49 protein-coding genes, 1 other RNA gene, 1 pseudogene and 2 riboswitches are annotated in these 50550 nt (G+C 68.0%); of the genes and pseudogenes, 21 read left to right on the top strand and 30 right to left on the bottom strand.

Going from position 1 to position 50550, the window contains the following annotated elements:
* Positions 1 to 228: 228 nt before the first annotated feature.
* Entirely contained in the window at positions 229 to 1731 is a 1503-nt protein-coding gene (locus EII42_RS09235) for an acetyl-CoA hydrolase/transferase family protein (protein WP_125171838.1), read from the bottom strand.
* Between the two features lie 228 nt (positions 1732 to 1959).
* Here EII42_RS09235 and EII42_RS09230 point away from each other — a divergent pair, with 228 nt between their 5' ends.
* Positions 1960 to 2925 carry an MDR family oxidoreductase gene (locus EII42_RS09230; RefSeq protein ID WP_125171837.1) on the top strand — a complete coding sequence of 322 codons (966 nt, stop codon included), beginning with the start codon at positions 1960 to 1962 and terminating at the stop codon, positions 2923 to 2925.
* A 51-nt stretch (positions 2926 to 2976) separates the two neighbouring features.
* Here EII42_RS09230 and EII42_RS09225 read toward each other — a convergent pair whose 3' ends face one another.
* Positions 2977 to 3906 carry an ABC transporter substrate-binding protein gene (locus EII42_RS09225; RefSeq protein ID WP_125171836.1) on the bottom strand — a complete coding sequence of 310 codons (930 nt, stop codon included), beginning with the start codon at positions 3904 to 3906 and terminating at the stop codon, positions 2977 to 2979.
* Positions 3903 to 4706: an ABC transporter permease gene (locus EII42_RS09220; RefSeq protein ID WP_125171835.1), complete on the bottom strand. Its 804-nt coding sequence runs from the start codon at positions 4704 to 4706 to the stop codon at positions 3903 to 3905. The genes EII42_RS09225 and EII42_RS09220 overlap by 4 nt, the downstream gene beginning before the upstream one ends.
* Positions 4707 to 4760: 54 nt before the next feature.
* Positions 4761 to 4888, bottom strand: a riboswitch (FMN riboswitch).
* 43 nt (positions 4889 to 4931) lie between these two features.
* Between EII42_RS09220 and EII42_RS09215 the strand changes: the two genes are divergently transcribed.
* Positions 4932 to 5687: a peptidoglycan-binding protein gene (locus tag EII42_RS09215; protein ID WP_125171834.1), complete on the top strand. Its 756-nt coding sequence runs from the start codon at positions 4932 to 4934 to the stop codon at positions 5685 to 5687.
* Positions 5688 to 5690: 3 nt separating this feature from the next.
* Here the strand turns inward: EII42_RS09215 and EII42_RS09210 are convergent, their stop codons facing one another.
* Positions 5691 to 8573 (bottom strand): bifunctional [glutamine synthetase] adenylyltransferase/[glutamine synthetase]-adenylyl-L-tyrosine phosphorylase, encoded by a 2883-nt coding sequence (locus tag EII42_RS09210; RefSeq protein WP_125171833.1) that lies wholly within the window; start codon positions 8571 to 8573, stop codon positions 5691 to 5693.
* Positions 8574 to 8610: 37 nt separating this feature from the next.
* On the opposite strand from EII42_RS09210, the gene EII42_RS09205 reads away from it, so the two are divergent.
* Positions 8611 to 9036 (top strand): sterol carrier family protein, encoded by a 426-nt coding sequence (locus EII42_RS09205; RefSeq protein WP_125171832.1) that lies wholly within the window; start codon positions 8611 to 8613, stop codon positions 9034 to 9036.
* On the opposite strand, the gene EII42_RS09200 is transcribed toward EII42_RS09205, so the two are convergent.
* On the bottom strand, positions 9023 to 10318 hold the full coding sequence (locus EII42_RS09200) for a glutamine synthetase family protein (protein WP_233558337.1): 1296 nt from the start codon (positions 10316 to 10318) through the stop codon (positions 9023 to 9025). The genes EII42_RS09205 and EII42_RS09200 overlap by 14 nt on opposite strands.
* A gap of 92 nt (positions 10319 to 10410) precedes the next feature.
* On the opposite strand from EII42_RS09200, the gene EII42_RS09195 reads away from it, so the two are divergent.
* The 3 genes from EII42_RS09195 to EII42_RS09185 all read left to right on the top strand — a co-directional run bounded on the left by EII42_RS09195 (position 10411) and on the right by EII42_RS09185 (position 13607).
* Positions 10411 to 11259 carry a hypothetical protein gene (locus tag EII42_RS09195; RefSeq protein ID WP_125171830.1) on the top strand — a complete coding sequence of 283 codons (849 nt, stop codon included), beginning with the start codon at positions 10411 to 10413 and terminating at the stop codon, positions 11257 to 11259.
* Between the two features lie 16 nt (positions 11260 to 11275).
* The gene (gene map / locus EII42_RS09190; RefSeq protein ID WP_125171829.1) at positions 11276 to 12124 is read left to right on the top strand and encodes a type I methionyl aminopeptidase; all 849 of its coding nucleotides are present in this window, start codon (positions 11276 to 11278) and stop codon (positions 12122 to 12124) included.
* 223 nt (positions 12125 to 12347) lie between these two features.
* Entirely contained in the window at positions 12348 to 13607 is a 1260-nt protein-coding gene (locus tag EII42_RS09185; protein ID WP_125171828.1) for a hypothetical protein, read from the top strand.
* A 72-nt stretch (positions 13608 to 13679) separates the two neighbouring features.
* Here EII42_RS09185 and EII42_RS13510 read toward each other — a convergent pair whose 3' ends face one another.
* Entirely contained in the window at positions 13680 to 13958 is a 279-nt protein-coding gene (locus EII42_RS13510; RefSeq protein ID WP_233558335.1) for an excalibur calcium-binding domain-containing protein, read from the bottom strand.
* A gap of 471 nt (positions 13959 to 14429) precedes the next feature.
* Positions 14430 to 15656, bottom strand: a complete 1227-nt coding sequence (locus tag EII42_RS09175) for a hypothetical protein (RefSeq protein WP_125171827.1) — start codon at positions 15654 to 15656, stop codon at positions 14430 to 14432.
* A 1507-nt stretch (positions 15657 to 17163) separates the two neighbouring features.
* Here EII42_RS09175 and EII42_RS09170 point away from each other — a divergent pair.
* A complete protein-coding gene (locus EII42_RS09170; protein ID WP_125171826.1) occupies positions 17164 to 17547 on the top strand; it encodes a hypothetical protein in 384 nt (127 codons plus the stop codon).
* Positions 17548 to 17779: 232 nt separating this feature from the next.
* Here the strand turns inward: EII42_RS09170 and rnpB are convergent.
* The 8 genes from rnpB to cobC all read right to left on the bottom strand — a co-directional run bounded on the left by rnpB (position 17780) and on the right by cobC (position 24998).
* An RNA gene (gene rnpB, locus EII42_RS09165) (RNase P RNA component class A) lies at positions 17780 to 18137 on the bottom strand.
* 22 nt (positions 18138 to 18159) lie between these two features.
* Entirely contained in the window at positions 18160 to 19584 is a 1425-nt protein-coding gene (locus EII42_RS09160) for an RNB domain-containing ribonuclease (protein WP_125171825.1), read from the bottom strand.
* Positions 19584 to 20318, bottom strand: a complete 735-nt coding sequence (locus EII42_RS09155; protein WP_125171824.1) for a zinc ribbon domain-containing protein — start codon at positions 20316 to 20318, stop codon at positions 19584 to 19586. The genes EII42_RS09160 and EII42_RS09155 overlap by 1 nt, the downstream gene beginning before the upstream one ends.
* Before the next feature lie 58 nt (positions 20319 to 20376).
* Complete coding sequence (gene glmM, locus EII42_RS09150; RefSeq protein WP_125171823.1) at positions 20377 to 21726, bottom strand: phosphoglucosamine mutase; 1350 nt, start codon at positions 21724 to 21726, stop codon at positions 20377 to 20379.
* 98 nt (positions 21727 to 21824) lie between these two features.
* Positions 21825 to 22352 carry a 30S ribosomal protein S9 gene (gene rpsI / locus EII42_RS09145; protein ID WP_125171822.1) on the bottom strand — a complete coding sequence of 176 codons (528 nt, stop codon included), beginning with the start codon at positions 22350 to 22352 and terminating at the stop codon, positions 21825 to 21827.
* A 19-nt stretch (positions 22353 to 22371) separates the two neighbouring features.
* Entirely contained in the window at positions 22372 to 22815 is a 444-nt protein-coding gene (gene rplM, locus EII42_RS09140) for a 50S ribosomal protein L13 (protein WP_125171821.1), read from the bottom strand.
* Between the two features lie 177 nt (positions 22816 to 22992).
* A complete protein-coding gene (locus tag EII42_RS09135; RefSeq protein ID WP_125171820.1) occupies positions 22993 to 23937 on the bottom strand; it encodes a cobalamin biosynthesis protein in 945 nt (314 codons plus the stop codon).
* Positions 23931 to 24998, bottom strand: a complete 1068-nt coding sequence (gene cobC, locus EII42_RS09130) for an Rv2231c family pyridoxal phosphate-dependent protein CobC (RefSeq protein WP_125171819.1) — start codon at positions 24996 to 24998, stop codon at positions 23931 to 23933. Before cobC ends, EII42_RS09135 begins: the two co-directional genes overlap by 7 nt.
* Here cobC and cbiT point away from each other — a divergent pair.
* Positions 24990 to 25562, top strand: a complete 573-nt coding sequence (gene cbiT, locus EII42_RS09125) for a precorrin-6Y C5,15-methyltransferase (decarboxylating) subunit CbiT (protein WP_125171818.1) — start codon at positions 24990 to 24992, stop codon at positions 25560 to 25562. The two genes, cobC and cbiT, sit on opposite strands and share 9 nt — an antisense overlap.
* Here cbiT and EII42_RS09120 read toward each other — a convergent pair.
* Genes EII42_RS09120 through EII42_RS09105 form a run of 4 tightly spaced genes read right to left on the bottom strand, consistent with a single transcriptional unit; the run spans position 25559 to position 28159 of the window.
* Positions 25559 to 26371 carry an energy-coupling factor ABC transporter ATP-binding protein gene (locus EII42_RS09120; protein WP_370318112.1) on the bottom strand — a complete coding sequence of 271 codons (813 nt, stop codon included), beginning with the start codon at positions 26369 to 26371 and terminating at the stop codon, positions 25559 to 25561. The two genes, cbiT and EII42_RS09120, sit on opposite strands and share 4 nt — an antisense overlap.
* Positions 26356 to 27105 carry a cobalt ECF transporter T component CbiQ gene (gene cbiQ, locus EII42_RS09115; protein ID WP_125171816.1) on the bottom strand — a complete coding sequence of 250 codons (750 nt, stop codon included), beginning with the start codon at positions 27103 to 27105 and terminating at the stop codon, positions 26356 to 26358. The genes EII42_RS09120 and cbiQ overlap by 16 nt, the downstream gene beginning before the upstream one ends.
* A 3-nt stretch (positions 27106 to 27108) precedes the next feature.
* Complete coding sequence (locus tag EII42_RS09110; RefSeq protein ID WP_125171815.1) at positions 27109 to 27480, bottom strand: energy-coupling factor ABC transporter substrate-binding protein; 372 nt, start codon at positions 27478 to 27480, stop codon at positions 27109 to 27111.
* Positions 27473 to 28159, bottom strand: a complete 687-nt coding sequence (locus tag EII42_RS09105) for an energy-coupling factor ABC transporter permease (RefSeq protein ID WP_125171814.1) — start codon at positions 28157 to 28159, stop codon at positions 27473 to 27475. The genes EII42_RS09110 and EII42_RS09105 overlap by 8 nt, the downstream gene beginning before the upstream one ends.
* A gap of 227 nt (positions 28160 to 28386) precedes the next feature.
* Between EII42_RS09105 and EII42_RS09100 the strand changes: the two genes are divergently transcribed.
* Together EII42_RS09100 and EII42_RS09095 are read left to right on the top strand one after the other, a co-directional pair.
* The gene (locus tag EII42_RS09100; protein WP_233558336.1) at positions 28387 to 29040 is read left to right on the top strand and encodes a precorrin-8X methylmutase; all 654 of its coding nucleotides are present in this window, start codon (positions 28387 to 28389) and stop codon (positions 29038 to 29040) included.
* Entirely contained in the window at positions 29030 to 30163 is a 1134-nt protein-coding gene (locus EII42_RS09095; protein WP_125171812.1) for a cobalt-precorrin-5B (C(1))-methyltransferase, read from the top strand. Before EII42_RS09100 ends, EII42_RS09095 begins: the two co-directional genes overlap by 11 nt.
* Before the next feature lie 9 nt (positions 30164 to 30172).
* On the opposite strand, the gene EII42_RS09090 is transcribed toward EII42_RS09095, so the two are convergent.
* The 6 genes and pseudogenes from EII42_RS09090 to EII42_RS09065 all read right to left on the bottom strand — a co-directional run.
* Positions 30173 to 31000, bottom strand: coding sequence for a hypothetical protein (locus EII42_RS09090; RefSeq protein ID WP_125171811.1), 828 nt, complete (start codon positions 30998 to 31000; stop codon positions 30173 to 30175).
* 214 nt (positions 31001 to 31214) lie between these two features.
* Complete coding sequence (locus EII42_RS09085; RefSeq protein ID WP_125171810.1) at positions 31215 to 32444, bottom strand: CbiX/SirB N-terminal domain-containing protein; 1230 nt, start codon at positions 32442 to 32444, stop codon at positions 31215 to 31217.
* Entirely contained in the window at positions 32444 to 34867 is a 2424-nt protein-coding gene (gene cobJ, locus EII42_RS09080; RefSeq protein ID WP_125171809.1) for a precorrin-3B C(17)-methyltransferase, read from the bottom strand. The genes EII42_RS09085 and cobJ overlap by 1 nt, the downstream gene beginning before the upstream one ends.
* Entirely contained in the window at positions 34864 to 35721 is an 858-nt protein-coding gene (cobM, locus tag EII42_RS09075) for a precorrin-4 C(11)-methyltransferase (protein ID WP_125171808.1), read from the bottom strand. The genes cobJ and cobM overlap by 4 nt, the downstream gene beginning before the upstream one ends.
* On the bottom strand, positions 35718 to 36464 hold the full coding sequence (gene cobI / locus EII42_RS09070; RefSeq protein ID WP_125171807.1) for a precorrin-2 C(20)-methyltransferase: 747 nt from the start codon (positions 36462 to 36464) through the stop codon (positions 35718 to 35720). The genes cobM and cobI overlap by 4 nt, the downstream gene beginning before the upstream one ends.
* 26 nt (positions 36465 to 36490) lie before the next feature.
* Positions 36491 to 36623, bottom strand: a riboswitch (cobalamin riboswitch).
* Positions 36611 to 38044, bottom strand: a pseudogene (locus tag EII42_RS09065) (cobyric acid synthase); the annotation flags it as partial. (Overlaps the previous riboswitch by 13 nt.)
* Positions 38045 to 38114: 70 nt before the next feature.
* On the opposite strand from EII42_RS09065, the gene cobO reads away from it, so the two are divergent.
* Genes cobO through cobA form a run of 3 tightly spaced genes read left to right on the top strand, consistent with a single transcriptional unit; the run spans position 38115 to position 40785 of the window.
* A complete protein-coding gene (cobO, locus tag EII42_RS09060) occupies positions 38115 to 38696 on the top strand; it encodes a cob(I)yrinic acid a,c-diamide adenosyltransferase (protein ID WP_125171806.1) in 582 nt (193 codons plus the stop codon).
* Positions 38690 to 40045 (top strand): cobyrinate a,c-diamide synthase, encoded by a 1356-nt coding sequence (locus EII42_RS09055; protein WP_125171805.1) that lies wholly within the window; start codon positions 38690 to 38692, stop codon positions 40043 to 40045. The genes cobO and EII42_RS09055 overlap by 7 nt, the downstream gene beginning before the upstream one ends.
* Positions 40042 to 40785, top strand: a complete 744-nt coding sequence (gene cobA / locus EII42_RS09050; RefSeq protein WP_125171804.1) for a uroporphyrinogen-III C-methyltransferase — start codon at positions 40042 to 40044, stop codon at positions 40783 to 40785. Before EII42_RS09055 ends, cobA begins: the two co-directional genes overlap by 4 nt.
* 46 nt (positions 40786 to 40831) lie before the next feature.
* Here the strand turns inward: cobA and EII42_RS09045 are convergent, their stop codons facing one another.
* Positions 40832 to 41578: a cobalt-precorrin-6A reductase gene (locus EII42_RS09045; RefSeq protein ID WP_125171803.1), complete on the bottom strand. Its 747-nt coding sequence runs from the start codon at positions 41576 to 41578 to the stop codon at positions 40832 to 40834.
* A gap of 23 nt (positions 41579 to 41601) precedes the next feature.
* On the opposite strand from EII42_RS09045, the gene dtd reads away from it, so the two are divergent.
* Positions 41602 to 42042 carry a D-aminoacyl-tRNA deacylase gene (gene dtd, locus EII42_RS09040; RefSeq protein ID WP_125171802.1) on the top strand — a complete coding sequence of 147 codons (441 nt, stop codon included), beginning with the start codon at positions 41602 to 41604 and terminating at the stop codon, positions 42040 to 42042.
* Positions 42043 to 42088: 46 nt separating this feature from the next.
* On the opposite strand, the gene EII42_RS09035 is transcribed toward dtd, so the two are convergent.
* Positions 42089 to 42526: a roadblock/LC7 domain-containing protein gene (locus EII42_RS09035; RefSeq protein WP_125171801.1), complete on the bottom strand. Its 438-nt coding sequence runs from the start codon at positions 42524 to 42526 to the stop codon at positions 42089 to 42091.
* A gap of 215 nt (positions 42527 to 42741) precedes the next feature.
* On the opposite strand from EII42_RS09035, the gene EII42_RS09030 reads away from it, so the two are divergent.
* The 3 genes from EII42_RS09030 to EII42_RS09020 are packed head-to-tail and all read left to right on the top strand — an operon-like array spanning position 42742 to position 46023.
* A complete protein-coding gene (locus tag EII42_RS09030) occupies positions 42742 to 43509 on the top strand; it encodes an OmpA family protein (RefSeq protein ID WP_125171800.1) in 768 nt (255 codons plus the stop codon).
* Positions 43509 to 44576 carry a hypothetical protein gene (locus tag EII42_RS09025; RefSeq protein WP_125171799.1) on the top strand — a complete coding sequence of 356 codons (1068 nt, stop codon included), beginning with the start codon at positions 43509 to 43511 and terminating at the stop codon, positions 44574 to 44576. The genes EII42_RS09030 and EII42_RS09025 overlap by 1 nt, the downstream gene beginning before the upstream one ends.
* 4 nt (positions 44577 to 44580) lie before the next feature.
* Positions 44581 to 46023, top strand: a complete 1443-nt coding sequence (locus EII42_RS09020) for an ATP-binding cassette domain-containing protein (protein WP_125171798.1) — start codon at positions 44581 to 44583, stop codon at positions 46021 to 46023.
* Positions 46024 to 46112: 89 nt separating this feature from the next.
* On the opposite strand, the gene EII42_RS09015 is transcribed toward EII42_RS09020, so the two are convergent.
* Positions 46113 to 46484: a YccF domain-containing protein gene (locus EII42_RS09015; RefSeq protein ID WP_125171797.1), complete on the bottom strand. Its 372-nt coding sequence runs from the start codon at positions 46482 to 46484 to the stop codon at positions 46113 to 46115.
* Between the two features lie 82 nt (positions 46485 to 46566).
* Between EII42_RS09015 and trmB the strand changes: the two genes are divergently transcribed.
* From trmB to EII42_RS08995, 4 genes are read left to right on the top strand one after another with little or no spacing between them, the layout of a single operon-like run.
* Complete coding sequence (trmB, locus tag EII42_RS09010; RefSeq protein ID WP_233558334.1) at positions 46567 to 47277, top strand: tRNA (guanosine(46)-N7)-methyltransferase TrmB; 711 nt, start codon at positions 46567 to 46569, stop codon at positions 47275 to 47277.
* Positions 47274 to 48080, top strand: coding sequence for a tRNA pseudouridine(38-40) synthase TruA (locus tag EII42_RS09005; RefSeq protein WP_125171795.1), 807 nt, complete (start codon positions 47274 to 47276; stop codon positions 48078 to 48080). The genes trmB and EII42_RS09005 overlap by 4 nt, the downstream gene beginning before the upstream one ends.
* Positions 48077 to 48670 carry a class I SAM-dependent methyltransferase gene (locus EII42_RS09000; protein WP_125171794.1) on the top strand — a complete coding sequence of 198 codons (594 nt, stop codon included), beginning with the start codon at positions 48077 to 48079 and terminating at the stop codon, positions 48668 to 48670. The genes EII42_RS09005 and EII42_RS09000 overlap by 4 nt, the downstream gene beginning before the upstream one ends.
* Before the next feature lie 39 nt (positions 48671 to 48709).
* On the top strand, positions 48710 to 49324 hold the full coding sequence (locus EII42_RS08995; protein WP_125171793.1) for a superoxide dismutase: 615 nt from the start codon (positions 48710 to 48712) through the stop codon (positions 49322 to 49324).
* Positions 49325 to 49412: 88 nt separating this feature from the next.
* On the opposite strand, the gene EII42_RS08990 is transcribed toward EII42_RS08995, so the two are convergent.
* Positions 49413 to 50075, bottom strand: a complete 663-nt coding sequence (locus EII42_RS08990) for a hypothetical protein (RefSeq protein ID WP_125171792.1) — start codon at positions 50073 to 50075, stop codon at positions 49413 to 49415.
* Between the two features lie 185 nt (positions 50076 to 50260).
* The coding region (locus tag EII42_RS08985; RefSeq protein ID WP_125171791.1) for a tetratricopeptide repeat protein at positions 50261 to 50550 on the bottom strand (290 nt) is incomplete at its 5' end.

The following is a 50550-nucleotide window of genomic DNA, read 5'->3' as shown; positions in this document are numbered from 1 at the left end:
CGAGCCGAGGCCTACCGAAACGAATACAACACCCAGCGTCCCCCCGCGAAACGATCGCCAGAACACCGGCCGCTGGAGGTGCACATGGGCCCAGCCAACCCGAACATTCCCAACCTTGAAAGGGAAAACCCTGCCAAAAGCTTGACGCGGGACAGACTGTCTTTGCCTCTACCAAAATCGTCGCTCCCCGCAACCCGAAGGTTGCGGGGAGCGATGGTCTTCAGCGGCTTACGGCTTCATGGTGCCGGTCTCCACGAGACGGCGGTGGAAGTCGAAGGCGGTGGCGAGGTCGTGCGGCGTCTGGTGCCCGGGGCACTTCTCGTTCGCGCGCGCCACGTACTCCTCCAGCAGCGGACGGTAGTCCGGGTGCGCGATGCCGATGATCTTGGCGGCACGGTCCCTCGGCGCCAGGCCACGCAGGTCGGCGTAGCCGTACTCCGTGATGACCACCATGACGTCGTGCTCAGTGTGATCGATGTGCGACGCGAACGGCACGATCGCGGAGATCGCTCCGCCCTTCGCCTCGGAGGGGGTGATGAACGACGAGATGAAGCCGTTTCGGGTGAAGTCACCCGAGCCGCCGATGCCGTTCATCATCCTGGTGCCAGCGACGTTGGTGGAGTTCACGTTGCCGTAGATGTCCGCCTCGATCAGCCCGTTAGTGGCGATGAGACCCAGGCGACGGATGACCTCTGGGTGGTTCGACACCTGCTGCGGGCGCAGCACGATGTGATCACGGTAGAACTTAGCGTTCTGGTTCATCTTGGCCGCGTACTCCGGCGACAGCGAGAACGAGGTGGCCGATGCCACGGTCATCTTGCCCGCGTCGATCAGGTTGACCATTCCGTCCTGGATCACCTCCGTGTAGGCCTGGATGTTCTCGAACTTTGAGTCGAGCAAGCCTGCCATCACGGCGTTGGGGACGTTGCCGACACCCGACTGCATCACGTAGTTGTCGTAACGGAGACGACCCGCGCGCACCTCGCCCTCCAGGAAGTCCAGGAAGTGGCCGGCGATCTGCTTGGAAGTTTCGTCCAGGGGCTTGAACGGGGCGTTGCGATCCTCGTGATCGGTCTCGACAACGGCCACCACCTTGTTGAGGTCGATGTCGATGTAAGGGGTGCCGATGCGCTGGCCCGCCTCGGTGATCGGGATGGCCTGGCGGCCGGGCGTCGGACCGATTCGATAGATGTCCGCCATGCCCTCAAGGTCCTCGGACTGCCACGAGTTCACCTCGATGATGATCCGCTCGGCGGCGTCCAGGTACTCGACGTTGTTGCCAACACCCGACGACGGGATCAGGTGGCCCTCCTCGGTGATCCGAGTGGCCTCAACGATGGCGACATTCAGCTGGCCGAAGTACCCGGCACCCACCTGCCAGCCGGAGTGGGAGAGGTGCACGTCAGCGTACTTGATCGCGCCAGCGTTGATCGCCTTGCGCATCACGGGATCCGACTGGTAGGGCGAGCGGAAACGCACGGCATCCGCCTCGGCGAGCACACCGTCGCAATCGGGAGCGGTCGAAGCGCCGGTGAAGACGTCGATCTGGAACTCCTCACCGCGGCCGTGGGCTTCTTTGGCCCGCTGGGCGATGGCGGTCGGCAGCGCCTTCGGGTAGGCCGAACCGGTGAAGCCGGACAGCCCGACTCGGTCGCCATGATTAACGAACTGGGCGGCTTCGTCAGCCGACATCACCTTGCCGCGCAGTTCCGCGTTGTCGATACGGGACATCTACTCTTACTCCTTGATCGGGGCCTTGGACTTTGGCACTCGCTCCACTGCGAGTTGCGTTCGAGCTTTTCGCACAGTCTGACACGAATAGCCCAGAATGAACACCTCTTCTCCGCAATGGCTTCTTGACTCGCAGCTCCGTGTGTCGGCACTGCTCACGGTGGTGAATATACCGTCCCACGGGGCCCGGCGGACGCCGACCAGCAGAAGAGGCGTAGTCTGAACCGCATGCGGGCAATTATCGTTCGAGAAGAGGGCGTCGCTGTAGAGACGCTGGATGAGTCCTTCCTGCCGGAGGCCGACGTGACCGTCGACGTCCGCTATTCGGATCTCAACTACAAGGATGCGCTGGCCGTCACCGGCCGCCCCGGGGTGGTGCGCACGCGGCCACTCATCGCGGGCATCGATCTCGTCGGTCAGGTGCGGCACTCCGCCGACGACCGCTTCGCCCCGGGCGACTGGGTGGTGCTCAACGGCGCGGGGCTCAGCGAAACCGTGCACGGCGGCTACGCGACGACGGCGCGGGTCAGCGCGGAACACCTGGTCAGACTGCCGGAGGCCTTCACGCCAGAGCGGGCCGCGGCACTCGGTACCGCGGGCTACACCGCTGCGCTGTGCGTGCTGCGGCTGGTGTTGGAGGGGGTCTCCCCCGAAGACGGCCCGGTGCTCGTGACGGGCGCCACCGGCGGGGTGGGCAGCGTCGCGACGATGCTGCTGGCCGCTGCGGGCTTCGACGTCACTGCGGCGACGGGCCGCGTGAGCGAGTTCGGCGACCACCTGCGCTCGCTGGGTGCCACCGAGGTGTTGAGCCGCGACGAGCTGGCTGAGCCGGGCAGGCCCCTGCAGCCGGCCACGTACTCGGGCGTGGTGGACACCCTGGGCGGCCCCTGGCTGGCCAACGCGATCGCACGCACGCTGCCCAACGGCACGGTGGCGGCCTGCGGGCTCGCCGGCGACGCCCAGCTGCCCGCAACCGTGTTGCCGTTCATCCTGCGCGGGGTGACGCTGGCCGGGATCGACTCGGTGTGGGCCACTCCCGCCGATCGGGACGATGCCTGGCGGGTCCTCGCGCAGGGCGTGGACGTCGACTCGTTGGACGCCATGACCACCCGGATCGGGCTGGCCGGGGTCATCGACCGGGGCCACGAGCTGTTGGCCGGCCGCCTACATGGCCGCACCCTCGTCGAGATCTGAGCTGGGTTCTGCCGAGTGCCGGTGGGTGCTCCCGCACCCACCGGATGGGCGCTACTGCCTGATCCCCGCCTCGGCGAGGAACTGCTCCATCCGGCGAAGCGCCTCCTGGTCGACGGCGACGCTGACCTCGCCGTCGGCTCCGCGCCACAGCTTGCTCGTCGCCGCCAGCACCAGCTTGGCGTTGCGGCGGTGCTCCTCCTCCGCCAGCGCCGGTACCTGCTCGGCGGTGGCCGCCAACGCAGCCTCCGGATCCGCAACCGCGCGCAGCTCGGCGGCCAGCATGCCGTCGATCACGGCACGTACCTGCGGGCTTTGTGCCTTGTCGGGCAGCGTGATGAGGCTGGGGCCGACGAGCATCGGCTCCGGCGAGATCCGCAGCGAGGTGACCTCGTGGCCTGCGTCGCGCAGCCGAACCAGCTCGTTGTTGCTGAAGCCCACCACGGCGTCGACCTTGCCCGTGGTGAGGGCCGCCACCGAGGTGTAGCCGATCTCGGTGAGCTGCACATCCTGTTCGCTCAGGCCCGCAGTCTTGAGCGCGACGAGCGCGGCGTAGTAGCTGGAGCCGTAGCGTCCCGGGATGCCGAGAGACCTGCCCTTGAGGTCGGCCAGCGAGGAGGCGTGGCCGGAGATCATCACCTCCGCGGGATAGGTTTGGTAGGCGGTGGCGACGGTGGCCAAGCCGCCCGCAACGGCCGCCTCATCGGCGGAGGCAAAGACGATGTCCTCCTGCCCGGCGCGCAACGCGTCGAACAGCCCCTCCTGCTCCCCGTGGTGGCGCAGCGTGACATCCACGTCACGAAACAGCCCCTCTTTGAGCCCGAGATAGAACGCACAGAACTGCACGTTGGGGATGTAGGTCAGACCGACCGTGATCTTCGGTTTGGCGCTCGGCCGCTCGGCACCGGTTTCGCCGGTGGCGGAGCAGCCCGCCAACCCGGCGACCGCGAGCAGGGTCAGCGCGCTGCGGCGTGACATGATCATTGTTGTTCTCCTTGAACCCGGTTGCTTGCCGCGCGCTCCGCGAGCGCCACAAGCCCGTAGAGGGCCATGGCGACGGCGGAGATCCACGCGATGACGGTGAAGACTCCGACGGTGTCGGAGGCCTGGCGCGACAGGGTGAGCAGCGTGCCCAGCCCCGTCCCGCCCATCACGAACTCGCCGACGATGGCGCCAGTCATGCCGAGCACCGCGCCGGAACGCACGCCCGCCAGGATCGCAGGCGCGGCCATCGGGAGTTCAACGTAAACCAGGCGTTGTGTTGTGGAGGGCGCGTCCAGCGTCGCCTGCTCCAGCACCGTGGAATCGAGCTGGCGGAAGCCGACGATGGTGGTGGTTACCATCGGGAAGAAGGCCACGATTGCACACAACACGGAGATTGGGATTGCCCCATAGCCCAGCCACAGCACCAAAAGTGGTGCGATGGCCACCAGCGGAACTGTTTGGCTGAGCGCCACCCACGGCTCAATGAGCGCGGCGAGTAGCCGAGAGTGGGTGGCGACGATGCCGAGCACGAGGGAGACGACCAGAGCGATACCCACGCCCAGAAGGGCGGGGCCCACAGTAGGCCACAGGTACTGCATGGCTACGCCGTTGGTGGCCTGCTGCGCCAGCCGGGACACCACGGCGAGCGGGCTGGGCAGCAACAGTGCGGGGATGAAGTTGCTGAGCACCCACCAGCCGGTGGTCAGCGCGATGATGCCGATGAGCGGAACAAGGAACCGCTCGATCCACGTGGCTGGGCGCGCTCTGGACGGCAAGTGTGCCAAGGGTTTCGCTGCCATCCGTGCTCCTTCAAACCAACACCGGGGCAGCTTGCGGCGCGCGCAGGCGCACCGCTCGCATTCCTCCCATCCAGACTTTTACTGTCGGCCCCGGAATTCCACCGAGTCAACCTCTGCGCGTGGCGCGGAGGGTCGCGGGCTTTGACCGCCGGTTCGGACTTTCACCGACCCCGGAATACGTGCCTCCGATGCTAGCGCATTCGCGCACCGGATAGGCTTCGGGCCATGCCAAGCCGCCGCCTGCTGTTCGCCGGACTCGCTTCCGGTTCGCTGGTCGCGCTCGCCGGAGGCTGCGCGCGCGGGCGAAGTTCACCGCCCGCCGATGCGGACGGCTGCCGCGCCCCGGGCGAACTCGTCGAGTTCAGTTCCGTGGCCGGAGCGCGGCTGTACTACGCGGAGTCGGGCAAACCGGTCGTGCAACGCATCCAGCCAGCGTTTCTGGCGCAGCTGGAGGCGTGGGCGCTGGATTGGGCGGAGGTCAGCGGCTACGGGCCCGTGCTGGAGATCACGTCGTTCGGCGCGTTCGTGGACAAGTGCGGTTCCTTTCACCAGTTGGGTCGAGCCTTCGACCTGGCCCAGATCAGGCAGGAGGAGGCCGCAGTGTCCGCGCGCTTCGATGAGTGGCAGCCGGGGCGGTCGCAGCAGTTGCGCGACTACTGGCGGCTCGCGGCCAGCCTCCAACTGCACTTCAACTACACCCTGTGCTATCCCTACAACGACGCGCACCTAAACCACATCCACGTCGACAATTCGATCTCCGGCAGCGACTTCAGCGAGTTCAATCAGAACTCGCGGGTCCAGGTGCAACTCGTGCAGCACACGCTGCGGCACGTCTTCGATCTGCCTACGCCAGACACCGGCGTGTTCGATGACGTCACCAGAGATGCGCTGCGCCAGGTGCAGGCGGCCGCGGGAATCCATGCGCCGCTGCGCAACGCGGCGGGCTGGCATGCCTACCTGCGCGCCGCAGCCCGCGGCTGAGAGCTACTCGCCCCAGAAGAGGCGCCCGACGACGGCCCCCGCCAACCGGGCATGCCGCCTGGTGTTCTCCCCCAGCTCGGCGACCGGGGCGTCGTGGCCAAGCAAGGCCGCCACCGCTGCCAGCTCCCGGGTATTGGTGGGCAATGCGTCGCTCGGGCGGCCCCGCACCAGCATGATGGCGTCGCGAACGGTGCTCGCGTGCCGCCAGGCGGCCGAGAGCGCATCAGCGTCGCCGGGCGCGACGAGACCCAGCGCACGAGCGGCAGCCAGCGCCCCGAGCGTGCTGGTGGTGCGCAGCTCAGGGTGGCGGTGGGCGTGCGCGAGCTGGATCAGCTGGATGGTCCACTCGATGTCGGACAGTCCACCGGGGCCCAACTTCAGGTGCCGGCTCGGGTCGACGCCTGCCGGGATGCGCTCTCGCTCCATCCGCGATTTGAGGCGGCGGATCTCACGCACCGCATCGTCGGTGAGCCGTTCGGGATACCGCACCGGGTCGATGTCATCCAGCACCGCCTGCACCAGTTCCGCGCTGCCGGCCCCGTGCCGCGCGCGCAGCAGCATCTGGGCCTCCCATACGGCACCCCAGCGTTCGTAGTACTTGCGATAGGAACTGACGGTACGAACCTGGGGGCCTCCCTTTCCCTCCGGCCGAAGATCCGCATCCAAAGTGATGCCCTCCACCCCGGGTTGTTTCAGGATCCGCGCCAGTTCACGCACCAGCTCGGTGGCTGCTGCCAGGCCGGCGGGGCCGGCGTCGTCGGCGACGACGAATATGCAGTCCAGGTCGGAGGCGTAGCTCATCTCTTCCCCACCCCAGCGGCCGAGCGCGATGATGCCGAGTTCTGGGGCGTCGACCGCGCGCCGGGCGATGTCCAGCGCCGTCTGCACAGTGGCGCTGGCTAGCGCGGACAGCGCCCGACCACACTCGACGATATCCACCCCGCCCAGCACATCGCGCAGCGCCACCCGGCACAGCTCGCTGCGCCGGAAGGCTCGGGCTGAGTCGAGCGCGCGGGCAAGATCCGCGTGCCGGGCGGCAGAACGTCCCATGGCGACGCCTAGTTCGGCTGCGCTGCGGGGGGTGAGCGCCTCGTCGGAAGCCAGCAGTCCGACGGTGTCCGGCGCACGTTTCAGCAGGTCGACGGTGAAACGGCTAGTCGAGGCCACTTTCGCCAACCGGGTGGCCATGTAGCCCTCGTCGCGCAGCCCGCGCAGGAACCAGGGCGACTCGCCGAGCGTCTCGCATAATTGCCGAAACGCTAGCAGCCCGAAGTCTGGGTTGGGGCCGAGCGCGATCCATTCGAGCATCGCGGGCATCAGCTGGCGCAGAATCTCGGCGGCCCGCGACGTGCCCGCAGTCAGCGCCTGCATGTGGCCTAGGGCGGTGCGCGGATCGTTGAAACCCAGTGCCCGCATCCGTTCCTTCACCGCATCGGGGCTCAGCAGCGTGTCTGCGGGGAGGCTAACCACGGTGTCGAGCAGCGGCGAGAAGAAGATCCGTTGCCGCAGTCGGCGCACGTCGCGGCGGCTCGTCCGCCAACGGGCGCGGGCATCGTCGAGGCCTGCGCGCGCGAACTGCGCCAGCCGATCGTCGTCGGGCACCACGTGAGTGCGTCGAAGGTTGACCAGTTGTGCGCGGTGCTCCAGAACCCGCTGGAAGCGGTAATGCTGTGCCAGCTGGCTGCCGTCGCTGCGGCCGATGTAGCCGCAACTCACCAGCGAGCGTAGGGCGGGCAGAGTGCCGCGGTCACGGATTCTGTCGTCCGCGCGGCCGTGCACCAGCTGGAGCAACTGGACGGAGAACTCCGTGTCGCGCAGACCCCCCTCGGATAGTTTTATCTCGGTCTCGGCTTGCTTGTCGGGGATGTGGGCGATCACACGTTCGCGCATGGCACGCATCTCTGGCAGAAATCCCGGGCGCTCCCCGGAGCGCCAGACGAGCGGGGACACGAGATCGATGAACGCCTCACCCAGCCCGAGGTCGCCAGCGGCTGGGCGGGCCTTGAGCAGGGCTTGGAACTCCCAGTTCTCCGCCCATTGATCGTAGTAGCGGCGGCAGGAGGCAAGCGAGCGAACCAGTGGGCCGGCTTTCCCTTCTGGACGCAGGCTCGCGTCGACGCTCCAGATGGTGCCCGCCTTGGTGTGGGCGGAGCAGATGCGTGCTTGGGCTGCGGCGACGCGGTTCGCGATAGCGGCCGCCTCGTCGGGGTCGGCCCCTTCTGTGGGCTCGGCGATGTAGAGCACATCAACGTCGGACAGATAGTTGAGTTCTTGCCCCCCGGCCTTGCCGAGCGCGACGATGGCCAGCCGTGCGGCCTGCCAACCGGGGGTCTCGGCCCTGGCTAGGGCGAGTGAGGTTTCGAGCACGCAGTCTGCGACGTGGCTCAGCTCCCTGGCGACACCCTCCACGATCTCGGTGGGGTCGTCGGCAGCGAGGTCCCGGGCGGCGATCAGGGTGAGCGCGGCGCGGTTGGCGCTTCGGAGTTCGTCGGGGTGGCGGTGGCATTCGCCGTCGACGACCGGGACCCGCGCCTGGAAGAACGCCGCCCACGCGCGCTCATCGCGCTCGCGGGGCTCCTCAGCGAGCAGCTGAACCGTCTCCGGCGATGTGCGCAGCCCGGCCGCGAGCACCGACGACGCGCCCGCCACCCGGAGCACCCGCTCCAGCCACCCGGGGTCGGCGGCAATCGCCTCGAACCTGTCGGTTGCGCGCAGCCGGTCCAGGGTTTCGAGGGCCTGGAAGCGGTCGCCAACGCGTCCAAACAGCGCAAGGTCCACCATCGCCCGCTGTTCGGCCGGCCAGGCGTCCCAGATCCGGGCCGCCGCCGTCGCACTCTCAAATCCGCGGCGCGCGAACTCGGCGCTCGACGATTGGATCCTGCCCATGTGGGCAGTTTAATTGCGGCTCGGCTAGGCTCGTGGCATGTTTCGCCCCACCGAGGCCGTCGTCGCCGCCCTGACCGGGCTTGCCGACTTGACCGCGCTCGATGCTGCGCTGCGCAATAAGCGCCCCGACCTCACCGACGTGCTACTCGACGTGGCTGCCCGGCACGAGGAGTTGCCGCCTACGGTGTTGGCGGCCTGCGTGCGAGCAGGTTGTGCTCGGCTTGGTGAGTTGCACGGCGGCCGGTCGATAGAGCTGCGGGTGCCTCCCTACGCCGCCGTGCAGTTGGGCTTCGGCGGCGGGCCCCGGCACACTCGCGGTACCCCGCCCAACGTGGTGGAGCTTTCGCCGGAGACGTTTCTCGCCCTGGCCACCGGGCGGCTGGACTACCCCGCGGCTGAGGTGCGCGCCTCGGGCGCCCACGCCCACGAGGTCGCACAAGCCTTCCCCCTCACATCACGCTGATGTGCCGGTCGATCTCCCACTGGCTGGTCTGGCGGCGGTAAGCCTCGAACTCGTCATGCTTGTTGCGTAGGAAGTGCTCGAAGACGTGCTCGCCGAGGGTGTCCACCACCAGTTCGGAGTTCTCCATGATGCGCAGCGCTCCGTCGAGGTTCCTGGGCAACTCGTCAATCCCGGCTGCGCGTCGCTCACGAGCGGATAGCCGCCACACTGCTTCCTCGGCCTCGGCGGGCAACGGGTACCCTTCCTCGACCCCCTTCAGCCCGGCACGCAGCAGCACGGCGTAGGCCAGATAGGGATTAGCCCCCGAGTCGAGCGCCCGGTACTCGATGCGGGCGCTGTCCGGCTTTCCCGGCGTCCACTGCGGCACCCGCACCAGCGCAGACCGATTGTTGCGGCCCCAGGACACGTGGGCGGGGGCCTCATCCCCGGCCGCAAGCCGCTTGTAGGAGTTCACCCACTGATTCGTCACCGCAGTGATCTCGGGGGCGTGCCGCAGCAGGCCGGCGATGAAGTGTCGGGCCGTCTTCGACAGCTGGTATTCGTCGGCGGCGTCGTAGAACGCGTTGATGTCGCCCTCGAACAGCGACAGGTGCGAGTGCATCCCCGACCCTGGGTAGCGCGTGAACGGCTTCGGCATGAAGGTGGCATGCGCGCCCTGCATGATCGCCGACTCCCGCACGATGACCCGAAAAGTCATGATGGAATCGCTCATGGTGAGCGCGTCGGCGTAGCGCAGGTCGATCTCGTGCTGGCCCGGAGCGCCCTCGTGGTGGCTGAACTCGACGGGTATCCCCATCTGTTCGAGACCGAGGATGGCCTCACGCCGGAAGTCAGTCCCGCTGCCGAGCGTCGTGTGATCGAAGTAGCCGCCGCTGTCCAACGGGGTGGGCGGGTTGAGGGTCGAGAGCACGAAAAACTCGATCTCCGGATGCACGTAGTACGTGTACCCCGCGTCGCTGGCTTTCTGCACCGCGCGTTTCAGAACGTAGCGTGGGTCGGCGTAGCTGGGCGAACCGTCGCGCAGCCGGATGTCGCAGAACATTCGGGCGGTTGCGACGTCGCCCTCTTGCCGCCAGGGCAGGATCTGGAAGGTTGACGGATCGGGGTGCGCAACCATGTCGGACTCGTAGACCCGAGCGAAACCCTCGATTGCCGAGCCGTCGAAGCCGACTCCCTCCGCGAGTGCGCCTTCCAGTTCCGCAGGTGCGATGGCCACGGATTTCAGCGACCCAAGAACATCGGCAAACCACAGCCGGATGAACCTGACGTTGTGCTCCTCGATGGCCCGGAAGACGTGCTCTGCTTGTTTGTCCATGACCTCAGTCTGCCAAACCTTCACGGTGGTGACCTTCGAGCGTCAATAGAATTGGCTCCATGAGCTACCCGCCCAACGACAACAGTTACTTTGGCCACAGCTACGGCCCGCCTCCACCCACCGGCCCTGGGGGATATTCTCCCTCGCAGGGGTACCCGCAACAGCCTCCAGAGCAGGGTTCCTCTGGGCGCTGGGTGATCGTGGCTATAGCCCTCGTGGCCGCCGTGGCGTTGGGCGTCGCCGGGGTCCTCCTGCTGCCGCGCGGGGAGGACAGGCTCTCGGCGTTGGAGGACGAGCGCAGCGACCGTCCCACCGTCAAACCGTGGAACGAGATGTCCTCCTCACCGACGCCCGAGCCGCCGCCGCAGGGCGGCCGACCCGAGCATTGCCCGAATCGCGGGACCCCTGTTTCCGTCATCCAATCGGACGGCCGGATGCTGGGCGGCGGGCTGTCTATCGTCGCCCCGACAAGCCGAGGCTGGAACGACAACAAGGACTACATGCCGTGGATGGTGGAGCAGAACTCCACCACCAAACGAATCACCGCCAACTGGGTGGCCGGCGTGGATGTGGGGGCCGTTAAGAAGTCCGACGGGTTCTCGGATCCCAAGAAGGCCGCGCACAACATTCTCAGCTGCATGGCCTCGTCGTGGCTTTACGACGACTTCACGGGCAAGGAGGTTCTGGTGGACGAGGCTTGGTCGGTGGGCGGGAAGTCCGGCTGGTTCCTGAAGGCGAACGTGCTTGTGGACCGGGCCGACTGGGTGAAAGGCGATGTGGTGTACATCTATGTCGCGGAGCTGGGGCGCCCGGACGAGCTGGCGGTGGCGGTGGGCACGGCCACCATTGACCACCCCGAGTCCATCGGCGAGGTCGAAGGGGCCATGAACAGCATTGCGTTGGCTTGAGCGGTAGGCTGGGGCGGTGACCATCACTCCGCATCAGATCACCCCCATCCGTTCGGTTCCCGCCTCCATTCCGCGCCCGGAATACGTCGGCAAGGAAGCACCCACCCCGTACACCGGGTCGCATGTCCAAAGCGAGGACGTCATCGAGCGGATGCGCATCGCCGGGCGCATCGCGTCCCGGGCGATGCACGAGGCCGGTAAGGCGGTGCGTCCCGGCGTGACGACGGACGAGTTGGATCGGATCGCGCACGAGTACATGCTCGACCACGGGGCCTACCCGTCGTCGCTGGGCTACCGCGGGTACCCGAAGTCGGTGTGCACGTCGGTCAACGAGGTCATCTGCCACGGCATCCCGGATCTTCGTCCGCTGCGCGACGGCGACCTGGTGAAGATCGACTGCACCGCCTTCTACGACGGGGTGCACGGCGACAACTGCTACACGTTCCTGTGCGGCGACGTTTCCGAGGAGCATCGCCTGCTTGCCGAGCGCACCCAGGAGGCGCTGAATCGCGGAATCAAGGCCGTTCGGCCGGGCAGGCCGTTCTCGGTGATCGGGCGCGTGATCGAGAGCTACGCGAAACGCTTCGGCTACGGGGTGGTGCGCGACTACACCGGCCACGGGGTGCACACCCAGTTCCACTCCGGATTGGTGGTTCTGCACTACGACGAGCCCCTGCTCGACACCCGGATGGAGAAGGGAATGACGTTCACGATCGAGCCCATGCTCACCCTCGGCAACTACGAGTCCGAGGTGTGGGATGACGGTTGGACCGTAACCACGTTGGACAAGTCGTGGTGTGCGCAGTTCGAGCACAGCATCGTCGTCACCGATGACGGCGCCGAAATCTTAACTCTTCCTGAGTAACTCACAGATCAGCCGCCCGGAGAGGTCAACCATCCGGGCGGCTAGTCTTTCCCGCGGAGTACGCACACACCAGCGGATTGACCAGCGGATTGATTGCCCTACGGCGCAAGATAGCGGAACAATTTTTCCGATACCCCTTGCCAAGCATTTCAGGCTTCTCTTAGGGTTTGTTCAGGGAGACCGACCGGAGTCGAATCCGGTCCCCTAGGCAAAGGAGCCAAGATTGAGAAACATCGGTTACAAGATCATGGTCGCCTGTGCGATCACGGCCAGCCTGGTGCTGAGCACGAGCCCCTCGAAAGCAGATCCCCCTCCCCCGCCCTGCGTCAACACTCAGGGCATGCCCATCAACCGGAAGCCTCAGTTCGGCCCGCCTGGCAAGGTGGTGCGCGTCGGCGAGCCGGTGACCCGGGTCACTGGCGACTACGGTCACGGCGTGCCTTACCACGGATTCCGGCTGCGCGACGGACACGAGGTGCCTAACGGATACCAGGCCACCTACGTTCCTACGAAGGAGGACGAGGGCAAGCAGCTCATCTACGGCGAGCGCGTGCGCGACCCCAGGACCGGACTCATCATGACGGCCTACAGCGACCCGGTGATCGTCGTCGGCAAGAACTCCGCCGGGCCGGGGCAAGGAAACGGCTCGGGCCCCGGTGGGGGCAACTCCGGCCAAGGACAGCAAAACGCCGACTACGTCGATGTCATGGTCAAGGACATGGAGCTGAAGAACGACGCCGTTCTTGGTGACGGCTCCGCCGGGCGCATGGTCGGCCCGGGCTACGTCGTGATGGGCAACAACCCGCGCGGCAGCAACACCCCCGGATACTGGAAAAACAATCTGGTGCACGGGAACTACCGATCCGACAAACTGTGGAACGCGGTCGTGCCCTGGCTGACGATCACGCCCGGCCCGAAGAACGCGGCCACCAACACGCGCGTGGAGTTGAGCCAGATCAGAATGCACGTGCTGACCAAGGCGGGCAAATGGGTGCACGTCCAGACGCAGAGCATTGACGGCGCCGTCTACAACCACTCGCTCACCGGCAACCCGCACATCCCCAGAGCCGACATCCGCTTCGACGGAGCGAAACGCGTCGTGCTGCCTCCCCGCAACGGCTTGGTGTTCCATGGTTGGGGCAAGGAGATGAAGTGGAATACCGCTGACATCGAGGCCGTGCACGTCGCCATTGACGCGCGGCTCGTGCGTAACAATCCGAAGGGTCCGGACGACCGCTCGAAGGCGCAGTATCTGCTCCAGATCGGCGGTGACTACTATCCTGAGGTGGGGGTGCGCGTCACCGACGAGCTGATGAAGATGAAGGATGGCGGGTCCTACTTCCCAGGTATCGGCCTTTCCCGAGCGAAGACCGTCAAGGCCGAAATGCAGACGTTCAACTTCGTCACGATCGACACCGCGGTGCAGGAGCCGGGCGGCTCAATCAGCGTCGACAGGCTCAGGAAGAACCCGCCGCCGAGGTGACCTCCCGGAAGACCTCCACGACGATCCTCAACCGGGGGGAGGAGCCCTACGGCTCCTCCCCCTTCTCGTGGTCTACTCGTCGCAGGCCACCCCATCTTTGTCGCGGTCGAGCTTCCTGCTGTAACCCGGCTGGCCCGCGTAGAGCGGCGCCGCCCCCGCCCTGCGCACCTCATCGCAGTTCTTGTAGCTCGTTTTCTTCTCACGCTCCGGTTTTCTCCGCGTCGCTTCCCGTGCCGGCTCGGGCTCAGACGTGAGCGGCTCCGGTTCCGGCTCAACGGGAGCGGCGACTGGAACCGGCTGCGCCGGAGCGACGGGGGGCTCGGTGATCGTCACCGTTGACTCAACGGTCACTTCCACGGTCGCGTACGCGGTTACGGTGGACACAACGGGTTCGGGGGTCCGAGTCACTTCGACTGTGCGGAAGGCAGTCGGGACACTCGCCGCTCGCGGCCCAGGCGCATCGTTGTTCCCCGCAGAGTATCCGATGAATAGCGCAGCCGTCCCAATAATGGCTGCCGTCCCTGCCCTACCAAGTTTCTTTTTGGGTTTCGGCGGCACAGCGGCGTGAATCATCGTTTCTGTCATTTTCCCTCCCAATTCCTGATGCTCCAATCAAGCTTCGGGAAGAAGCTACTAAAGGCCCGGGTGCAGAACCAGTAACTCGGCTGAAGCGATCACCTGAATCAAGCGAATCAACCCGGCGGCAAGGCGGCCGAATCCGGTCGGAGGTGTGCCTCTCGCAGTCAGTGTGCACGGCCCTGGGCGGGGTTCCCAGCCGCCATTTTTTCGCCCTACGTGAGTGGTTCTCATCACTCGCCGCCCTCACCGTCGATAAACGTTGTGGAGGATCCAGTCCTCGCTCAGTTCTCCGGCCCGAGCGCTTTCCAGCACCACGTCGGACTTCAGATGATTGCCCAGCACGAGCGCCCGGCAACACACCGCCAGCCCCCGGCTGGCGCAGGCCTCGATGATCGGGACGAAATGCGCCCCGGACGCGGGGCCAAGCCAGCCAACCGGCTTCCCCCCGATCCGCACCCCCACCGTCGGCTTCCGCGCGCGCTGCGCAGCTTCATCCAGCAGGAATAGTTCCGCGGCGACTCGCCGTTGCCCTGAACCGTCAAGCAAACCGACAAGAGCCTCGGCATGATCCGTTTCGCCCAGGATGTGCAAGCGCTTCCCTCGGGGGAGGAGAACGAACTCGCCCTCCGGCAGCCCCTCTGGGGCCGCTACCTCGTCTGGTTTGGGGAATCGGACGGTCAGCCGTGGGTCACTCATTTCGCTGCCGTCGGAGGCGGAGAGCGTCAGCCCGACCTTCAGCCCCAGACCTTGGTCGGCTAGCCGACGCAATTCGGCGGACAGCTCCGTCGTTGTCCGAAGGAGATTGCCCACCCACATGCCATCAATCATCACAGCGGGATAACGCTCATCAGCGGTCGGGGCCAGCACGGCATCGCGAATGTCGACGCAAATCGGCTCCGGGGGAAGATCAATGCCGCGCAATCCACATGCGGTGACCAGCTCGGTGATGTGCCGGTGCGGATAAGCCACTTCCGCCTTGTTCACTAGCTCTCCCCAGGGCTCTTGGGCTGGCAGATCCAGCTCTACCGGCGGAAGGTGGCTCGTCTCCGGCGCAGCTACCAGAGCCCGATCGGCCAGGACGGAACGTACCGGAAGGATATTGCCTGCGTAATCCGCGCTGGATCCGGGCCCCACGATCACGCCGCGTCTGACTCGGCCCCGCGCCGGAAGGGTCACCCAGCTGCCCACCACGGGGGGCTCGTCGAAGGGCCAGACAAACGTGTAAGCGGTCTCATCGTCGCGAAGCTCCCGGCGGTCATTCGCCTTGCGGTAGACGGCGCGCACATATACCGCGTTGGATCTTCGGGAGATCATCTTCAAGAACCCGGTGCCGCCGATCAGCGCCCAACCCAACAGCAGCATCACCAGGGCCACGGTGTGATCGGCAACCAACCAGACGAAGCCGGCGAGCAAAGTCAAAAGTGCCCCCGAAAACCAGGGATGCTCCGCAACGGGCTCCAATGCTCTCAAACCGGTCACCTCCTAGGTGTGATGTTCAGTCAGGTTGTTCAGCCTCGTGATCGGTGGTTTCTTCCCGATCCCGGAGTGGGGCCTGTGGTGATTGTAGAGGTGGACCCGGCCCGGTAGCGCGGCGAGGCGGCCTGCTTCTGCAGGGTAGAACTTCTTGAAGGCCCAGCCCTCGACCACGACCCGGGTCAGCCTCAGTCGGGTTCGTGATATCAAAACAGCATTCGAACGGGTAGTGCGGGACACGAAAGCTTCCCCGACGGAGGTGCTGGCTTCTGTACAGCCCCATTTCCACCACAGGAGGCCCTCGCCTTACACGCCCGCACCACACGAACCACACCAACCCGACCGGACATCACACCTAGATGCGCAGGTCGGTCCCATCTAAGAGAGCACCTGACCCAAGCCCGGGTCGGGGAAGGAGGAACAATTGATAAGGAAAGAACCATGGCAAATGCTGGCGATAGGATCAATCCCTATTCGGTGAGTTTCGCGGGCAAAGATAGCATTTCGGAGTTCAGCACGCACAGCTTTCGCGTGGAGTTGCGCCGAGGGGTCCACCAGGGAAAGAACTGGATCTGGCTTCGGACCACCACTCTGCGGAGTAGCAACTGCGAGCTGGGCGCGACAGCTAAAATCGTGCCCCGGTCGGTACGCTGACGAAGCTCGGCTACGGGCACGGGGACAACCTCAAGGTCGGGTCGCAGCGCTGCTCGGCGGCGATCTGCATCGGCAACCCGGCCTCGACGATGCGCGTCACCTACTCGGGTCCGACTCCGGGATGCGAGGGTTCGAAGACCGCCTTCGCGTGGTAATCACTCGCTGAGACACTCAAGCGCCTTAGTGAGCGCGGCCTGCCCCCTGGCCAAGCGTCCTGCATCCCAGTGAACGTTCAGCCAGGGGGTATTGCCAGTCGGGTAGACCTCGATCCATTTCCCATCTCGCCACTCCCCTTCCCTCACTTCGGCCAGGCCGGGGGCATTGCTGATCCAGGTTCGAACTCGCGCAGGGTATGAATCGTCCTTTGGCATGTCGTATGCCACGAGCCACCAGATTTCGCCCCCCCCGCTAGCCCCTCGCCGATCTCAACCTGAACGGCGCGAGTCGGAGTACCAATGTCAAAATGCCCCCGCTCGATCAACCCCGGGTCGACCGGCTCACACTCCATCGCTGCCACGAGGCCGGGGTCGGCCACAATTTTGGGCGCGCGTCGTCGGCCCATCCGCCAGAGGGGCCTCTGGGCTCGGGACCTCGACGTTCGGAATATCAGCCTCTTGAGCTGCGCTGGGGGTCGCGGGAGGCGGGGGAGCTGGCGCGTCCGCGCCCCATTCCCCACTCCCGCAGCCCACGAGCGCCAGCATAGCCAAACCAATTCCCACAAGCCTTTTTCGCATGCTCTGATCCTACCCTGGCTTCGGAATATGCACTTAATCATCCCGGAAAAGAAAGGACTGAAATGCCTAGAACTCGTGCCCAATCCGAACCTTTTTGAGCAACCGCAAAGTCCAAAATGAAGAACGGCGTCCGCGAAATCGTCGAGAAACTTTGGGAGACCATCCAGCGCTCCCCCAGCCTCAAGCCTATGCCTGGATGGGCTCCGGGTGGCGAACCGGCTCCGCTGAGCACGTGTCAGGGCGCGCTATCGACATCCCACAAACTCCGGGACCGCGGCTCGAACAGCGCCAACCACGTAGAGTCCCAGCTTCTCGGCGAAGAATCCGGGCAGGCCACCCCGCTGGCGCTGCGCGCCGCCCAGCGGCTCGACCGGGACTTCCACGGCAGTAAGTCCCCGGAAGTACTGAAGATGCTGCACCAGGTGCTCATCGCGCTCACCAACCAGGTCCAGCCTCAATGCCAGGTCGTGCAAGCGCTCGCTACGCGCATCCTCAACTAGCCCCACATCAAGACCCTCACCCGACTGCGGGTGGGGCCTTTTCTGCGTCCCCGGCAGCCACCGATTCTGTGCGCTCTGTGTGCGCTGCGAGACGCCGAAGCACCCTGCTTTGCACTCCGTTGCGCTCTGCTTTTTGTGTTTTCCGGCATTTCCTAATATTGCCAAGCATTGACTAAAAGCCCCGCCACCAAACTAAAATATCGCCCACTAGGGGCGATATTCGAGAATGGAGGGGACGAGCCAGCCGGTAAGCCGGGTTCTGTCATCGGATGATCATCTATCTGAGGCGACGCGTTGCCGCGCCGCTCGTGCGACCTACCCGAACACCTCGCGCGAGCAGCGCTCGATCGGTGTCCGCGGCCCGGAGGCCTTCTTGGTCTTGCTCCCGGTGGGGTTTACCTAGCCGCCACAGTCACCTGCCGCGCTGGTGGTCTCTTACACCACCGTTTCACCCTTACCTGTCGCCAGGCGGTTTGCTTTCTGTTGCACTTGCCCTCGGGTCACCCCGGGTGGGCGTTACCCACCACCGTGCTCTGCGGAGCCCGGACTTTCCTCAGCCCCACAAGGGCCGCGATCATCTGGCTGACTCGTCCGCCACAAACTCTACCCCGATCAGCTGAGCCGCGCGAGCTGCACCTCGCCGGCGTCGACATCCACCCGTTCGATCCGCACCCGAATGGTTTTACCGACGTCGCGCTGCTCCGCCTGCAACTGGAGTTCGACGGCGGGCTCCGCTATCTGCACCAGCCCACGGCCCGTCTTCGGATGCACATCAACCAGCACGCCGTCGAAGCTCTCCCCCACCCGGTTCGCCAGCTCCAGGGCCTCGGCGATGCTCATCACCCCTCGCTCGTAGGCGTTGGCGAGCGTGCCCGCCCGTCGCATCGTCGCGGGCAGCTCGGGCAGCGCGGCCAGCACCCAGTCCGGCACCTCCCGGCCTTCCGCCAGCGCCAAGCAAGCCTCAAGCGCGTACCTGTCGACCAGGCGTCGCAGCGGAGCCGTCACGTGCGCGTACTGCGTACCAAGCGCACTGTGAACGGTGCCGCCCTCTCCCCCGACGAGCGCGTATCCCGCTCCCCGAAACAGCATCGTGCACTTCACCAGCACGGCCAGCTCACGCGGCCGCTCCGGGCTCAGCCCCCGCACGAAGTCCGGGTAGCTTAGCCCCTGCGGCCAGTCGACGCCGACCGCGCGCGCCTGCCTGCGCAACCGGGCGATCGCGAAGTCCTCCGCAGGAGGCAGGACGCGCAGGATGCCCACCGCGCCATCGACCTGTAGCCTGGCCGCCCGGAAGCCGGTCAGCAGCGAAATCTGCGCGTTCCAGGCCTCCACCGGGTGGAGCGCGCGAAACACCAAATCCCAGCCGTCAGCGACCTCAACTATCTCCTGTTCCGGCAGCCGCAGATTGATGCCGCCCCGTTCCATCTCCAGCCGCTGCCGCAGACGACCCACCTCGGGCAACAACGCGATGCTCGGGTGTGCCCGACCCGCATCCAGATCTCGCTGCACCCCGGAGTAGTCAAGCTTCGCTCGGTTCAGCACCAAAGCACGCGTCAGCGTGGTCTCCACCGTTTGACCCCGCTCATCCAGCAGATGGGTCCAGACGATAGCCGGGCGGGGACGACCGTCGGCCAGCAGCGAGGCGGCATCCTCGCTGAGCGCCGGAGGGTGAAGCGGGATGCGTGCCCCCGGGGCGTAGAAAGTCTCGCCCCGCCGGTGCGCTTCTGCGTCGAGCGGCGAACCGGGCTCAACCCAGTGGCCGACATCGGCGATGGCGTAACGCACCCGATAGCCGCCCGGCACGCGCTCAATGTGCAGCGCCTGGTCCAGATCCATCGAGGAAGCTGGATCAATCGTCACGAACTCAACGTGGGTCCAGTCCGCGTGCGCATCGGTCTTGGGCGGGTGGGCCCGCAGCCGTTCCGCCTGCGCCACTGCCTCCGGAGAGAAGTGCGCGGGCAGGCCCAAGTCGTCGCGGAGCCGACGGATACCAGCCCGCGCCTGGGCGGGCACCGCGTCCAGCCGGTGGCGTCGCATCAGCTGTCCTTGGTGCGCACCAGGATGCGGTCACACTCGGGGCAGCGCAGCACCTGGTTAGCGGGCGCTTTCCTCAGCTCCGCGAGATCAGAGACCGTGATCGGCAGTTGACAGCCGCCGCATTTGCCCTGCACCAGCCGGGCTGCGCCCATCCCGGTGGTCGCACGCAGCTTCTCGTACAGCTTCATCAACGCCTCGGGCAGCGACGACGCGATCGGTTTGCGTCTGGCCACCAAGGCTTGCGCCTCCTCTTTGAGCACCGCAACCTGCGCGTCGCGGGTGCGCACCAGTTCCCTGAGCTGGTCTTCTACCTCGGCTTTCCTAACCGCGAGTTGATCGCGCGTCTCGACCGCTTCCTCGGCAGCGGACATCGCTTCCAGCTGCACGTCTTCCAATTTCGAGATCCGGATCTTGAGGTGTTCAATCTCCTGCAGGAGCCCCTGGAGCGCTTTGGTATCCGTGACGCTGCCGTCGGAAACCAGCCGCTGGTCGCGGGCCAGTCGTTCCCTGACCGGGGTCAGATCCTGCTCCGCGCGTTCGGCAGCCACCGCCAGGTCGTCGGCGGCCGTGGTGGCAGCTGTCAACACGTCAGCGGCCTCCTGCCTGCGTGACATCAGCGCCTGGATCTTCGCGTGCTCAGGGAGCGACTTCGCTGCGTGCGTCACGCGAGCCAATTCACCATCGACCTCCGCCAGACCTAGCAGCCTGAGCTGAACAGCGGGTTCCGCGAGCATTGGGCTCTCCTTTTGACTTGTGGCTTGGAGCCAATTGTGGTGGATCGACCTGTGTGGGTCAAAGCGCCAGCCGCTGGGCGACAACCTCGGCCAGCCTGGCCGCGATCTCGTCGGCCTGCTCCTGGGTGGGGGCCTCACACATGACGCGCACCACCGGCTCGGTACCCGAAGGCCGCAGGATCACCCGACCGGACTGGCCAAGCAGCCGCGACGCCTCCGCCACCGCATGCTGCACCTTGTTGTCGACGCCTGCCCGGAGCTTATCGACATTACGCACATTCACCAGCGCCTGCGGCATCACCGTCATGACGCTGGCCAACTCGGTCAGCGACTTGCCGGTAGTCGCCATTCGGGCCGCCAGGTGCAGACCAGTCAGCGTTCCGTCGCCGGTGTTGGCGTACTCATTGATGATCACGTGGCCAGACTGCTCTCCGCCCAGCGCGAAGCCGTTGGCGTTCATCGACTCCAGGACGTAACGGTCGCCAACCTTCGTCTGGTCCACACGGATACCGTGCTCGCGCATGGCGTTGATCAGCCCCAGATTGCTCATCACTGTCGCCACCAGTGTGTCGGACATCAGCCGGTGCTGTTCTTTGAGCGAGATCGCGAGGATCGCGAGGATCTGGTCGCCGTCAACCACGTTGCCTTGCGCGTCGACGGCAAGACAGCGGTCCGCATCACCGTCGAGGCCGATACCCAGGTCGGCCTGCTCCGCCACCACCCGTTCACGCAGCGACCCCAGGTGTGTCGACCCACAATTGTCGTTGATGTTGTTCCCGTCTGGCTGATCATGGATCGCGACGACGTCCGCACCCCGGGCGCGGAATGCCGCAACTGCGGTCTTGGCCGCCGCACCGTTGGCGGCGTCAATCACCACTTTGAGTCCCGCGAGGCTGATGTCCCCCAGCGAATCCGTCAGGTGCTGCACGTAGTCGTCGACGAGTTCCGGTGCGTAGCGGACCCGCCCCACGTCGCCCCCCGTTGGCCGAGTCCACTCCTCACCCAACCGCTGCTCGATCGCGTCTTCCAAATCATCGGCCAGCTTGACGCCGCCGCGGGAGAAGAACTTGATGCCGTTGTCCGGCATAGGGTTGTGCGAGGCGGAGATCATGACGCCCAACTCGGCGTTCGAGCGATCCACGATGTGGGCGACGGCTGGTGTGGGCACCACCCCTACCCGCACTACGTCGACCCCTGCGGAGGCCAATCCCGCCACGACAGCGGCCTCCAGAAACTCTCCGCTAGCGCGCGGGTCCCGACCCACGATAGCGAACGGCCGCGGGCCCCGGAAAGCGCCGATCTCGGTAAGGATATGAGCTGCTGCGACGGACAGGTCAAGCGCCAGCTCGGCCGTAAGCAGCACATTCGCGGTGCCGCGCACCCCGTCGGTTCCAAATAGACGTGCCATGTAACCGAACTCTACCCACCCAGCCGGCGCAACACGACAACAACGAAGGACGGGACCTCAAAGAGGTTCCGTCCTTCGCGTGAAAAGGGGGGCAGCGATCAGCGCTTGCTGTACTGCGGGGCCTTCCGAGCCTTCTTGAGGCCTGCCTTCTTACGCTCCGGGACGCGCGCGTCGCGGGTAAGCAGGCCGGCCTTCTTCAGCGCGGGGCGCGAGGCTTCGGCGTCCACCGCGTTGAGCGCGCGGGCGATGCCGAGACGCAGCGCGCCAGCCTGACCGGAGGGGCCACCGCCGCCGATGCGAGCGATGACATCGTAGGAGCCGACGAGGCCGGCTACCACGAAGGGCTCGTTGATGGTCTGCTGGTGCAGCTTGTCCGGGAAATAGTTCTCCAGGCTGCGGCCGCCGTTGATGTTCCACTGGCCGGAGCCGGGAACGATACGAACGCGGGCGACGGCCTGCTTGCGGCGGCCAACCGCTTGGCCGGGAGCGACAACCGCCGGCCGGGACTGGGTGCCTTCGGCGACTGCCGGGCTGGAGTCAGAGCGGTACGCGATCTCGCGGTTCTGCTCATCGGTGAACGAGACGATCTCCTCGCCCACGGTCTCCTCAACAACTTCAGTGCTCATAAGTTCTCTGCGCTCTCCGTTACTGGGCGATCTGGGTGATCTCGTACGGCTGCGGCTTCTGCGCAGCGTGCGGGTGCTCGGGGCCTGCGTAAACCTTCAGCTTGCCGATGAGCTTTCGCGACAGCTTGTTCTTCGGCAGCATGCCCCACACAGCACGCTCGACGGCCTTACGCGGGTCCTTTTCGAGCAATGCGCCGATCGAGACCTCCTTGAGGCCACCCGGGCGACCCGAGTGCGTGTAGCGCTTCGAATCAACGCGCTTGTTGCCAGTGACGGCGATCTTAGACGCGTTGACGACAATCACGAAGTCGCCACCATCGACGTGAGGGGCGAAGGTGGCCTTGTGCTTGCCACGCAGCAGCGTCGCGGCGGCGACGGCGAGACGTCCGAGGACGACATCCTCGGCATCAATCACATGCCAGTTCCGGGCGATTTCGCCAGGCTTGGGGGTGTACGTAGACACGGACGTAGACCAACTTCCAACTTGTTTACTTCTTGCTAAAGGGGGTTGCTTGCAAGGGGCACGTGAGCAAGCCCGCTTTCGCGCGCAACAGCTAGTAATCCTAGGCCGTTACACCTCTCGGGTCAAAATCGGCTTTGGCCACTCGCGTAAGCCAGAACTCTACCGGCTCCGGGGGCGCTAGCGCGAGCCAACGTCACGCAACGCGCACGCGCCCACCGCCAGGACCGCGACGACGCCCGTCGCCCCGGTGACCAGCCGCACCGAGCGGCGCACATCGTCGGGCCCCGGCCTGCGACCGTCGCCGAGATCGCCCCGCACCTCTACGCGCCCGCCGTAGTAGACGTTGCGCCCGCCGAGACGCACCCCCAGCGCGCCCGCCATCGCCGACTCACACCAGCCGCCGTTGGGGCTGGGGTGTTTGGCGTGATCGCGTGCGAGGATGCGCCACGCTGAGCGGGAGCTGCCGCCGACGGTGGGCGCCAGCGTCGCGATCACCGCGCCAGTGATCCGCGCGGGCAGCAAATCCAGCGCGTCATCGAGGCGCGCCGCGAACCGGCCGAAGCGCTCGTAGCGGTCGTTGTGGTGGCCGATCATCGCGTCAAGGGTGTTCGCCCCCCTGTGCACCAGCATCCCCGGCATCCCCACGACGGCCCCCCAAAACAGCGACGCCACGGCCGCGTCCGCCGTGTTCTCGGCCATCGACTCGATGGTGGCCCGCGCAAGTTCCGGCGCATCCAGCTGGTCGGGGTCGCGGCCGCACAGGTTACCCAGCTGCCCCCGCGCCCCATCAATATCGGATGCCCGCAGCCGCTCCGCCATCCGGCCCCCCTCGCGCGCCAGGCTACGTGCCCCCAACACTGACCACGTGACCGCGGCCGTCGCGAGCGCGTGCAACCAGGGTCGCCGACGCAGCCCCCGCTCCGCCAGCCAGCCCAGCACCCCCAGCGGCACCAGAAGCGCCAGCGTGTGCCCCGCTCCGGCCGCCACCTCGTCGCGGTAGGTGCGCTTCTCTAGCCGCTGGGCCGTGGCCCCGAAGGCCGCAACGGGGTGGGCGCGCCTCGGGTCGCCGAACGCCTGGTCCGCCACCACCCCGAGCGCGATGCCGACGGCCCGACTCAGCATCCGGCCTCCTTGATCCGGGCCAGCGCGTCCGCCAGCTTCGAGTGGAGTTCCGGGGTGCGAACCGCGAACCTGAGCCACGTCGGCCCCAGGCCGGGAAAGGTCTCCCCCCGACGCACGGCGATCCCCAGCGCGTTCAGCTCGCCCCTGAGGGAGACATTCGCCCGGATCGCGGCGGTGTCCACCAGGACGAACGGGGCGCTCGATTCCACCACCCTGAGCCCCAGTTCCCGCAGCCTGGTCACGAGATCCGCGCGCAGGGCAGGCAGCTCGGCCGCGATCCGGACCACGTACTCCCGGGCGGCCTCTCCGCAGGCCAGGCGCATGAGTTCGATCGCAGGGGAACTCACCGACCACGGCGTCTGCTGGCGGCGCAGCAGGTCGATCAGCTCGGGATCTCCGACGACGTAGCCCGCCCGAACGCCCGCCGCCGCGAATACCTTCGTGAGCGAGCGCACCACCAGGAGCCCCGACATGTCGTCGGAGATGAGCGAGTGCTCGTCGCCCACCTCGTCGAGGAAGGCCTCATCCACGACGAGCACCCGCCCCGGCCTGGCCAACGCCAGCAGGGTCCGGCGCGGATGCAGCACCCCCGTCGGATTGGTGGGGTTGCCGACGAAGACGCGGTCCGCCTCCTGCGTCACGGCCTCGGCACGAAGCGTGAAGTCGCCGCCCAGGATCGCGCGGAGCGTCCGACGCCCGACGCGGCGCAGCGCCGCCTCCGGCTCCGTGAACTGCGGATGCACCACAACCGCCAGTTCCCCCGGCAGCGCCTGCGCGATCAGCGTGAACGCCTCAGCCGCACCACTCGTCGGCAGCACCATCTCCGGCGGAACCCCCCAGCGCTCGGCCAGCGCGGCTGCCGCCGGGCGGGCATCCGGGTAGGCCGCCCAGCTGGGAACCGACCGGCGCAGCCCCTCGACGATGAAAGGCGGCGGCTCGTGAGCGCGCACGTTGACCGCGAAGTCGATCAGTCCTCGCGCCAGGTCCTGGTCGCCATGGTGGTAAAGATCGATACCGGTGCGCGCAGCCACGTCCGTGGAAGAATAGCCGCGATGAGTCATCTTGAATCCTTCGTTCCTGGCCTGCCCGACGACGCGTTCGTCCACGACGGGTTGATCACCAAACGCATCATCCGCGCCGCCGCGCTCGCCCACCTGAGGCCGTGCTCTGGGGAAACCCTATGGGATCTGGGAGTCGGCGCGGGCAGCATCCTCGTGGAATGGCTGCGCGCGCACCCGACGACGCGCGGCGTCGGGGTGGAGCGCCGGCCGGACAGGCTGGTGAACGCGCAGGAGAATCTGGCCCGGTTCGGGCTGGCCGAGCGCGGCCGGCTGATCGCCGGCGATGTCGCGGACTGCCTGGACGAACTGCCCGAACCCGACGCCGTCTTCGTCGGCGGCGGGCTGAGCGCCGACGTGGCCGAGGCCTCCCTGGCCAGGCTGCCCGCAGGGGGACGGTTCGTGGCGCACGGCGTCACCATCGAGGCCGAGATCCGCTTGACCGATCTGCACGCCCGTCACGGGGGTGAACTCACCCGGATGGCGGTGGAGGTGTCGGATCGGATCGGCTCCTTCCGCGGCTGGAAGCCGCTGCGCACCGTCGTGCAGTGGGCATACGTCGGCTAGCTTCGACGCAGCGCGGCCACCAGCTCCGCCACGGTGCGCGGCCGCTCAGCCAACCCGAGCTGGGCGGCCACCTCAAGCATCGTGGGCCTGCGCAGCCTGGCCGCGGCCAGCAGCTCCTCGTCCCCCAGCAGCGCCACCGGATCCCCGACGGTGACGCGGCCGTCGTGCACCACCGCGGCCTGGTCTGCGATAGCGAGCGCGAGGTCGAGTTCGTGCGTCGAGAACACGAGCGTGGTGCCCAAGTCGCGCAGCCGGTCCAGGGTCTGCAGCATCTCCTGAACACCCACCGGGTCAAGGCCCGCGGTCGGCTCGTCCAGCAGCAGCACCTGGGGTCGCATCGCGATCGCGCCCGCGAGCGCCACCCGCTTACGCTCCCCGAAGCTGAGCTGGTGGCAGGGCCGGCCAGCCAAGTGCGTGATGGACAGCAGGTCGAGGGCCTCGGCGACGCGGCCGAGCACCTCCTCCTCCCCCAGCCCCAGGTTGGTGGGCCCGAACGACACGTCCTGGGCCACGTCGGCGCTGAACAGCTGATCGTCGGGGTCCTGCAACACCAGCTGCACCCGCCTGCGGTGGGCGCGCAGCCCGGCTCGGCCGTAGCTGAGGGGTTCCTGCGCCAGCCGGATCTCGCCCAGCTCCGGGCGGTGGCTGCCGCACAGGGCGCGCAGCAAGGTGGTCTTGCCCGAGCCGTTGGAGCCGATCAGCACGGTGCGGCTGCCCCGCTCGATCCGCACCGAGACATCGGTCAGCACCCGGTGCGCGCCGTAGCTGAGCGTGACATTCGCCGCTTCCAGGATCACCATGCGAACCAACTCACCAACCAGATCGCGCCGACGCTCGCCGCGCAGCCCAGCAGCATCCGCGGGTTGCGCGGCGGAAGCCGCATCGTCGTCGCCAGCGATTCCTCCGCGCCGCGCGCCGCCAGTCCGGCCTCCAGCCGACGGGCGCGGTCCCAGCTGCGCACCAGCAAAGTGCCTACCGCAGCCCCCGCGGCCCGGACGCCCGCCCGGCCACAGCGCCGCTGTTGTGCGTCGCGGATCGCGGCGGCGGTGGCTAGCAGCGTGAACAGCAGCCGGTAGGTGAGCGCGGACACCTCGATGAGCGGCTGTGGCACCCGATGCCTGCCCAGCCAGTGCAGCAGGTCAGACATCGGGGTAGTGAGAGCCAGAACCAGCACCGCCAACGTGCCGCACAGCGCGTGCAGCACCAGCCGCCAGGCCATGTCCAGCGAATCGGCCGTGATCGACAGCCACCCCCACTGCCAGTACGGGTTCCTGGGGTTCGCGCCAACGGAGAGCAGCACGGAGAGCGCACCCAGCGCGATGAAAACCGCGGGCAGGCTGACGGCGCGCACCAACACGCCGATCGGTATGCCCGCGGGGCCAAGGATCAACACCACGGACAGCACCCCGACGAGCGCCGTCCCCGGCACCACCTCAGCCGTGAGCGCCGTGAGCACCAGGCTCACGCACCACAGCACCTTCTCGCTGACGCGACGACGCCGCCACGGGCTCGCCCAGGCGGCGTCGTCGAGTGCGATCAGCATCCGCTACTCGGCCTTCGAGGCCTGTTTGGCCCGCTCGGCGCTGCGCCCGCGCAGCGCACCGAAGGCGTAGCCGACGATGCCGGCGCCGATCGCCGCCTGGAGCGCAAACAGGCCCGACTCGATCTCGCCGGACGCAGGCTCGAACAGTGGCGAGAACCACGGCTCGGCGCCGGCCTTATCCATGATGTCCACGACGACGGAGTCGGTTCCGACGAAGCCCTCCTCTGGCTCCGGTGCCTCGGCCTGAGTCTGGGCCTGGTCCGGCTGTGCGGCCTCCATCGGACGCGGACTGCCCAGCACGAACGAGATCGCGAACAACACCGCTATAGCGCCGAGCGACAGAACGCTCACCCAGGGGAAACGCTTGTCAGACATGTGCGGCCTCCATCTCGCTCTGCTTCAACACCTTCAGCCGGATGAGGTCCGACGCGGCCACCTTGGCCAGGAAACGGATCACGACGACGCCCAGCAGGCCCTCCATGATGGCCAGCGGGATCTGGGTGAGCGCGAAAACGCTCATGAAGGTGGCGACGGCGCCGCCGAAACCGCTCGTCGGATCCGGGTAGGCGATGGCAAGCTGCAGCGAGGTGACGCAGTAGGTGCTGAGGTCTGCCAACGCCATCGCGAAGAAGATCGCCACCTCCTTCGGGGCGCCCAGCTTGCGGCACAGCACCCAGGCGCCGTAGCCCACCCATGGCCCGGCTATCGCCATAGAGAATGCGTTGGCGCCGAGCGTCGTCAGCCCGCCGTGGGCGAGCAGGAGGGCCTGGAATAGGAGAACCATGGTGCCCAGGAAGGCCATCACCGGCGGTTTGAACAGCACGGCTCCCAGGCCGGTGCCTGTGGGGTGCGAGGAGCTGCCCGTGACGCTGGGCAGTTTGATGGCGGACAGCACGAAGGTGAATCCGGCTGCGGCCGCAAGGAGAAGCTTGTTTTCCGGGTTCTGGCGGACGGACTTGACGACGGCGCTTGCGCCGTGCACCACGAAGGGCGCCGCGGCAACCGTCCAAGCCACCGCGTGTGTCAGGGGCAGATAGCCCTCGGCGATGTGCATTTTTCGGTCTCTTTCTCCGGGATTGCGCGTCCCGAATCAGGTAGTGAGCGGGGGTCTGGCTCCCACACAAGGTGTGGCTACAGTGGCGCGACCGCGCTGGCTCACCCAGCTTCCCCGCATACCGCTCTCAGGCGGTACGGGGCCGAGTCTACTACCGGGCCCGGGGGCGGGGCGTGAATGCTGCGAAATGAACATTACGGTTCAGGACATCAACGAACTACCCTAGGATCGTGACTCAGGACTACTTGAAAACCGGCGGCGATATCTACGCCCGTTCGTTCGAAATCATCCGCGAGGAAGCCAACCTGGAGCGTTTTCCCGCCGACGTGGAACCGGCGGTGGTGCGGATGGTTCACGCAGCAGCCGACCCAGCGATCGCTGACATGGTTGCCTTCACCCCGGGGGTTGCCCGAGCCACGCTGGCCGCCCTTGAGGCGGGCGCTCCCATCCTGTGCGACTCCTCGATGGTGGCCACCGGCATCATCCGCTCCCGGCTACCCGAGCACACCGAGATCATCTGCCATATTAAGGATCCCCGGCTGGCGCAGCTGGCCGAATCCCTGGGCACCACGAAGACCGCGGCAGCCGTTGACCTGTGGCAGCAAGACGGTCTCCTCGACGGGTCGATCGTCGCCATCGGCAACGCCCCCACCGCGCTATTTCGCGTGCTGGAGGTGATGCGCGACACCGGCGCCCGCCCGGCCGCCGTCGTCGGCATCCCGGTGGGCTTCGTGGGCGCGGCGGAATCCAAAGACGCGCTCGTCGCCGAGCCCTACGGCGTCGAATACATCACGGTTCTCGGTCGGCGCGGCGGATCCGCGATAGCAGTGGCTGCCATCAACGCGATGGCGAGCCGCGCCGAGACGACGAATGACCGCTGACGGTCTGTCTGCGGCCGGGCGGGAGGCCCTGCGCCCGCGCGGCAGGAAGGCCCAGCTGGAGCACTCCGAACTCCGGCCAGGCTGGACCACCGGCGCCTGCGCCTGCGCCGCCGCCACCAGCGCATTCATCGCGCTGCACGACGACTTCCCGGATCCTGTGGAGATCGTGCTGCCCGGTGAGCGGCGGGCGGCCTTCGCGCTCACCGCCAGCGAGCGGGCTGTGGGGCACGCGACCGCCGCCGTCACGAAGGATGCTGGCGACGACCCGGATGTGACGCACGGTGCCATCATCCGGGCCCGGGTCGAACCCGGAGAGCCGGGCGTAGGCGTGCGTTTCTTCGGCGGCCCCGGCGTGGGCACCGTCACGCTGCCCGGGCTGCCGTTGCCGGTAGGCGAGCCCGCGATCAACCCGATGCCGCGTGAGTACATCACAGCGAACATCTCCACGGCCGCCGAGCGACTGGGCGTGCCGGCCGATGTGAACGTGACGATCTCTATTGACGACGGCGAGCGCATCGCGAAGAAGACCTGGAACTCGCGCATCGGTGTGCTGGGCGGGTTGAGCGTGCTCGGCACCACCGGCGTCGTTGTGCCCTACTCCTGCTCCGCCTGGATCGCGTCCATCCACCGCGGCATCGACGTCGCGGTCGCCACCGGAGCGCGCCACGCCGCCGCATGCACCGGGTCAACGTCGGAGCGAGTGGCAGAGGAGTTGCACCCCGGCATCGAGCTACTCGACATGGGCGACTTCGCCGGGGCGGTGCTGAAGTACCTGCGCAAGCACCCGATCCCCAAACTCACCCTCGTCGGGGGCGTGGCGAAGCTGTCCAAGCTGGCCGCGGGCTACCTCGATCTGCACTCGCACCGCACCCGCATCCAGCCCGGGCACCTGCGCGGCCTGGTGGCCGCCCACGGCGCCTCCGCCGAGCTGCAGGAGGAAATCTCGACGGTGGCCACCGTCGCCCACGCCGTGACCCTGGCCGCCAAGGAGGGCATCGACCTGGCCGCGCTCATCGCAGCCGACGCCCGCGCGGAGGCCCTGGCCGTGCTCGACGGGGCACCCGTCGAGGTCGAGGTGGTGGTCATCGACCGGGCCGGCAACATCCTGGCGGTGGCCGGCTGAGCACCACGCTCAGCGGAACCGGACGCCCGCCGCCTCCGCCGCAGCCACCAGCTGCTTGAATTCCCCCTCGGACGAACGCAACAGGCCGAAGCGGGCGTCGGAGGACGCCAGGTTGAGCGCGACGCTCGACTTGGCGGGCGCCACGAACCAGCCGTCGCCGTAGCGCAGGAACTGGAGACCGAGCGCCCAGCTGGACTTGTCCCGGCTGATCAGCATCATCGCCTCCGCGCACTCGTCGGCGCCCAGCTGCTTGCACGTCTCCGCGCTGTTTCCAGCGAGGTTCCCGGGCGTGCTCTCGACGGTCTTGAACTCCACCAGCGTGAGGCCACCGTCGAGCCGGGTCGGGTCCATGTCGTCGGTGATCTGCTCCCAGCTGCCCGAACGGACCTGCGCGATGTCAACGGACTCGTCGGCGATCAACTGCAGCGAACGCAGGTACACCTCCCGAATGGCGGCCTGCTGGAGCGCCTGCCCCGCCAAGTCGGGGTGGTCTTGGGCGTCCGCCGGCGGGTACGGTGAGTCCGCCCGCCACTGCTTGACCTGCTCGGCCTGGGCGCGCGAGTCCATCTTGGCGGCCACGGTCTTCATCCCGTAGGAACGCAGTGCCTCGCCAGAGGCCGCGCTGCCGAGGCTGTACACGTAATGCCTGGCCGCCGATTCCGGGGAATCGAACCCCTCGTCGCCCGGCCCACCGAACGCCTGCCAGAGGTTGAGCACCAGGCTGACCAGCAGCGCGACAGCAAGGCCGACGATCAGTAGCAGGACCTTGCTGGGCGCCTTTCCCGCAGGGGGCAGTGGCTGGGGGCCCGGCTGCGTCGGACGGGCCGGCGGTCTCACCGGAGGCTGTGGCGGCGGCGCGGTATTCCCCCCGGGCACTCGCCACCCTTGATGAGGCACGTTCCCAGGACGGTTCGCTGGCTGGGATCCAGACGTCGGGATGCTCACGTTGGGCAGGCTAGCAGCCGAGGGTGTCACTACCGGACGGTTCTTGACACTTTTTGTACGGCGTATGGGCGGTTCTTCCCCGGTGAGCCGCCCATCCGCCGAGAAATCAGCCCTGGAGAACCTTCAGCAGTTCGTCACGCACCCTGACGGAACGCCTGGGGTTGCGGTCGCCCACCACAGCCACCGTCAGGCCGCCGGCCGACGCCGTCGCCGGGGTAGCCGCCGAGCCCGCGACGGCGTTGTCGGCGCGCACGCAGAACGTGTGCGCGCGCTCCGCCTCCGCAGCCACCATCTCGTTGACAGCAGGATCGTTGCTCGCCGCCAGCACGTACCAGGCACCCGCCACGTCCTCGGCCCGCACCGCCCGACGCTCGACGGCGATCGCGCCGCTGGCGGCGAGCCGGCCTACCGCGATGCCCAGGTTAGGCGCCACCACCCGCACCTTCGCGCCCGAGGCGAGCAGGCGCGGGATACGCCGCGCGGCCACCGCCCCGCCGCCGACGACCAACACGTCGCGGCCCACGAGGCTGAGGCTGGTCATGTAACCCGGAGCGCCATCGGCCACGCCCTCCGCGTCCAGCTCTGCCGTGTAGCGATCAACGACCAGCTGCGCCAACTCGTCGCAGTCGCCGATCACCTCGGCGACACGCACCTCCACGTCCGGGTGCTGCTCCGCCCAAGCGCCCACCTGATCGAAGGTCCAGGTGCGCAGCTTGCCGGGGAACAGGAAGTGCTGCGCCACGACGATGCGCTGAGCGCCCGAGGCCTTGGCGGCGCTCAGCGCCTCCGGGATGGACGGACGCGACACCTGGATGAACGCGGGGTACACGCTGCCCAGTTCCGCTTCCTCCATGAGCGAGCGGGCCAGCCGGTAGTGCTCGGCGTTGGCGGCGGTGACGAGCGAGCCACGGCCCACCAGCACGCAGGCGGTGTCCTTGGAGCGCCAGTCGCCCAGCGCCTCGGCAACCCGCCGCTTCAGCGCACCGAGCAGCAGGGGGCTCGGCAGCAGCGGCGCCGCGTAGCACACGCGAGCCTCCCCGCGGCCCTCGTCGATCGACTCGGGGATGTCCTCGCGGACGTGACCACCCGTCGCGAGCATCAGCGGCACCAGCACCGCGTCCACCTCCCCCGTGATCTTTCGGTCCGCCACGGCCTCCGCGACGGCCTCCGCGATGCTGGGCTCGGCCAGCTCGACGAAGCCGAGCGTCACCTTGCTGCCCGGCAGTTTGGCGCGTACCCGCTCGACGAGCGCCCGGCACACCGCGACGCCCTCGGGGTCGCGGGAGCCGTGCGCGGCCACGATCAGCGGCACGTCGCCCACAAGTTGTGTAGTCATCAGCAGTTTCCTCCTTGAATCTTGCCCATCCACTGGTAGTCACGCGGGGTGACGATCCGCTCCTCGCCGCCGCCGGAGACAACCGGCTTCGTCGTCGAGGAGCCGACGATGACGATCGTGTGCATGTCCACCCACTCCGGCTGGAACTCGCCGATCGGCGCCCACCGGATGCGCTGCTTAGGCCGGAACGCCTCGTACACGGCCATCACCGGCACGTCGGCAGGCCGCTTCGCGCCCAGGATTTCCAGCGCGCGCGGCAGGTGCCGGGTGCGTTTGCGGGACCGGGGGTTGTACAGCACGGTCACGAAGTCGCCCTCCGCAGCCGCCTCCAGCCTGCGCTCGATGTCCTCCCAGGACGTGTGCAGGTCGGACAGCGAGATGGTCACGTGGTCGTGGCCGAGCGGCGCGCCCAGCAGCGCGGACGCGGCCAACTCAGCGGTCACGCCGGGGATGACGCGCACGTCGATGCCTTCGGTGCCCTGCTCCAGGGTGGGCGAGGCCATCGCGTAGATCGCGGGATCCCCCGAACAGACGAACGCGACGGCGTGGCCCTCGCGGGCGCGCTGGATGGCGTGCGCGGTGCGCTCCTCCTCGGTGCCCATCTTCGTGGCGTGCAGTTCGGCGTGGGGACTGACCAGATCCTTGATCTGGCGCACGTAGGGGATGTAGCCCACCACCACCGTGGCCGTCTCGATGGCCTGCTTGGCCATCGGGGTCAGCAGGTCCCGGTGACCGGGGCCCAGGCCCACGACGCGCAGCTCGCCGCGAGCGGGAACCCTGCCCACCGCGCAGGTGGCGTCGGGGCACTTGCGTTTCGGCACGATCAGCTCGGCGCCGTAGTTGATCACTGATGCCTCAGAGACGCTGGGCGTGCCCACCTCGCTGGCCACCACGTCGGACGGCGTCGGCACCTCGATCTCGGCCAGCTCGGCCGCCTCGTAGCAGATGTACGGCACGCCGAGATGTTTGGCCAGCCGCACCAGGCCGCCCTCGTGCGCCTTCACATCGACGCTGGTCAGCGCCGCCACGGAGTGCAGCGACAGCCCGGCCTCGGCGAGCGTCAGCTCCAGGTGGGCGCGCAGCACTTCCTCCGACGTGCCGCGGTTGCAGCCCATGCCCACCACGAGGGAACGCGGGTGCAGCACCACGCGCGGCAGGTCGGTGGGCTCCAGCAGGCTCTCCTCCCGGTCGGTGACCACAATCTGGGCTGCGACCTCGATGTCAGGCGCGGTGAAGACGTTCTTCGGCAGCGGCGGCAGCGGCCACAGCTGCTCGCGGACCACCTGGACGCCGCGGCCCTCCAGCATCGCCGCAGTGACGCCGGCCACGTCCCCGGAATGCGCCCAGCCGAGGGTGTCGAGCGCGGGCACGCCGAGCGAGTCGGTGGCGGTGGTGACCACCGCGGTAGCGCCCAGGTGTTCGGCCAGCTTCTCCGCCAGTTCGTTGGCGCCGCCGACGTGGCCGCCCACCAGGGGCACGACGAAGGTGCCGCCCTGGTCGATGACGACCACGCCAGGGTCGGTCTTCTTACTCTCCAGCAGCGGCGCGATGATGCGGGTGGTGGCGCCGAGCGCCAGGTGGGAGATCACGAGGTCGCACTCCTCGAAGGCCCGCTCCAGCCCCTCCGCCGCCGGCCCGTCGTAGATGCGGGTCTCGCCCAGCAGCTCGTCGATGCGGGCCGCGCGGCCGCGGCCATGCGAGCTGGAAACCACCTGCCCGACGGTGAGTTCCGCCAGCGGCGTGGTCGCCAGGCGTTCCCGCACCACCGTCGGGGCCGCGACGCGCCGCGGGCCGGTGACGGCCACGGCCTCGTCGTCCCAGTCGGCGTCGGGGTGCTTCTCCAACACGAGCACGACGTTGGGTTGGCGGACGTCCTCGACGGCGGCGAGCTCGTCGCCGGTGAGGATCTGCACCCGCTCATCGCTCTCCCCCAGGCGTTCGGCGAGCACGAAGGTGCGCTCCAGGCCGGCCAGAGGCTCGGTGAGGGCGCTCAGGGGCACGCGGTGGTCGGTCATCACCGCCACCTTCGAGTAGCGCTTCGCAGCCGCGACGGCGGGGTCGATGGGTCGGCCGTGTGCGGAGACCGTCACCGCGTCGTCCCAGGGCAGCCCGACGCGCGCGAACGCCTCCGCCACCGACGACGCCCGCGTGATCACCTTGGGCCGCAGCCCGGCGGAGCGCAGCTTGCGTACCACGCCGAACCACAGCGGGTCGCCGGAGGCGAGGATCACGACGTTGGTTTCTGCGGGCAGTTGGCGGATCTGCTCGACGGCGGGGGTCAGCGCGCCGAGCACGATCCGCTTGTCCTCGGGCACGCCCAACTCGTCGAGGTGGCGCCGCCCCCCGACCGCCACGTCGGCGGCGGCGACGGCGGCGCGCAGCTCATCGCCGGGGGCGCCCAGGTGTCCGTAGACAGTGATCATTGCTTGTCTCCATCGAGGTCGTAGGTGGTGGCGCCGTGTTCGCGAAGATCCTCGCGGGCCTCCTTCTCGGCGGCACGGTATTCGTGGCGGAAGCCGGGATGGTAGAGGTGGGAGCGTTTGGCGGCCCGACCCTCGGCGAGCGCGGGCCCGCACAGCACGATGGTGTGCTTCCAGAGCTTGTGCTCCTTCATCGTCGCCGACAGGTCCTTGAGCGGCACGCGCCACATTCGCTCGTCGGGCCAGGTGACGCGGTAGCCGATGATGCACGGTGTCTCCGGGTCGTAGCCGCCGTCGAGCAGCGCCTCCTGCAGCTGCTTGTTGCGGGCCGCCGAGAGGTAGATCGCCATGGTGGTGCCGTGCGCCGCGAAGGCCCGCACGTTCTCCTTCTCCGGCATGGGTGTGCGCCCGCCCTCCAGCCGAGTGAGGATCATCGACTGCGCCACCTCCGGCAGCGTGATCTCCTGGTCGGCGCGGGCCGCCGCCGCGGAGAAGGCGGAGATGCCGGGGATGGTTTCGGTGGGGATGCCGATCTGGTGGCACAGGTCGCGCTGCTCTGCGGTCGCGCCGTAGATGTCGGGGTCGCCGGTGTGGACGCGCGCCACCAGCAGCCGCTCGTCGCGTGCCCTGGTGTAGAGCGGCACGAGGTCCTCCAACGGGATCGACGCGGAGTCGATCACCTCCGCCTCAGGCTTGTGGTTCGCGATGATGCCGGGATGCACGAGCGACGAGGCCCAGATGATGATGTCGGCCTGGGCGATCACGCGCGAGCCGCGCAGGGTGATCAGGTCGTCGGCGCCCGGGCCGGCGCCCACGAACACCACGAGCCCCTTCGGGTCGTGTCTGAGTCCGCTCACAGTCTTCCTCCTGTTGTTGTGCGCTCGGGCGCGGAGAGCACCGTGCTGAAGTAGGGCGCGCGCGGATTAGCGTCGGCGAGCGCGACGATGGCCTCCGTGTCCAGGCCGAGGTCGGTGCCCAGCACGGCGGAGTCGAGCCTGCCCTGCCGCTCCAGCGCGGCGCGCAGCTGGGTCAGCTCCCGGCCGCCCTTGTAGATGACCACGGTGTCGGACACCTCGCACACCCGTTCCAGCGTCTCGACGCCCACGGTCCACGGCACCAGTGAGAGAACCTCCTGGCCTTCGGCGAGCGGGGTGCGGCTGCGCGCGGCGAGGGCCTGCATGGCGGTGATGCCGGGGATCACCTCGGGTTCGACGTCGACCCGGCTCGTCACCAGGTCGCACAGGTAGGAGAAGGTGGAGAACACGGAGGCGTCGCCCACCGTCGCGAACGCCACGGTGCGCGCGCCAGCTTCGAAGGCCGAGACGGCGGCGTCGGCGGACAGCTCCCAGGCGGTCGCGCGCTGCTCGCCGACCCCGCGGCGCTCGGCCATCGAGAACGGGATGCGCTCGATGGCGGCGGCCTTGTGTGGCAGGTGGCTGAGGACGATCTCCTCCGCGCGCCCGACGCTGCCCGCCCGGGCCTCGGTGCTGGGCACCAGGATCACGTCGGCCTCAGCCAACCGGTTGAGGGCTTTCACGGTCACGAGCTCGGGGTCGCCGGGGCCAACCCCCACGCCAATCAGCGCGCGCTTGCTCGTCATATGAGGCCTCCTTGGGTGTCTCGCCCGAGTGGTCTTGCCCAGCCCGGAAGTATCTGGCTCCCACGAGTTCGTGGTCACAGTGGCGGCACCGCTCCCGGATTCTCACCGGATTCCTTCGCTTCGGCTGGGTGGTCGCTGGCGGACAGTCTAGCCAGTTCCAGCAGCCTTTCCAGGTCCAGGTGGCGCTCGCAGGCGTCGGCGAGCGTGTCGATCATCCGCTCGCGGCGCTCGCCCATCGTCGGGGCGTCGGCGCTGGGACGCCATTCCGCGCCGCTGGCGGCGGCCACGTCGGCGAGGAAGGCTCGGCGGAAACCGTCGGATTCGAGTGAGCCGTGCAGCATGGTGCCCCACACGTTGCCGGCGCGTACCCCGTCGAGGAAAGGCTCCGCGCCGGGGTGAGGGGTGCACACGCCGTGGTGGATCTCGTAGCCGGACACCGGGTGCCCGCGCCAGCTGCTGGTGGCGCGCGCGACGATCTTCTCGGGATGGAAAGCGACGTCGATGGGCAGCAGGCCGAGTCCCCGGGCGCGGCCCTGGCCCTCAACGGGGTCGTCGATGTCGTGACCGAGCATCTGGAACCCGCCGCACACCGCGAACACCGGCGCGCCCTGGGCTCCGCGGCGCTCCAGGGCCTCCGCCAGGCCCTGTTCGCGCAGCCACGCCAGATCGCTCAGCGTGGAGCGGGACCCGGGCAGCACCGCCAGGTCGGCTGCGGCGACGACGCGCGGGTCGGTGGTGACCTGCACCGTAACTCCCGGCTCCTGCGCGAGCGCGTCGACGTCGGTGGCGTTGGAGATGCGCGGCAGGCGGATCACGGCGACCTTCAGCTCGTCCCCCGCGTCGCCCTCGGCGCGCCAGCGGCCGACGGTGAGCGTGTCCTCGCCGTCGAGCCAGACGCCGCGCAGCCAGGGCAGTGTGCCCAGGTGGGCGAGGCCGCAGCGGGCGGAGAGCTCCGCGAGCCCGGGCGCGAGGATGGTGTCGTCGCCGCGGAACTTGTTGATGATGTAGCCCGCGAGCAGGCGGCGGTCGTCGGGTTCGAGCAGCCCCCAGGTGCCGTAGATGGCGGCCAGCACCCCGCCGCGGTCGATGTCGCCGACGAGGATCACGGGCAGGTTGAAGTGGCGTGCGTGGCCCATGTTGACGTAGTCGCCGGCGCGCAGGTTGATCTCCGCGGGGCTGCCCGCCCCCTCGCACACGATCAGTTCGTGCCGCTCGGCCAGCTCGCGGTAGGCGGCGCGCGCGGCCTCGGCCAGATGGGCGCGGCCCGTCGCGTACTGGCCGGATTCGAGCACCCCGCCCGGCTGGCCGCGCAGCACGATGAAGCTGCGCCGATCCGAGCCGGGTTTCAGCAGCACCGGGTTCATGGCGGAGCTGGGTTCGACGCCGGCGGCGAGCGCTTGCAGATACTGGGCGCGCCCGATTTCGGCGCCGTCGGCGCACACCATCGAGTTGTTGCTCATGTTCTGCGCCTTGTAGGGCGCGACGTCGATGCCGCGCCGCTTAAAGGCGCGGCACAGGCCGGTCACCACCAGGGATTTGCCCGCATCCGACGAAGTACCGGCGATCAACATGCCAACCATGCGCACAGCCTAGCCGGGCGTCGCCGCGGCGCGGCCAGCGAGCCGCACGGCGCCGGAGGTCTATGCCAGTATTGGGCGCGTGACCGAAACGCACGCCAGCACCGCCGAGCTCCGCAACCAGCCGCTCGTGATCGTGCACACCGGGGATGGCAAGGGCAAAACCACCGCGGCCCTCGGGATCGCGCTGCGCACCTGGGCGGCTGGCGGCAGCGTCGGGGTGTTCCAGTTCGTGAAATCGGGCAGGTGGCGCGTCGGCGAGCAGCGCGCCTTCCAGGAGTTGGGCGAGCTGGGGCCGCGCGTGCAGTGGGAGGCGCTCGGCCAGGGCTGGTCGTGGATCCGCAGCCCGTTCTCCGAAGACCAGAAAGCCGAGGCCGCGCGCGCGGGCTGGCGCCACGTCGCGGAGGGCATCGCCGAGCAGCGCCACCAGCTGTGGCTGCTCGACGAGTTCACCTACCCCATGGCCTGGGGCTGGGTCGACCCGGCCGAGGTGATCGACACGCTGAGGGCGCGCCCCGGCAAGCAGCACGTGATCATCACGGGGCGACGCTGCCCCGAACCGGTGATCGAGTTCGCGGATCTGGTGACCGAGATGACGAAGATCAAGCACCCCTTCGACCGCGGCCAGCGCGGCCAGATTGGAATCGAATGGTGAAGCTCCCCCGCCTCATGATCGCCGCGCCCGCGTCGGGCCACGGCAAGACGATGCTGACCATCGGCCTGATGGGCGCGCTCAGCGCACGCGGGCTGAGCGTCGCCCCCAACAAGGTCGGCCCCGACTACATCGACCCCGGCTACCACGCGCTAGCCACGGGCCGAGTCTCGCGCAACCTCGACCCGGTGCTCACCTCTCCCGGTCTCGTCACGCAGCTGCTGCTGCGCGGGGCCACGCACCCGAATCGGGCCGACGTCGCGATCATCGAGGGCGTCATGGGGCTGTTCGACGGCAGGCTGGGCCGCGCGGGCGAGGGGTCCGCCGCCCACGTCGCGGCCCTCACCCGCACCCCGGTGGTGCTGTGCGCGGACGCCAGCCACACGTCGCGCACGATCGCGGCGACCGTGCTGGGCATCGCCACCTTCGACCCCCGGGTGCGGCTGGCCGGGGTGGTATTCAACAAGGTTTCCTCGCCGCGGCAGGCCGCGGAGATCCGCGACGCGATGGCCCGGGTTGACGTGCCCGTGCTGGGTTTCATCCCGCGCGATCCGAGCGTGGAGACCCCGTCGCGGCACTTGGGGCTGATCCCTGCCGAGGAGCGCCCGGAGGCCGCGGCCCAGTTGGCCGGGCTGGCGCGGCTCGTGGCGGAGCACCTGGACCTCGACGAGCTGCTGCGCCTGGCCGAGACCGCCGACGAGCTGACCGAGTCGCCGTGGGATCCGGCCGCCCAGGTGTCCCCGCCCAGCCCGGCTCGCCCCGTCGTCGCGCTGGCCGGGGGCCGCGCGTTCACGTTCCGTTACCCGGAGACCGCCGAGCTGCTCGCGGCGGGCGGCTGCGAGGTGGTGGAGTTTGATCCGACGTGCGACGCCCGGCTGCCGGAGGGCACGGCGGGCATCTACCTGGGGGGCGGTTTCCCCGAGGTGCACGCCGCCGAGCTGGCGGCCAACCGCAGCCTGCTCGACGACGTCGCGCGCGCGGTCGCCGACGGCGTGCCCACCGTCGCGGAATGCGCAGGAATGCTGTACCTGGGACGCGACATCGACGGCCAGCCGATGGCGGGCGCGCTGCCGATCTCGACGACGATGGGCCCGCGGCTCGCGATGGGCTACCGCGATGCCGTCGCCCAGCACGCCACCGTGCTGACGGAGCCGGGGTGGCGGGTCACCGGGCATGAGTTCCACCGCACCCGTGTCTCGGGCGATGTCAGCCCGGCCTGGGAGTTTGTCGGGGTCGGCACCGACGGTGTGGCCGCCGGCAGCGTGCACGCCTCCTACCTGCACACGCACTGGGCGGGTTGTCCCCAGCTTGCCCAACGGTTCATCAACGCTTGTCACGAAAGGACATCATGATGGAGTTCCTGCCCGGCACGGTCACCCTCGTGGGCGGCGGCCCCGGCGATCCGGATCTGCTCACCGTGGGCGGTTTGAAGGCGCTGCGCGCCGCCGACATCGTCTTCTACGATCGGCTGGCGCCGCTGGCCGCGCTCGACGAGTGTCGAGCGGGGGCGGAGCTGGTCGAGGTGGGCAAGGTGCCGCGCGGCGCCTGCACCCCGCAGGAGCGGATCAACGAGCTGCTGATCGAGGCCGCGCAGGCCGGCAAGATCGTGGTGCGGTTCAAGGGCGGCGACTCGTTCGTGTTCGGCCGCGGCGGCGAGGAGTGGGTGGCCTGCGCCGCCCACGGCATCCCGGTGCAGGTGATCCCGGGTGTGACCTCCAGCGTCGCGGCACCGGCTCTGGCGGGCATTCCGGTGACGCACCGCACGCTCACCCAGGGGTTCACGGTGGTGAGCGGGCACGTCGCGCCCGACGACGAGCGGTGCAGCGTGAACTGGTCGGCGGTGGCGCTGAGCAACACCACGATCGTCGTGCTGATGGGGGTGAAGTATCTGCCGGAGATCGTGGCGGCCCTCACCGCGGCCGGCCTCGACGGCGCCACCCCGGCTGCGGTGGTGGTGGAGGCGGCGAGCAGCGACATGAGTGTGTGGCGCTCCCCGCTGGCGGAGCTGCCGGCCGTGGCGCGCGCCGCGGACGTGCGCCCGCCCGCGATCACCGTGATCGGCGAGGTGACCCAGCCGGGGCTGCTGCCTTAGAGCCCGGCGCCGGGCGCGCGGGGGCTTTTCGCCCGGTTTGGGGATGCTATCGCGACTGGTTTTGGGCCGCGCGCCGCACCCAGTCGAGCGCGTCCGCCACGCTGGTGACCTCCTCGCCTGCGGTCTTGGGCCGCGCGATCATCACGACGCGCGCCCCGAGCTGGCGCGCGGCATCGAGCTTGGCGGCTGTTTCCTGGCCGCCGGAGTCCTTCGTGACCACCACCCCGACTCCCTCGTCGCGCAGCAGCGCCAGCTCGTCGGCGAGCGTGAAGGGGCCGCGGTCGCGCAGCAGCCGCCAGCCGTCGGGCAGCGCCACCTCGGGCGGGTCCACCACCCGGCAGATCACGCGACGCCCGGCCAGCTCCGGCAGGTATTCGGCGACGTTCAGCCGCCCGATGGTGAGCAGCACGGCCCCGGGTTGTTCGCTGGCGCGGCGGGCCGCCTCGCGGTGGTCGTTGACCCACAGCCAGCCGGGCGCGTCGGGGCGTTCGGCCCAGGAGTCCCGGGTCAGCCGCAGGTGGGGTGTGCCGGTCTTGGCGGCCGCGGCGTGGGCGTTGGCGGACATCGTGTCCGCGAAGGGGTGGGTGGCGTTGATGAGCAGCTCGACCCGCTCGCCCTCAAGGTATTCGACGAGCCCGGCCACTCCCCCGAAGTGGCCGACGCGCACGTCGCCAGGGGGCAGTGTGGCCCGCTTCGTTCGCCCGGCGAGGGAGGAGATCACCTGGTGCTCGCCCAGGAGCGCCTCGGCCAGCTGCCGGGCGGCGCGAGTGCCGCCCAGGATGAGGATCTTCACGCCCCAAAGCTACTCTAAGGCGCATGCGAATCGTCCTACAGCGTGCTCGCTCGGCGAGCGTCACCGTCGACGGCGAGGTCGTCGGCCAACTCCCCTCTCCCGGGCTGGTGCTGCTCGTCGGCATCACGCACGACGACACGCCCGAGGTCTGCGAGCGCGTCGCGCAGAAGATTTGGGGGCTGCGGATCCTGGCCGACGAGCGCTCCGCCAGCGATGTGGGCGCGCCGATCCTGGCGGTCAGCCAGTTCACGCTCTATGCCGACATCCGGAAGGGGCGCCGCCCGTCGTGGTCGAGGGCCGCGCCGGGAGCGGCGTCGGAGCCACTGTTTGAGCATTTCGTGGACGCGCTGCGCACGCTGGGCGCGCAGGTCGCCACCGGTCGCTTCGGGGCGATGATGGATGTCGCGCTGGTCAACGACGGGCCGGTGACCATCGTGCTGGACTCCGCCGAATTGGGTTTCTGAGGGTGGGCAGAGCCGGGCAACCAGCTGACCGCCCGGCCCGGCCCCGTCAGGCGCTTTCTCCGGCCGGCTCGGCGGGCTCGTCCTCGTCGAGGGACAGGATCTGTTTGATCTCCACCGCGGCGGCGCGCGCCTCGACCCGCATCAACCCCAGGTTGGACCGCGAAGGGCCCGTGAAAACAAGCACCACGTCCGAACCGGCCGAGTAAACCACCAAGTGACCGCGCTCACCGTAGATGACCGCCTCGCGCAACTCGCCCAGGTTGGAGCGCTCCGTGATGCGGTTGCCCAGGCCGAGCGCGGTCGCGGCCATCGCGGCCATCCGCTCGGCGTCTTCCTCCGGGAAATCGTGTGCAATGGCCAAGCCGTCTATCGAGGCAACCATCACGCCGTACAACTCCGGCACGTGCTCGCGCAGCTGGGCCACTACGCGCCTGAGCTCTTCAGTTTTCTTCTCCCGCCGCTGGGCAACGTTCAAGACGGTCATGGTCTCCTCAACTCTCGGGCCCCCTGGGCCGACGCTGGCCAACCTTAGGCAGCAGTCTTTTCGCCAGACAGCCTATAACCACAGGGGGGCCTCGGCGCCAGAAGCGCGCGCTTTTGCTGTAACTTTGCACCAGTTAGCACCCGGTAAACGATAACGTTTACAGGGCGGCTGCTGTTTGCCCACGTTCAAGCGCACCGTCAAGCGAAGGAAGTGACATGCCCAGTTCTGCACCGAAGGGGCTCATCGGGGTTGCCGCCCTGGCTCTTGTCGCGAGCATAGGGTTCGGGTCGTGGGCGGTTGCCTCCAGCCTGCAGCACCACATGGACGACTCGGCGAAGGCCGCGCTGATCTCGGCGAACCTGGACGCGACGGTGTCCGCCGTCGGGCGTGACCTGTACGTCTCCGGCTCCGACTCGCAGCAGGCCAGGGAGCTGCTGCAGCAGCTGCCGGGGGTTGCTGAGGTGCACGTGAGCGCCCCGGCCGCGCCGCCGTCGAGCGATCCGTCGTCCGATCCCGCCACGAGCCAGGCGACGCCGTCAGTGAGCGCCTCGGCCGACGTGTCGCCGCCTCCCGCTCCGCCCACCTCCCAGGTGGCGACGCCGTCGCCGCCCCCCAGCCCCTCCCCCAGCCCGACCCCCGTTGATGTGCCCACGTTCCAGCCCATCCGCTTCGAGGGCGGCACCAGTGACCTGGCGGGCGGCAGCGACGTGGTGAACAAGGCTGCGGCCTTCCTCAAGCAGCATCCCGGCTACGTGGTGGTGCTCACCGGGCACACCGACAACGGCAAGACGCGCCCGGCACGCCTGGAGCTCGGCCTGGCTCGGGCGACGTCGGTGAAGCAGGCCCTCGTCGCGAAGGGAGTTCCCGAAGCTGCGATCCGGCTGGCATCGGAGGCTGACGATAAACCGGTGGCGGACAACGCCACCAAAGAGGGCCGGGCGCTCAACCGACGCGTCGAGATCCTGATTGTTGAGGAGAACTGATGTTTGACGCTTTTTCCCTCGTTTGGTTGCAGATCGCGGTCTTCGGGGCGGGGTGTGCACTCGTCGGCGCTGTGCTCGGTTGGGTGATTGGGCGCGCGAAGGTGGGCGGCCTCAAGCGGGAGCTGGCTCAGCAGGCCACCGCCCAGGCCGCCCAGCTGGCCCGGGCGGAGTCGACGATCACGGAGGCCCGCTCGGCGCACACAGCGTTGCTGGCGGAGCGCAACAAGGCGCTCGCGGAGACCGAGCGGGCGCTGGCGGACGCCGAGTCGGAGCAGACCCGCTCCCGTGCGCTGGAGAAGGCGCTCGCCGAGGCCCGCATGGATCCCCGGCTGGACGAGCTCTCGGCGGAGGCCTCCCAGGCCCGGGCCGAGGCTGATCAGGCCAGGGAGGACGCCGAACTCGCGCACGCCGAGTCCACGCAGCGGGCGGAACGGATCGCCGAGCTGGAGACCGAGGCGGAAAAGCTCGCCGGAGACATCGAGCAGCTGCGTGCGACAGTTGAGGAGCGGGCAAACGAGCTGGCCGAGGCGCAGCAGCTGGCCGAGGCGCGGGCGAACGAGTTGGCCCAGGCCCAGTCCAGCGTGACGGAGCACGAGGCCCTGCTCGCCAAGCTCACCGCCGAGGCGGAGGAGCAGGCCGCGCAGCTGGCTGAGGCCAGGGCCGAGGCGGAGAAACAGCGGTCGGCTGCCGACGCCCGGCAGGCGGAGGTGAGCGAGTTGCAGGCGGAGGCTGAGCGGCTCGCCGACGAGCTACAGCAGCTGGAAGAGCTGAGCGTCGAGGCGCACCAGTTGCGCGAGGACGCGGAGCTGGCCATCGCCGAGCACGACGAGTTGGCCAGCCGGTTCGACAAGGTGGAGCAGCAGCTCGCCCAGCTGGAGACGGGATCGCTGTCGGCCTGGGACCGGACCGTGCCAAGATTGGAACGTTTGGTTGCTAGGCTCCGCGGCGAGAATCGGGCCAATGTCGAGCAGCTGTGGACGGCGAAAGCCACAATGGAGAGCCAGGCCCTTGAAATCGAGAGCCTACGGTCTTCATTGAAGAAGAAGCGACGTCAAGCGGGAGTATGAGCCGATGATTCACGAAAGCGGGCAGGCCATGGAGCAGCCTCTCCTCCGCGTTTCCGGGTTGCGCAAATCGTATGACAACAAACAGGTCCTGAGCGGCGTCGAGTTCGAGCTGCGCCCGGGCGAGGTGTTGGGCCTCGTCGGGCAGAACGGCGCGGGCAAGTCCACGCTGGCCCACCTCCTGGCCGGAACGGATGGCTACGACGAGGGCACCATCGAATGCGCCGACTCCCGGGAACGCTTTGTGAGCCTCATCGAGCAGCGCACGAGCATCCCGAACGGCCTGAGCGTCATGGAGGCGCTGTTCCGCAAGCGCGACACCACGGATGTGCCGTTCGAGGATCTGCTGCGCACGGCGCGACTGGCGCTGTTCCAGACCGGCATCGCGCTGGATCTGGAGGAGCAGGTGGAGAGCCTCAGCGCCTACGACAAGCGGCTGCTTGAGGTGGTGCGCATCCTCGCCGACCCGCATCCCGTCACCGTGATGGACGAGGTGGGCGAGGTATTCAACGCCCGCGAGAAGGAGGATCTGCACTTCGCGTTGAAGCGGTGCACGGAGAACCAAGGAGCGGTGGTTTACATCACCCATAACCTGGCGGACGCGCTGCAGGTGTGCGACCGCATAGCGGTGCTGCGCGATGGCGTGATCAGCAAGATCCTGGAGGCGGGGAGCACCACGGAGGAGGAGCTCAGCGAGGCCATCTACGACCGGGTGTTCGAGGTGCGCGAGCGGCAGAGCCACGCCACCGAGGATGTGGTGTTGAGTGTGCGCTCCCCCGGTGGCCAGGGCACCCGGGTGTCCTTCGATCTGCATCGCGGCGAGGTGCTCGGTTTCATCGGCTCGCGCGCGTCGGGCGTGGAGGAGCTGTTCCGGGCGCTGAACGGGAAGACGCCGTGCGAGGCGCTCACGTTCTACATGGCCGACGAGTGGTTCCAGATCACGACGCCAAGCGACGCGACGATGCATCGCATCGGCATCCTGACGGGTTTGGACGACGACGACGCGGAGGAGTTTTTCGCCCGCAACCTGATGATCGGCTCCAGCGTGGCGAATGACCGCGAGGTGCTGTTCGCGAAGCAGATCCTCATGATGATCCGCGACAGCGAGCAGATGAGCCGTCGGCTGTTGCGCAACGGGCTCTCCCATGGGCAGCACCGTCGGCGGGTGCTCACCGAGCAGGTGGCGACGGAGGCGACGGTGCTGGTGTTGAGTAACCCGACGCATTCGCTGGATCTGGCGGCGCAGGAGGAGTTCTGGCAGAGCATTGAGGAGCGCACCGCGGCGGGGCTGGCGGTGATCCTGTTCAGCTCCAACGAGGCGGAGTTGCAGCGCAACTGCGACCGCCTGATCGTGCTGCGCGAGGGCAAGGCGGTGGAGACGTGGAATCCGGCCACCACCCCGCTGACCCGTTTCCAGGACGTGACTCGGGAGATGGTGGTGACCGCTTGACGCCGGGCGCGTTCCGCGTCGGGCCCGGCCCGTGTGCTGATGCTCCCCGCGCCGGCGGCGCTTCCGCGAGCCCGGCCTAGGCGGGAAGCCTAGGCGGAGACGATCCGCTTGCCGAAGGGGAAGCAGCTCACGGGGATCAGCTTGATGCTGACTACCGCGTTCGCGATGCCGACGATGGTGAGGGTCTGCGCGAGGGCGGCGGCTACGTGCAGCAGCGCCAGCACCCAGCCGATCAGCACGAACCAGACGAGGTTCAGGATGCGGGCACCTGCGCCGTAGCCGGGCTTCTTGACGGCTTTCTTGCCGAAGGGCCACAGCACCAGCTTGGCCATGCGCATGGCGGCGAGGCCGACGGGGATGGTGATGATCGGGATGCAGCTCAGGATGCCGACAATGAAGTAGGCCAGCGCCAGCCAGATGCCGCCCAGCAGCAGCCAGATGATGTTCAGTAGGGTTCGCATGTTGCCTCCTTGCTCGGTGCTTCTCAGCCTACCCAGCCGCGCAATTCCCGGCGCCCCGGTGCGCCGGGATAGGGTGTCTTCCGTGTCCGATTCCCCCAAGCGCAGCATCGTCAGTTTCGTGCGCCGCAGCTCCCGCATGAACGAGTCCCAGCGCGCCGCCCTGGCCCGCCACGGTGGCCGGTTCGTCGTGCCGGTGGCGTCCGGGGAGCTGAGCACGAGCCTGGCGCCGGGGGTGAGCGTGGACTGGGCGGCGGAGTTTGGCCGGGATGCGCCGCTGGTGGTGGAGATCGGTTCGGGCACGGGTGATTCGCTGGTGCCGATGGCGGCGGGCCGGCCGGGCTGCAACGTCGTCGCGTTCGAGGTGTTCGAGCGGGCGGTGGCGTCGACGGTGGGTCGGCTGGCGCGCGATTCGGTGACGAATGTGCGGCTGGTGATGGCCGACGGCGCGCAGGGGTTGGCGCAGTTGTTTCCGGATTCCTCGGTGAGTGAGCTGTGGACGTTCTTCGCCGACCCGTGGCACAAGGCGCGCCACCACAAGCGGCGGCTGGTGTCGCGCGCGTTCGGGTCTGTGGTGGCGGCGAAGCTGGCGCCGGGCGGGCTGTGGCGGCTAGCCACCGACTGGGAGGATTACGCGCTGTGGATGCGCGAGGAGCTGGACGATCATCCGGGGCTGGTGAACGTGCACGGCGGCTGGGCGCCGCGGCTGGCGGAGCGGCCGGTGACGAAGTATGAGGCGCGGGGCCTGGCGGCGGGCCGCACGGTGTTCGATCTGACCTATGCGAGGCGGGCGTGAGGCTGCGGATCGATCTCGCCTACGACGGCGCGGGTTTCCACGGGTGGGCACGCCAGCCGGGGCTGCGCACGGTGCAGGGCGAGTTGGAGGGTTGGATCACGCGCGTGCTGCGGCTGCCCGCCCCGGCCGAGTTGACCGTCGCGGGCCGCACGGACGCGGGCGTGCATGCGCGCGGGCAGGTGGCGCACCTGGATGTGGGGCTCGACGATGCGGCGGCCCTGCTGGCGCGTCGCCTGCCGCGGGTGCTGCCCACAGACCTGGTGGTGCATCGGGTGGGGGTGGCGCCGCCGGGGTTCGATGCGCGGTTCAGCGCGATCTGGCGGCGGTACTGCTACCGGGTGTTGCCGGGCGACGAGGTGGCGGATCCGCTGCTGGCGAACCACGTCGTCGGGTTGCGGCATCCGCTGGATGTGGGGTTGCTGAACGAGGTGGCGGGGCTGTTGACGGGATTGCGCGATTTTGCGCCGTTCTGCCGGCCGCGTCCCGGGGCGACGACGATCCGCGATCTGCGGGAGCTGCGGGCGACGCGGCGGCCGGATGGGGTGGTGGAGATTCACCTGTTGGCGGACGCGTTTTGCCATTCGATGGTGCGCTCGCTGGTGGGGGCGCTGACCTGGGTGGCAGGCGGCCGTCGGGATGTGGCGTGGCTGGAGCGGGTGGCGGCGCACCGAGCGCGGCACAATGAGGTGGTGGTGATGCCGGCGCGTGGGCTGGTGTTGGAGGAGGTCGGCTATCCGGCCGACGACGAGTTGGCCGCGCGCGCGGTGGCGGCGCGGGCGGTGCGGGAGTTGGAGGACAGGTGAGTCATTATTTCGTCACCGATGGTCGGCCGCTGGAGCGGCGCGAGATCCGCGCGACGGTTTTCGGCCACGAGCTGGTGTTCACGACGGCGCAGGGCGTGTTCTCGGGTTCCAGGCTGGATCCGGGCACGGGGGTGCTGTTGCGCGAGATCGACCCGCCCGCGGAGGGTCATCTGCTGGATTTGGGCTGCGGTTTCGGGCCGATCGCGGTGGGGCTGGCGGTGGCGTCGCCGCGGGTGACGGTGGCGGCGGTGGACGTCAACGAGAACGCGTTGCAGCTGACCCGGGAGAACGCGGCCAGGCACGGCGTGGCGGATCGGGTGAGCGTCGGGGTGTCGGCGGAAGGCCCGTTTGACGAGATCTGGTCGAATCCGCCGATTCGGATCGGCAAGGAGGCGCTGCACGAGCTGCTGCTGGGGTGGCTGCCGAAGCTGAAGCGCGACGGCGTCGCGTGGCTGGTGGTGAGCAAGAATCTGGGCGGCGATTCGCTGGCGCGGTGGCTGGGCGAGCAGGGCTGGCCGACGGTGCGGGTGGCCAGCTCGAAGGGGTTCCGGATTCTCAAGACCACTTGGCCCGCGCCGGAAACCCCTTAGGATGGGGTGGCATCGGAACACTTGCGAAAGGATCTGTCCATGACTTACGTCCTGCCCGACCTCGACTACGACTACGGCGCCCTGGCCCCGCACATCGCGCCGGAGATCATGGAGCTGCACCACGGCAAGCACCATGCCGCCTACGTCGCGGGCCTGAATGCCGCGCTGGAGCAGCTGGCGGAGGCGCGCGCGAAGGGTGAGCTGGGCTCCGTCGGGAAGCTCGCCAAGGATGTGGCGTTCAACCTGGGCGGCCACATCAACCACTCGGTGTTCTGGAAGAACATGTCGCCCGACGGCGGCGGCCGCCCGGAGGGGGAGCTGGCGAGCGCCATTGACGAGTTCTTCGGCGGCTTCGAGGGTTTCCAGAAGCAGTTCAACGCCACCGCGACGTCCATTCAGGGCTCCGGCTGGGCCATCCTCGCCTGGGACACCCTGGGCGGGCGGCTGCTCGTGCACCAGCTGTACGACCAGCAGAACAACCTGCCGGCGTCGCAGCTGCCGCTGCTGCAGCTGGACATGTGGGAGCACGCCTTCTACCTGCAGTACAAGAACGTGAAGCCCGACTATGTGGCCGCCTGGTGGAACGTCGTGAACTGGGCGGATGTCGCGCAGCGGTTCGAGAAGGCGCGGGCCGCGGCGACGGCCTTGGCCTGAGCGGCCTTCGACGGGGCGGGTGCTTGAGCGCCCACCCCGTCATATTCCAATATTTGACCCGACTGGATAAGTTCTCCAATGGACAACGTCAGCTGCATTCAAGCTTCCAGCGCTCGTCCCCTATGACCACCGGCTTTTCCCAATCTTCCATTCCGTCGATCGCCCCTCTAGCGCTAGCTAAGGCTTGCTCCAAATTCAGGCCGTTCCACAGCCCTTCGTACATGGCTTTTGCATGCTCCCTCGCCTGCGCATCGGTGAGCCTATCGGGCCAACACACAATCGCCTTGGCCCACCCCTCAAGGATCCCTGCTAGCTTAAGCGATTCACACCCATTTAATACCAACAATTCAGAACGGCTGATGGATCTAGTAAACTGTTCAGCAACTCTTTCATACGACAGACAATGAGATCCTCCTCCCTTCGACAGGAAAACGCCTCCGTAGGCTGAATGAAAAGCAAAATGCCTAATTCGGGCGACGCAACAGTTCAGCACCACAGTCAGCTTGTCATAGTCTATGCAAGCATGCTCGAAACATCGACGGTACCCGAAGAGCGATCTAATATCCCTGAGTTCTTCGATAAATCTATTACCATTGGCGCTAGAGTCACCGAGCAGTACGTGAATTACCACCTCGGGAGGGTCGGTCATCCGGAAGGAGGGTCGGCCGACGGATTCTTGGTTAATGCTTCCCTTGGAGAAGCTTCTTGCAGGTATAAACAGTCCGTTGAAGGACGAGGCCCAGTCCACCATCCACCACCATCAAGTCACATTGAGGCCCTGGAAAGCTGGCAGATTTTCTGGCGAATGGCATCCGGCAAATTTAGCCAACCACATTGCCTAACAACCTGCCAAGAATACGCTCTCATTGAAACACTTTCAGACAACGAAACATCCCGCATAATCCGCGTAGCATTCACCCCAACCTGCCAGGACTGTCACCATCGCTTTTTCTCTTCCGCCAATCGGTCAAGCAGATTCTTGGTGGCTTCTGAACGTTCCTCAACGGCTGGGCTGCCGCCTTCGCCCGACCGCTCGACTAGCTCCGCTGCTTCCTCGGCCGCCTTCAACGCACCAACCCGATCCCCACAATCCCCCAAGGAAGCGCCCAGGTTGTTCAACGCCATCGCCAGCTCTGCCTCGAACGCCCCCGGCACCCGCGCCACCAAACCCCGCCAGCTCTCCACCGCCTCCTCGGCCACCTTCAACGCACCAACCCGATCCCCAC

The sequence above is a fragment of the Tessaracoccus sp. OH4464_COT-324 genome, assembly GCF_003932855.1.
Taxonomy (GTDB): domain Bacteria; phylum Actinomycetota; class Actinomycetes; order Propionibacteriales; family Propionibacteriaceae; genus Arachnia.
This window is presented reverse-complemented; position numbering and strand designations above follow the sequence as displayed.

Coding starts and splice junctions, on each gene's coding strand:
- EII42_RS09015 (WP_125171797.1), bottom strand. CDS start 46,484: ATGCGAACCCTACTGAACATCATCTGGCTGCTGCTGGGCGGCATCTGG.
- EII42_RS09215 (WP_125171834.1), top strand. CDS start 4,932: ATGCCAAGCCGCCGCCTGCTGTTCGCCGGACTCGCTTCCGGTTCGCTG.
- cobJ (WP_125171809.1), bottom strand. CDS start 34,867: ATGATCACTGTCTACGGACACCTGGGCGCCCCCGGCGATGAGCTGCGC.
- EII42_RS09095 (WP_125171812.1), top strand. CDS start 29,030: ATGACCGCTGACGGTCTGTCTGCGGCCGGGCGGGAGGCCCTGCGCCCG.
- EII42_RS09220 (WP_125171835.1), bottom strand. CDS start 4,706: ATGGCAGCGAAACCCTTGGCACACTTGCCGTCCAGAGCGCGCCCAGCC.
- cobI (WP_125171807.1), bottom strand. CDS start 36,464: ATGACGAGCAAGCGCGCGCTGATTGGCGTGGGGGTTGGCCCCGGCGAC.
- EII42_RS09155 (WP_125171824.1), bottom strand. CDS start 20,318: ATGCTCGCGGAACCCGCTGTTCAGCTCAGGCTGCTAGGTCTGGCGGAG.
- EII42_RS09035 (WP_125171801.1), bottom strand. CDS start 42,526: ATGACCGTCTTGAACGTTGCCCAGCGGCGGGAGAAGAAAACTGAAGAG.
- EII42_RS09135 (WP_125171820.1), bottom strand. CDS start 23,937: ATGCTGAGTCGGGCCGTCGGCATCGCGCTCGGGGTGGTGGCGGACCAG.
- cbiT (WP_125171818.1), top strand. CDS start 24,990: ATGAGTCATCTTGAATCCTTCGTTCCTGGCCTGCCCGACGACGCGTTC.
- dtd (WP_125171802.1), top strand. CDS start 41,602: ATGCGAATCGTCCTACAGCGTGCTCGCTCGGCGAGCGTCACCGTCGAC.
- cobA (WP_125171804.1), top strand. CDS start 40,042: ATGATGGAGTTCCTGCCCGGCACGGTCACCCTCGTGGGCGGCGGCCCC.
- EII42_RS09205 (WP_125171832.1), top strand. CDS start 8,611: ATGTTTCGCCCCACCGAGGCCGTCGTCGCCGCCCTGACCGGGCTTGCC.
- rpsI (WP_125171822.1), bottom strand. CDS start 22,352: ATGAGCACTGAAGTTGTTGAGGAGACCGTGGGCGAGGAGATCGTCTCG.
- EII42_RS09020 (WP_125171798.1), top strand. CDS start 44,581: ATGATTCACGAAAGCGGGCAGGCCATGGAGCAGCCTCTCCTCCGCGTT.
- EII42_RS09055 (WP_125171805.1), top strand. CDS start 38,690: ATGGTGAAGCTCCCCCGCCTCATGATCGCCGCGCCCGCGTCGGGCCAC.
- EII42_RS09105 (WP_125171814.1), bottom strand. CDS start 28,159: ATGCACATCGCCGAGGGCTATCTGCCCCTGACACACGCGGTGGCTTGG.
- EII42_RS09030 (WP_125171800.1), top strand. CDS start 42,742: ATGCCCAGTTCTGCACCGAAGGGGCTCATCGGGGTTGCCGCCCTGGCT.
- EII42_RS09235 (WP_125171838.1), bottom strand. CDS start 1,731: ATGTCCCGTATCGACAACGCGGAACTGCGCGGCAAGGTGATGTCGGCT.
- EII42_RS09210 (WP_125171833.1), bottom strand. CDS start 8,573: ATGGGCAGGATCCAATCGTCGAGCGCCGAGTTCGCGCGCCGCGGATTT.
- EII42_RS09025 (WP_125171799.1), top strand. CDS start 43,509: ATGTTTGACGCTTTTTCCCTCGTTTGGTTGCAGATCGCGGTCTTCGGG.
- EII42_RS09110 (WP_125171815.1), bottom strand. CDS start 27,480: ATGTCTGACAAGCGTTTCCCCTGGGTGAGCGTTCTGTCGCTCGGCGCT.
- EII42_RS09160 (WP_125171825.1), bottom strand. CDS start 19,584: ATGCGACGCCACCGGCTGGACGCGGTGCCCGCCCAGGCGCGGGCTGGT.
- glmM (WP_125171823.1), bottom strand. CDS start 21,726: ATGGCACGTCTATTTGGAACCGACGGGGTGCGCGGCACCGCGAATGTG.
- EII42_RS09170 (WP_125171826.1), top strand. CDS start 17,164: ATGAAGAACGGCGTCCGCGAAATCGTCGAGAAACTTTGGGAGACCATC.
- EII42_RS09230 (WP_125171837.1), top strand. CDS start 1,960: ATGCGGGCAATTATCGTTCGAGAAGAGGGCGTCGCTGTAGAGACGCTG.
- EII42_RS09195 (WP_125171830.1), top strand. CDS start 10,411: ATGAGCTACCCGCCCAACGACAACAGTTACTTTGGCCACAGCTACGGC.
- EII42_RS09225 (WP_125171836.1), bottom strand. CDS start 3,906: ATGATCATGTCACGCCGCAGCGCGCTGACCCTGCTCGCGGTCGCCGGG.
- EII42_RS08995 (WP_125171793.1), top strand. CDS start 48,710: ATGACTTACGTCCTGCCCGACCTCGACTACGACTACGGCGCCCTGGCC.
- cobC (WP_125171819.1), bottom strand. CDS start 24,998: ATGACTCATCGCGGCTATTCTTCCACGGACGTGGCTGCGCGCACCGGT.
- EII42_RS09085 (WP_125171810.1), bottom strand. CDS start 32,444: ATGACTACACAACTTGTGGGCGACGTGCCGCTGATCGTGGCCGCGCAC.
- cbiQ (WP_125171816.1), bottom strand. CDS start 27,105: ATGCTGATCGCACTCGACGACGCCGCCTGGGCGAGCCCGTGGCGGCGT.
- EII42_RS08990 (WP_125171792.1), bottom strand. CDS start 50,075: ATGGTGGACTGGGCCTCGTCCTTCAACGGACTGTTTATACCTGCAAGA.